The following is a 57119-nucleotide window of genomic DNA, read 5'->3' on the forward strand; positions in this document are numbered from 1 at the left end:
CTAACCGCCTAACCAAACCCCCAACTTCATACCGAGCCGAAAGCACAAACGGCTACACCACTACACGGGACTTGACCAAGTATGTGTGCGCGTTAGGCAACTCAGCTCGTCTTCATGATGAACCAGCAGGCTACCTGATCTGGGGTGTAAGTGATACGCATGAAATCGTAGGCACTTCGTTCCAATGGGAGATAACGAAAGGCAAAGGCAACGAAGACCTATTCCCTTGGTTGCAGCGTGTGGTCTCCCCCACGCCGACGATCTCCTTCGAATCGGTCACAATCGAAAATAGAACCGTCGTACTCCTCCGGATTCCGGCTGCCCTTTCGGCCCCTTATGCCTACGATGGAACCCGTTACTTCCGACAGGGCAGCTACACAAAAAACTTAATGGACTTTCCAGATCGTGAACGCGAGTTGTGGAGGAAACTCAACCAGTTCGAGTTTGAAACCAGCAACGCCGCGGAAGGCCTCGAGCCCGAAGAGATCACCTCCCTTCTCTCCTCCGAAGCTTTCTTTATCAACCGGCCCGAACTGCCACGCAATGTTGGTGGCGCCCTCATCGACACAATGCGAGCAGCGGAGGCGATTACATACTCCCACGAATTGGGCTGGTGTATTCCTGCCTGGTCTGCTCTGATGTACGCGCGCTCACTCAAATCCTTCCCACACCTCGCCGGCTTAGCCCCTCGCGTGATGCACTTCGGTGACACATCGCGGACGCAACTCCAACGAGAATGGGAGTTTGACGAGGGATACGCCGCCTCGTTTAGCGAGATCGTGACCTTGGTGAACACGTTAAAACCCGGTGGAGAGACTATCGATCCAAGCGGACGCCGAATTGAAACCCCGCTGCTGCCCACTGTGGCATTTCGCGAAGTATTTGCGAATGCGCTCATGCACCAGGATCTGGAACAGCGCGGCCAGTACTTGACCGTTGAGATTTTCAGCGACCGCGTGGAAGTAACCAATCCTGGTACACCGTTGGTCGATCCTCAACGTTTTATTGACTCGGCTTCTACCACTCGTAATGCACACCTCGGCGAAGCGCTTCGCCTCGCACACTTCGTAGAGCAACGCGGAAGCGGCTGGGACAAGATCGTTGCGTCGCTGGAGAAAGAGCACTTTCCACCGGCACTCATTCGCGCAAACGGCACAACCACCGTCACACTGAGCGCCTACCGCCCCTTCAACCTAATGACTACGGATGAAAAGATCGAAGCCGTCTACCAGCATGCGTGCCTCGGGTTTCTGGATAATCGCGCTATTACTAACGCATCAATACGGCATCGCTTCGGACTCAGGGATTCGCAGGCCTCCCAGGCGACCCGACTTATTAACGCCACGGTAGACAAAGGCCTCATCCGGCTCTACGACCCAGATGCCGGACCACGCAACCGCCGTTATGTCCCTTTCTGGGCTGAGTAGTTTTCTTGCTCCGTAACCGAAAAAGGGCGCCAGCACAGGCTTAGAACCCCTTCACAAACTCCCCTACCTGCGGAAATGTTTTATTGCCTGTTTCTTGCTTCTCGGGCGCGTTTTAGGTTGGATCCGCCTCTCCGGCTCCGAGGCGTCGAAGCCGACAACCTCCCCGGCGTTGCGCAGGCGATGGCGAGCCCGTTCATGGTGACCTGGATTGTCTTGGGCACGAGGAAGGTCTCGCCACCGGCGTTAGCCGGCTGGGAAGCGCTGTGCCCGACCGAGACAACCGCGCTGATCAGCCCAGTCTCGCCTTCCATCCCCAAACGCCACCCCTCCCGTAGTCTCTGGGTGCTGCCTACGCGTCACCAAACGACTGCGCATCCGACAAGTACAGGGGTGACGCTCGATCCCAGCTATATTTTTCCGCTACATCAGAGCTCCACTACCTCATCTGAATTATTGGAAATAAACGCAGAATGGGTGGCTACGACGACTACTGCGCCTTTCTGAGCAAAATGGCGTAGATGTTTGAGAACGAGTTGCGCATTTGCTTTATCGAGGGCTCCGGTTGGCTCATCTGCTAACACTATTTTCGGCTGCGCGAGAATGAGTCGTGCCAAAGCGATGCGTTGTTGTTCACCACCAGAAAGTTCGCTCACCGTTCGCTTCTCGGATCCGCCAAGTCCGACTTCATTCAGCGCCGACTCCATTGTTTTGCGGGAGACGCGGGGGACAGCGATCTTGATGTTCTCCATCACAGAGAGATCGGAGACCAAACCGTAGTCCTGAAACAGATATCCGACGTTTGATCGCCGAAATTTGCGACGTGCGCGCGAATTCATAGATGCGATGTCGAGCCCCTCGAACTCGATCGTCCCCGAATCCGGCGTGGTCAGCCCACCTAACATATTGAGCAAGGTTGTCTTGCCGCTGCCGGAGGGCCCTGTGAGCGCCGTGATTCGACCTGCCCTAAACGTGGCTGTGAAAGCTTGCAAAACCGTCCGCTCGCCAAATGCGCAGGATACGTTGCTTACCTGAATTGTCATTGCGGTTCCCTACCTCCTCTTGCATCCCACCGCGAAGCAGCTTTGAGCATCAACCCCACAGAAACCATGAACCATACTGCGCCGAAACCTACTACTGCGACGATGGTGGATGGCGACCATTGATTTTCAAACCCGATACTCCAGGTTGACGGCACGCGGCTCTCGGCTTGAATCCAATGATCGCGAACCTTATAAAGCAGCCAACCAATCGTGGCTAGGAAGAATGCAACTTCGATAGCTACTGCTTCTTTTGCAACCCACCAAGGGCTTCGCCCACAAACATAGGCAACGTGGATTTTGCGCCGGTAGGTGACGCGAAAAGTAAGGACCGTGGCTCCGACCAAGACCGTCACAAGCAGGACTGATGCAAAACCATTCAGCCCCCACAGAGCCACATTCTGCTCGGCGGTGCGAATGCTCGCCTGCCATGAGTCTTCACGCGGTCTAAAGAAAGCAAGTGAGTTCCCGGTAGCACCCTTCAACATTTGCGAAGGCACGTCAGGGGAGACAGTTAGAAGGACTTGCTGGGATACCTTTGACATCAAGTTGTGGTCACCCAACGGAGCGAGGCCACGCGGGAGTATGACGAGAATCGGGTTATCGACTTGCGGACGGTAGTTAACGTCATAGGTGAATACCGAGCCTAAGCTGCAACCGTCCCGCCACTCTATGTCGGGCGCTGGTTCATTGGCATAGCCGGCCTCGAACTCGAGCGAATCCTCGATCACGTTTCTCGAGTGCACAGACAACTCTCCCGGCGAGCAGACCGTCACTACAGCACCATCCAACATCGACACTCCCGCCTGTCGCGCGAATTCCTGGTTCGCTAATAGAACTGGTGCCTCTAGTTCCACGGGCCATGTAATCCAATAAGGATCAACGAGGAGTACGTCTCCCGCCTCGTCGGCAACCCGGAATGGCGCTGCGGTCTCTGTATCTGACCAGTCTTCGAAGGCCGTGTTGACGTTCAACGCCAACTCTTGCGGCCCACGGTGCGCATCCCACATCCCCTGCAAGCGGTGACGCGCCTCGAGTTCCGCAGAAAACCCAACCAAGGTTGCAACCACACTGAGCGCAGCAACCAGGGTCACTCCGCGGACTGCAGTCAGGGCATATAGCATTGGCCGCGCGTGGATCTTGCCCTTGATGGATTGCGGTATCGATGTCCTGCGAACCAGAAACTGCCCACCTAGGTAGCCAACGAGCAAACACACAGACAGAATCACGCTGATCGTGAAATACATTCTCCAAAATACCCAGCTCTCCGCCCACCCGTTGTAGACATAAAGAAGGCCAGCAACAATCAGGGGGCTTCCGAGGTAGGCGATCGTAAGCGCAACGCTTTGGCGCTGAATTTCAATACGGGTCGTTTCTGCGACGCTGAGTCCAAGCAGTCGATGAACACCGACCTCCCGCGAGCGGGCAAGGACATGGCCCGCGCCTAGTACCAGACACAGGAGCACAGATAGGATCAGCAGAATGGGAATTGCCGAAGATGCAAAGATTTCGGAGAAGTAACTGGTAAGAGGCTCCGCGTCGAGCCCCTGTTCGGCTAACCACCGCAGCAAGTGTTGCTCGTCCGTCGCAGACCCTTTGATATGGAGAGGTTGCCTTGGATCAGAGTATGGAAAGTCTTCCAGCGGATAAAATATGTCAACTTCCCCACGTTCAAAGCGCGGCCGTTCCATCCGACCGCCGTCAGGCGGAAGCGAGGATGAGTAGACTCGTTGCTCACCACCAGAGACAGCGAGCGACGAGTAGTTAATCGCGATATCGAAGTCATTGCTTCGCGCAAACTCGGCCAGCTCGGTATAGAAACTCGCACGCTCCGAAGCGGTGCGATCTGATTCCACCTGTACCCCGTACTCACCCAGGTGGCCATCGATCGCTGAGTAAAGCCTCGCGCCGAGGAAAGCCACGGTAGTCGCCAGAATGGCCGTGGCGAATATCCCCACGGCTAATAGGCCTGATTTCAGAAGAGACATGCTCTAGCCCACATCTGTAGAGCCATGAAGAACTCTGTTGTGAAAGTAGTGGCCGTCGATGTTAGCCGTCGTCGCCACAGCAATACCCGCGCCAGCAAAGGTCGACGCTCCCGCCCGAACTACACCACCGATGCGGTGTCGATTTTGAATTTTCATGATTCCTCCCATCGGCAGATATTCAGCGGCGGAGGGGCTCCCACCGTATGACAATTATCAAACCCGAGATTTTGTTACACAAGTAGGAGAACCTACTTTTTATGATTTAGCACACTACGGGCCGTTAGGCCCTGCCACCAACGACGCAGAGCTGGACGAGATCTTCAGCCCGATCGCCAAGGACCTGCATGGCTACGCCCAGGCCATCGACACGAAGCCCCGGGAAGGTGTCGTGCGCGAGCCTTCGCTTATCGACGAGCTCCGCCCTCAACTCCCCTTTCCGTTCTTCCCAACGCCCCAGTTCATGTGTGCCTTCTCGGTCCATCCCCATGGCTCTTAGACGCACGAAAACCCGCCTCGGTTCCCCCACAGATTTATATTCAGCCAAACTCACAGCCCACACCCCATATAGACCGCTTGGTACACAATGGCAGACAAAGCGGACTAGATTGCACCTCATGACGAACTCGAAGCAGAAGTACGACAACTCCAACGCCAGCGAATGGTCGTTCGGCACCCGCTCCATCCACGCCGGCCAGCAGGTGGACCAGGATTACGGCGCGCGCAACCAGCCGATCTACATGACCACCAGCTACGTCTTCGACGACGCCCAGCACGCGGAGAACCGTTTCAACCTCTCGGATGCGGGCCCGATTTACACCCGCCTGACCAACCCGACGCAGTCCGCGCTGGAGGACCGCCTCGCCTCCCTCGAGGGCGGCGTGGCAGCCACCGCGTTCGCCTCCGGCATGGCCGCGGAGACCGCCGCGATCCTCACCCTCGCCCAGGCCGGCGACCACGTGGTCACCTCCCCGCGTCTCTACGGCGGCACAGAGACGCTCTTCCAGCACACGCTGCCGAAGCTGGGCATCGACTTCACCTTCGTGGAGAACCCGGACGATCCAGAGAGCTGGCAGGCTGCGGTCAAGCCGAACACGAAGGCGTTCTACGGCGAGACCTTCGGCAACCCGATCGCGGACGTGCTGGACATCCCGGCGGTTGCCGAGGTCGCCCACAACAACCAGGTCCCGCTGATCGTGGACAACACCATGGCCACCGCAGCGCTCGTTCGTCCGCTGGAGCTCGGCGCTGACATCGTGGTCCTTTCCACCACGAAGTTTTACACCGGCAACGGCGCGGCCATCGGCGGCGCAATCGTGGACGGCGGCACCTTCGACTGGACCGTCCAGCGTGACGGCGAGGACGTCTTCCCGCTGTTTACCACCCCGGACCCGGCCTACCACGGCCTGAAGTACGCGGACCTCGGCGCGCCGGCATTTGCGCTGCGCGCTCGCGCTGGCCTGCTGCGCGACACGGGTGCAGCCATTTCCCCGTTCAATGCCTGGGTGGCGCTGCAGGGGATCGATACGTTGGCGTTGCGCGTCGAAAAGCATAATGCGAACGCGAAGAAAGTCGCCGAGTTCCTGAGCACCCACGACAAGGTGGCCAAGGTCAATTACGCAGGCCTGGAGGGCTCGCCGTACAAGGCCACGCAGGAGAAGCTGGGCCTGAAGTACACCGGTTCGGTGCTCTCCTTCGACATCGCGGGCGATCAAGACGACAAGACCGCGGCCTGGAAGTTCATCGACGCGCTGAAGCTGCACTCCAACCTGGCCAACATCGGCGACGTGCGCTCGCTGGTGGTCCACCCGGCTTCCACGACGCACTCGCAGTCCGACGCCGAGGGCCTCGCGCGCGCCGGCATCACACAGGCCACGGTGCGCCTGTCCGTGGGCATCGAGGACGTCGAGGACATCATCGCGGACCTCGAGCACGGCTTCGCGGCGGTGTAAATGCTGGCTGCGGAAGGCGAGCTGGGCACCGTCGCCATCGGCGACGTCCACACCGAAGCAGGTGCGGTGATTCAAGATGCGCACATTGCTTATCGACGGTGGGGCGTCCCACGCGGTAGCTTCAACGGCAAAAACAACATCTTGCTGGTCGAGCATGCGCTCACCGGCGACTCCGACGCCGCCGACTGGTGGTGCGAGGCCATCGGCCCCGGCAAGGCGCTGGACACCGACGAGTGGTGCGTGATCTGCACGAACTCGTTGGGTTCCTGCTACGGCTCCACCGGGCCTGCCAGCGAGCACCCGGACGGCGGCGTGTGGGGGTCGCGCTTCCCTGCCATCACCATGCGCGACATGGTGCACGCCGAACGCGCCTTCTTGGAACAATTGGGCATCAGCCGTGTCCACGCCATCATCGGCGGTTCCATGGGCGGCGCGCGCACCCTGGAGTGGACTTTGCTCTACCCCGAGGCCGTGGACTACGCGCTGGTGCTCGCGGTTTCCGCCCGCGCCAGCGCCTGGCAGATTGGTATCCAGTCCGCGCAGATCACCTCCATCACCCAGGACCCCGACTGGCACGGCGGCAACTACCACTCCACCGGTTCCGCCCCGAACGCCGGCCTGGCCGCCGCGCGCCGCATCGCGCACTTGACCTACCGCGGCGAGCTGGAGATCGACGAGCGCTTCGGCACCTCCGCCCAACCCGGCGAGAACCCCCTCGGGCCCTTCCGCGAGGACGGCCAGCGCTTCGCAGTGCAGTCCTACCTGGAACACCAGGGCAAGAAACTCACCGAGCGTTTCGACGCCGCCAGCTACGTCACCCTCACCGAAGCCTTAAACCGCCACGACGTGGGACGCGACCGCGGCGGGCTGAACAAGGCCCTGGCCTCGTCGACGGTGCCGACCATGATCGTGGGCGTGGACACGGACATCTTGTACCCCTACCACCAGCAGGAACACCTCTCGCGCAACCTGGGCAACCTGCTCGCCATGGCGAAGCTGTCCTCCCCCGTCGGCCACGATGCTTTCCTCGTGGAAGCCCGCCAGATGGATCGGATCCTGCGCAACTTCATCACCCTGACCAAGGAGACTCCGTCCGCGCGCGAGGTCGCAGCGGAGCGCGGCGCCTACGACATCTAGAGGTCGATGATCTGCACCTCGGAGCCGTCCGAGGTGGCCAGGTAGGCCCTGCCCATGCCGACCCAGCCGGCAAACGGGGCGCTGGAAAGCGTGATGCGCTCGTGCACATGCCCGAACAGCCAGGCGCCGTACCCGCAAGCCGCGAGCTCGTCGCGGGCGCACGGCAGGCATGGGTTGTTGGAGTACTCCCCCGTCACCGAGGTGTGTAAAAGCCCCAGGTTCGGCGCTTTCTCCACCGGTGCCGGGAACTTTGCGACGAGCTCACGCGGGTCCCGGTCCACCTCCACCGCGGCGGTGTGCAGCGCCCACCCACCAGCCCGGATGGTCTGGGGCTCAGCGCCTGCGACCACCACCCCACCCGGAATGACCCCAGATAGGTCGTGGTGCACGTCGTGGTTGCCAGCGACGAACACGACGGTGTCGAACAGCTCAAGCCCGCGCTGGAAAAACCGGGTGACCTCGCTATACGTGGCGTCGGTGAACCGCTTGCGGTCGATCACGTCGCCGAGCATGACTAAATGCCGCGCACCCGCCTCCGCGCCGCGGTCAAGCGTGTCCAGGGCCCAGTCGATCCCGGGGCCGGTTTTCTTGTCGCCGTGCTGCTTGCGGCCCAAGTGGATGTCGGCGACAACGAGGATGGGATCGGCTGCGTGGTTGGGCATGGTGCAAGGATATCCGCGGGCTAGACGTCGCCCAGGAAAATCTGGGTGTGGCGCAGGTCGAAGATGTCCACGTCTGCGATTTCCCCGTACACCATCGGGTACAGCTTCTCCCGGTTGGGGAGGCGCGTCCGCTCGTACTCCTCGGGTGACTGGTGGTCCAGCACTACCACGAAGCGGCGCCCCGGCAGTACGTTCAGCCCGTCCTCAAGTTCCATCGCAAATTCGTCGTTGGCTTCTTCGGTCCAGCCGCGGGGAATGAGGTCCGTGATGTCGCGCGGCAGCCAGTGCCCAATCGTGCGGGCCAGCTCAATTGCCGCATTGACCCGCATCTCCTCGTTGAGCTCGGCCGCGCTGCGAGCCAGGTCGCGGGGCGTTTCAAACGTGCCGTCGAAGTTGCTCATCACCGATAGCGAGTACGCGTACATGTCCAATAGGTTGCGGCGGTAGACCCCGTCCTCGTCGAAGCGCGGGGAGTACACCAGGTTGTCCAGCTGCTTCGCGTAGGCGAGTTCGGTGTAGTACTCCACCGGGGTGTAGCCGCGTGTGACGCTGCAAAACACCTCGGCCGCCTCGCCAAGCTCTTTTAGCAGCGGAAACGCCTCGTTTTCCGTGTGGACGATATAGGTCAGGCGCATGCCATCGACGTAAATGGAGGTAGCAAGACGGGACCTGATCGTCCCGTCCGGGTACATCGGCACCGGGTAGACGGTGCGGCCCACAGCGGTATAGGTATCCACCTCGTCCGCGTCCAGCATGTTCACGCTCACGGCCTCGTGGTCCGGGGTGAGCGTTGCGGCGAAGCTTTCTGGCGTCTGCAAATCGTCCACAACCACGACGCGCGCTGTTGGGCTGCGTCCTAACAACCGCGCTGGCAGCCACGTCTCTAAGCAATCGTGAAACGCTTCGAGGTCATCCATGAGGAAGTTGCCGGCCGCCTGTTCACACTTCCTGGCCTGGTAGTAGGCGTTGGTAAAGCGCGGGTCCCATTCCTTGAGTACCTCGAGGTTGTCGGCGGCTTCCGCGAAGTAGCGGCGCGCCTGGGACGGGGTGGCGTCCACAGAATTGCGTGCGAGGTCCAGCAGCTGGTGGGTGTTGGCCAACACGAGGTAGGCGTCCAGCGACTCGGTGCGCCACGGCTCCACCGGCGTGTATTCGGACGCGACTGCCGTCAGCGTCGCCGAAAGCTCACGGGCGAATTCGATCTGCTGCGGCGACGGGGCGTCGTAAAAAAGCGACTGCACCATCACGGTCACCTCAACCCCGGCGCCGGGGACGTCGGTGGTGAGCGCGAAGTAACTCGGGCGGGAATCTGTCATGCGGGACCTCCTGGGGAAACGACAGCTTCAACCCTACGAAGCCCGCCGACACGTAGCACCCAGTTACCGAACTGACGTGCTACGACCCTAAGGAGTCCACCGACCAGGACAGCCACAGCATGGCCCCACCAAGTGCCGTGGTGAACAGCGCGTCGAAGCGCTTCGAGCGCACCGCCACCAGGCCGATGACCCTGGAGTCGCAGGTCAGACGCATCACGGTCAGCCAGAGCATGGCCGCGCCAAGGGTGAACGTGGCGCGGCGCCAGTGCTCCGTGGCCGCGTAGACGCCGGAGAGCACAAACCCCACCACGAACAGCGCGCCCATCGCCCGCTGCACCACAACGGGCAGCGGCGAGGCGGCGGCGCCGCGGTCGTGGGGGTTGTCCAGCGTCAGCCCGTCCGGAAGCTCCGTCCCAGGCAGCTGGATCTTGCTACTTGCCAAACCGGCTCACGCCCTAACTGGCGTCCTGGCCAATGCCGGCCTGGCGTTCTGCGTTTTCCACGATGTTGCGCACCAAAAACGTGCGCGTCATCGGGCCCACGCCGCCCGGGTTCGGGGAGACCCAGCCGGCCTTGTCCCACACGTCCGGGTGCAGGTCGCCGACGGTTTTGCCGTCGACGCGGGAGACGCCGACGTCGAGAAGCGCCGCACCTTCCTTGATCATGTCCGCGGTGATCATGTGCGGCTTGCCGGCGGCGGCGATGATCACGTCCGCGCGGCGGGTCTCCGCCACCAGGTCCTTGGTGCCGGTGTGGCACAGCACGGTGGTGGCGTTGACGTCGCGGGCGGTGAGCATCAGCGAGATCGGGCGGCCCACCGTCACGCCGCGGCCGATCACGCAGACGATCGCGCCGTTCAAATCAACACCGAAGCGCTCCAACAGTTTGATGGAGCCGTTCGGTGTGCACGGCAGCGGGGCGGGCTCGTTGAGCACGAGCTTGCCCAGGTTCACCGGGTGCAGGCCGTCGGCGTCCTTCGCCGGATCGATCAGCTCCAGGATGCGGTTTTCGTCCAGGTGCTTCGGCAGCGGCAGCTGGACGATGTAGCCGGTGACGGCCGGGTCGTTGTTCAGCTCGCTGATAAGCTTCTCCAGCTCCTCCTGAGTGCAGTCACCCGGCAGCTCCTTCATAATTGACGCAATCCCCAGCTCTTCGCAGTCCTTGTGCTTCATGCGCACATAGTTCTGGCTGGCGGGGTCCTCCCCCACCAGCACCGTGGCCAGGCCCGGGGTCACGCCGCGCTCAGCTTTGAGACGAGCCACGCGCTCCTTCAAATCCGCGAAAATCTCCTCGCGGTAGAGTTTTCCATCCAGTTTGATCGCAGTCACGGCCCCAATCCTAGACTGTCAGGCGTGCTCCACCTGATCTACGACAACCCGGCCATCGGCGGCAACGCCGGCGCCGCCATCCGCCTCGCCGCCAACACCGGGGCGCAGCTGCACTTCGTCGAGCCGCTCGGCTTCAACTTCGACGACAAGCACCTCAAACGCGCCGGCCTGGACTACCACGACCTGGCGGACGTGATCATCCACCCGGACATCGACGCCTGCTTCGATACCATCCCCGATTCGCGCATCTTCGCGTTCACCGCGCACACCGAGCACCACTACCACGAGGTGTCGTACCAGGACGGCGACGCGCTGCTGTTCGGCAACGAGGCCAACGGCATCCCCGACGAGCATTTGGCCCACCCGCGGATCACGCGCCACGTGCGCATCCCCATGCTGCCGGCGCGGCGCAGCATGAACCTGACCAACTCCGCGTCAGTCGCCATCTACGAGGCGTGGCGCCAGCTCGGCTTCGTCGGCGGGGTCTAGATCTTCGAGTACCGATTCCAGACGATCAGCAACCAGTAGCTGGACATGCTCGTCTGTAACCTCAGATGAGCCGACAGCGACCAAGAATCCTTCTTCGTTTCTCACGATTCTTGCGACCATGTGCCCATTTTAGAGCGACTCGCCGTCTACGAGGCGTGGCGCCAGCTTGGCTTCCTCGGCGGTATCTGACAAGGGGTCCGTGACCTGCATCGGCGGGAGCTTGCGGGCCCGCAGCTTATCGACGATTTCACGCGCCTGCTCCTCCCCCACATCGCGCAAAGAAACACTGAACGGGCCGGGCACCATGTCGAGGTCGACGTTGGCCAGGCCGAGGGCGCGCTGCAGCGGGCCCTGCTCGAACGCCAGCTCCTGGATGTGCGGGGTTTCCACCATCTGGTACCAGCGGCCCAGCCGGCCGGCCGTCGCGGCGACTGCGCCGTCGCGGATGGTGACGGTCTGGCGTTTCCAGTCGATCGGCGAGACCCATCGGGCGCTGCGCGGCGAGCGGTAGTCGGCACGTGCGAGGTCCGTCAGGTCGTTGCCAGTCATTGGCCCGATGGCGTCCACCATCGCTTTCGCCTGCTCCCACGTGCCCACCGGCAGCAGCTTCGAGGTGCCGGTCTGCTTGTTGCGCTCCGAGCCGTAACCCGCCACCACAACGGAGACGGTCCACCAGCCGAACAGCCGCCAGAAGATCGGTTGGCGCAGCTGCACCGCGTGGATGCGCGAGCGAGGCACCGCTTGGCGACGGCGGTTGGCCAGCCCATAGGTCAGGTGGAACATCTCCCCCTCCTTGGTACAGGTGAACCGCCAGGACTGGTCGATGGTGCGCCAGATCCTTGGTAGAAACCCCACCAGCACCGGGAGAATTGCGGCGGCGGTCAGGTCCGTCCAAATCGGCACGAACGCCCACACGATGGTGAACAGCGTGGACATCTGGAACGCGGTGCCGATGAGCGACCTGCGGATCGGGATTGGGGGAACGAGGTTCGGGCCGGAGGCGTCGATAGGCAACTGCTTCTGTGGTCCCCCGATGCGGCGCAGCAATTGGGCGCGCACCTCCTCCGCTTCATCGCGCGGCAGGTAGGTGATTTCAATGGCGGATTGCGCGCTGCCGGCGGCCTCGATGCGCACCGACGCGAGGCCGAAGATGCGCGGCGCGAAAGATTCGATGACGTCGACGGCCTGGATGCGGTCGAAGCGCGCGGCGCGGACCTGGTTGGTCAGCACGCCGCGGCGCACCTCCACCTCCTCCTCACCGATTTTGAAGCCGCTGCGGCGCCACCAGATCTGGGAGACCGCGAAAAGCACCGCGAGCGCCGCGACGGCACCCGCCGCCGCCCACGCGATCTCGCGCCCGCCGACGTTTTCGCGCTGCGCCCAGTGGTAGATGGGCATGGTGAAGTTGAACAGCGCGATCGTGGCCAGGGCCAGCACGAACGCCCAGACGCGCAGCAGCGGGGTGAGACGGTGGATGCGGCGGTAGCCCTCCATGCCGGGCGTGGTGTGTTCAGTACTCACAGGCCGCTCATCCGCTCGCGGGCTTTGACGGCGAGGCGGTCGCGCAGCGCGTCGGCGTCCTCCGCTAGCAGGCCCGGAAGATCCGAATCCGACGAGCTCGACGCCGTGTGCACCTTCAACTCCTTCAGGCCGAGGGAACGGGAAATCGGCCCGGACTCCACGTCCACGAACTGGATGCGCCCGTACGGGATCACCGTGATGGTGTGAAACATCTTGCCCTTGCTCAACACCAGCTCATTGTCCGTTTCCAGCCAGCCCATGTTGCGCACCTGGAACGGGATAAGGAAGAACCGCCAGATGAAAAAGACGCCGAAAATACCCAACGGGATGAGAAAACCCCAGCCCCACTCGCGGTAGCAGAGGTAGAGCCCGCCGCAGACGATGAGCGTCCAGATGGCGTTGCTGACCAACTTCGGCCACATCAGCTTCGGGGAGACCTTGTGCATCGTCTCCACCGAGGTGGGCAAAGGCTGCAGCGGTGCGTCGGACATGGCGCTCACGCTACCAGCCCGGGGTGGTGGGGCTGTTCCGGCGTAGATGCTTACTCCAGGATGCTTACCCGACGTAGATGCTTACTCCAGGATGCTTATCCATCGAGTGCGGCGCCCTGTACTGCTCTGGCCCTCTCGAGAAGTAAGCGTTTAGAAGTAAGCATCCTCGGGCGGTAAGCATCCTCGGGCGGTAAGCATCCTCGGGCGGTAAGCATCCTGGGGTAAGCATCCACCGCCAACACCCAGCGCACCCGCCCCGTGCACGCGCCCGTCACCGGAAATCCCGGGACCCGTGTGGACTACGACAATTTCTCCTGCTGCTTCGGTGCCGTCGACGCACTGTTCGGTATCCGCCCAGCGCAGTTTTACGGCAACGACGACACGCTAGAGCATCGGGCCGCCTCGCGTGCCAAACAGTTGCGACCTCCTGTTTCGCACTGTACGATCTCACCCACAGAGCCGGGTTTTCCGGCGAATAGGCAACGGCCCCCACCTCAGTTGTGGGGGCTGTCCTCATTTCAGTGGTGACTGGTTGAGCGCTTCTAAAATCCAGCGTTCACGCCGAAGCCACTCACCAAGTTTCGGATTAATCATTTTGCAGAGTTCCACGCTGTCTTGGTGCGCCTGTCTCACTGCATTCTCCTCCGAAATAATCGGCCTGTGATGCGAAGCTCGGTTTCGGATGGTCCGCAAATTATTTGCTCGAGAAGAAAAGTTCGTCTCGTCCGCGTGATTTAACCGTGGACGGATCGCTTCGACCCACAGCACGTGCCGAGGATTTCTGTCGCTTTGGTAGTGGGACGCCGGCAACAGCTGTGTCCACGATCCAAAACTTAATCCAGCCACATAATCATCATGGGTAGGATTCGGCCCAGCAGTTTTCAAATCGGCGAATGACCTCAGCGGCCTTTTCTGCTGTGCCACCACTGTCGCGAGCAAATCAACTGGGTCGGTAATCCACTCCCGAGTTCCGCCGTGCTGGATATTCCACTCCGCAAAACTTTCGTCGATGACTGTTCTCAGCTGCACCTCTGCAAACCCTGTGGTTCGGAGAATCGCAGCAGCAACATAGGAGTTCCAGAGATAAATCTGAGCAGCAAACAGCGGCCCTTTGTGCCCGGCGAGATCCATGTACCTTTGTCGTCTCGCTTCAGGTAGCGAGCCCAGAATGATCTCCGCCGAGGTTTTTGTCACCGGATTGGTCGAAATTTTCATTTTCCCCCTCTGCTCCACTTGTACCCCATCACCGGAAGTCCCGCGACCCGCGGGAGAGCAGCTCTCCCATCGCCAGTGGTTCGAGCCGGTCCGCCACCACGGACACCGCCCCGGAGGCGTTTTGCACGATCCCGCGCACGACCAGCGCTTTGGCGGTGCGGGCCAACACCCGCTGCTTGTTCCACAGCCCGACGGAGATGACCACGTTGATCAGCCCGGTCTCGTCCTCCATGCCGAGAAAGGTCACCCCGCCTGCGGTGGCCGGGTGCTGGCGGTGCGTGATCACGCCGGCCACGCGCACGCGGGTGCCGTCCTCCACCCCATGCAACAACTCCGCCGCCGGCACCACACCCTGCGCCGATAACGCCGCACGCACCATCTCCACCGGCATAAGCCCAGGCGTGACACCGGTGGCCGCAACGTCGGCGGCCATCAGCTCAAACGGGTTCATGCCGGGAAGCGACGGCGCCACCACCGACGACAACCCGGGCAGCATGCCCTCGCGCTCCGTGGCCGCCACGCCCGCCTGCCACAGCGCCTGCCTGCGCGTGACCCCGAAGCAATCCAGCGCCCCCGCCCGGGCCAGCGCCTCGACGTGCTCCACGGACAGATCGGCCCGGCGCGCCAGGTCCGCGATCCCGTCGAAAGGCGCCGCCTGTTCAATCCGCAATGCCGCGTCCGCACCCAGCCCCCGCACCAGGTTCAGCCCCACCCGGATCGTCGAAGAGTCCACGCACAGCGCCTCGCACCCGGAGTTGTTCACGCACACCGGTAGCACCTCCACCCCGTGGCGGCGCGCGTCCTGGATCAGCGACTGCGGGGAGTAAAACCCCATCGGCTGCGCGCGCAGCAGCCCCACGCAAAACTGCGCCGGGTAGTGGCGCTTAAACCACGCGGAGAAGTACACCAGCGAGGCAAACGACTGCGAGTGCGATTCCGGGAACCCGTAGGCGGCGAAGGCCACGATCTTCTGCCACAGCCGCTCGGCGACGTCCGAGCCAATCTCGTTGGTGCGCCAGCACCCCTCGAAAAACCGCGACTTCAACGCCGCCATGCGAGCCGGTGAACGCTTCGACCCCATGGCCCGCCGCAGCGCATCCGCCTCGCGGCCGGAAAAACCTGCCGCATCCACGCAGATCTGCATGAGCTGCTCCTGGAACAACGGGATGCCCAGCGTCTTGCCCAGGGCGCGCTCGAGCACCGGGTGGTCGTACTCCACCGGCTCCAGCCCGTCGCGCCTTCTTAAATACGGGTGCACCGACCCGCCCTGGATCGGGCCCGGCCGAATCAGGGCCACCTCCACCACCAGGTCGAAAAACCGGCGCGGCTTCAGCCGGGGCAGGGTGCCCATCTGCGCGCGCGATTCCACCTGGAACACGCCGACGGAATCGGCGCGGCAGAGCATGTCGTACACGTGGGCGTCGTCAAGCGGAAGCTCCCACAAGTGCACCGTGCGGCCGGTGGTTTCCTCCACCAGGTCCACCATGTGGTGCAGCGCCTCCAGCATGCCCAGGCCGAGCAGGTCGAACTTGACCAGGCCGGCCGAGGCGCAGTCGTCCTTGTCCCACTGCACCACCGAGCGGTTCTCCATGCGCGCCCACTCCACGGGCACCACGTCCGCAATGGGGCGGTCGCAGATCACCATGCCGCCGGAGTGGATGCCCAGGTGGCGCGGCTGCCCTTTGAATTGCGCTGCCAGCTTCTCGACGCCCTCCGGCACCTCCGCCATCCCCTTCGCCCAACTATCAGCCGCGCCCTGCGCGAACCCCAGGGCACGCGCGGCGTCACGCACCGCACCTTTGGTCCGGTACGTGATCACGTTGGCCACCTGGGCGGCGTTGTCGCGCCCGTAGGTGTCGTAGACGTACTGGATCACCTCCTCGCGCCGGCCCGACTCGATGTCCAAGTCGATGTCCGGCGGGCCGTCGCGGTCTGGGGAGAGGAACCGCTCGAACAGCAGCCCCGCCTCGATCGGCTCCACGTTGGTGATCCCGAGCGCGAAACACACCGCCGAGTTCGCCGCACTGCCACGCCCCTGGCACATGATGTTCTGCCTCGCGCAGAAATCCACCAGGTTGTACACGATGAGGAAGTAGCCGGGAAAATTCAGCTCCTCGATCACCTCCAGCTCGTAGCGGATTTGGGCCATTGCTTTTCGACGCACCTCCGGCCCCCGCGACGCATAGCGAAACTGCGCACTCGCCAGCGTGAGATTGCGCAGGTGGTCCATCTCGCTGCGGCCGTCCGGCGTGGGGTAGCGCGGCAGCTCCGGCGCGACCAGGTCGAGGGTGAACGCACAGCGTTTAGCCAGCTCGACGCTGTAAGCGAGCTTCTCCTCGCACCCCGGGTACATGCGTTGGAGCTGGTCGCCGGAGCGCAGCCAGTTCGCCCCCATCGGGTGTAAGTCCCCGTGCGCCTGAGCCAGCGACTCGCGCCTGGCCAGCGCCCGCTTCGCCTGGGCCAGCCGGGCCTGGTCGCGCGTGGCTGCGGCCGGCATCGCGGTGACGATGGCGGGGATTTTTTCCGCGTGCGCGTCTCGCGCCCGGTCCAGCGCCGCGTGCCGGTCCGCGTCCTCGGGCGTCATGGACACCTCGTACTCCAGCACCACATTGCCCGCGCCGAACACGTCGACCAGGTGGTCGATTTCCCCCACCCACCGCCAACCGGCGAGCACGACGCAGGTGCCGCCCAGCTGGTCGCCGATGAGCTCCAGCGGCGGGTAGGCCACCTTACCCTTTTCGCGGGTGGCCATGTGCGCGTCCGCCATCAGGTGCGACAAGCGCTTGTAGCCCTCCGGCCCGCGGGCGATCACGGGCAGCACCCGGTCACCCAACGTCAGCTCCGCCCCGAAGACGGTGTCCAACCCGGCCGCGGCGGCCGCCTCCGCGAACTTCACCGCGCCGTAGAACCCGTCCCTATCCAGCAGCCCCACCGCGCTCAACCCCAGCTCAACGGCCCGGTCCACCAAGTCCTCCGGCTCGCTCGCTCCGCCGAGGAAGCTATACGAGCTGACGGTGTGCAGCTCGGCGAACGGTGTCGTCGATAGGCATTGCTTTTGTGGCGAGGCCGCCGGCTCCGCTTTGCCGTACGCTGCGTCTGCGGGCGTGCCGGTGTGGCCGACCTGCACCGGCTCCGGGCCTGGGCGGCCGGAGAGGATACGTTCGAGCCGCGACCACGACAGCGGCGCTCCCCCGTTGAATCTCATGGCGGGAACGCTACCACTGTTCGAAACTGTGTGCTAGTTCGAGCGGTGCTCTTTCGGGTCACCGCCGCCCACCTCCGGCAGCCGCCACCGCCAAATCCAGCTACAAGGATCCAGCTAATCGCCCCCAGGGGGAGCGCGGACAAAAAGTTGGAGTGTTGGGGGCTGGAAGGTATTCCGATGCCTGCAGGGTTTCCATCTGATATCCGCGTTGGTGCGGTTAAGAGGTTTTTGGCTGGGTCGTCTGCCCGTGAGGTCTGCGACTGGGCTGAAGACGTGTGTGGTCGCCGACCGTCGGTGGCCACGGTCGGCAACTGGGTTGCAGCCAAACGCCAAGGCCAGTCCTTTGACGGTGCGCGACGCGCCTACGACGCTGAGACCATCGCAAAAGTTGTCGCACGCAGGTTGACCTCGAAGGCGACGGTGCGTGATATCGCCGTGGAGTTCGATGTCAACGACACCGCAGCACTGACCTGGACGAAACGGTATTGGCCCGACGATGACGAACGCGATTTGGCAGCGTCGATGACATTCGACGAGGCCTTTGCGGCGACAATGGAACGCGTGAGCAAACACCGCAAAGTCCAACGCAACCATCAGCAGCAGCGAGTCGATGAGGCAGCCGATGCAAAAAGACCACCCCGGCCAGTCAACGAGTGGCTGCCAGGGCCTGGGCCGATAGACGATATCGCTGATTTACCCAGTGACATGGACGAGCTGAAAAAGCTCGTTGTCGAGATGCGTGACCGGGAAACGGTCAAAGACGCCATTATCCACGTGCTCATGAGCGACGGTGAGCCGCAGGGAAACGGCGACGTCCGTGACGGTGAGCCGCGGGGAAAAGGCGACGTCCGTGACGGTGAGCTGTCGACCGCGGCGAAAGCTGCTGTGGTGGTTGCCCTCACGGACGCCCACGGGTTTTCCATCGCCAAGGCATGCGCGGTCGTCGGGATTGCGCAGTCGACGTTTTACTACCACCGACACAAACACACGCAGGTGGTGCAACAGCGCGAACAGCGCCACGCTGCACTCAAACCGTTGATCTTGCAGGCAGCCGCCGAATCCGGGCAGAGCTACGGGTACCGGCGCATCCATGCCTGGTTGAAGATCATGGGGCATACGGTGTCGGAAAAGATCGTGCGCACCCTGATGAAAGAGCTTGGGTGCCGCCCGCCAGCGAAGGTGTCGGGCAAGTACTCCTCCTACACCGGTGAAACCGACCATAAGCCGGCAAACCTGCTGCTGATCACCCCACCCGACAGCAGCGACGGGGATGCGGATTCGGATGCGGCCCGGCCGGTTGTTGAACCGTCGCAGTACTTCATCGACCACGCCGACGCTCAGGGGCTTACCCACGATTTCCACGCTGATGCCCCGTGGGAGAAAATCGGCACCGACGTCACCGAAATCCACTGCCCCGACGGGAAGTTGTTCCTATCGGCAGCGATCGATTTCTACGACGGGATGCCGATTGCGGTGACCATGTCGACGTCGCCGAATCACGACCTGGTCGCCGAGATGATCGCGCGAATCGACGAGCTAAAACCCGACGAGGCAAAACCGATTATCCATTCCGATCGTGGTGGGCTCTACCGCAGTGAACGCTGGGTCAGCCTGATTACCGACCACACCCACAACATCCTGGATTGCCCCAACTGCCAAGCCGATGCGTGGTGCGACACCCGGTGGCGCTACATCCCGTCACTGTCGCGCAAGGCCACCAGCGGCGACAACGCGCGCACCGAGGGGTTCTTCGGCACGATGAAACAAGAACTGCTCAAAGGCAGACCTGTGGTGTCAACGATGACGGTGGCGCAGATGCGCGACTATATTGACACCTACATCGACTTCTACATCCACAGACGATTGAAGTCGACACTCGGCGACGGCTACACCACCATCGCCGAACACCGACAAGCACTGAGTGCATAACAACGAGACAAAGTCCCCCAAATGCACTCCAAGAATTTGTCCGCATCCCCAGGGGCCGGATAGCTGGGTCTTACTAGCTGGATCCGCGAAAAGGGGCACCAAAGGAGCCGCAGACAGGCCACAAAAACCGCCACGCTCACACCCCCGGACAGACAGCTCGGTTAAGGAATCTAGCCAGAAATAGACTAAGCGGTACATAGGGTGCTAGATTCTGACCCGTCATACATTCCCTACATAAGGAGACCCCAATGCGTATCAAGCGCACCCTCGCAACCGTTGCTGCGGCTGCCCTGGCCACCACCGGTTTGGTCGCCTGCTCCAACGAGTCCGAAGACGCTGCAAACACCGCGGACAACGCCGCCGGCGACAACGTCACCGTCAAGATCGGCACCACCGAAGCCGACCAGGAAGCATGGCGCGTATTCAAGGACCTGGCCAGCGACAACGGCATCACCCTAGACATCGTCTCCTTCTCCGACTACTCCCCGGTCAACGAAGCGCTCGCACAGGGTGAGCTGGACGTGAACAAGTTCCAGCACATCAAGTACCTCGCCGAGTACAACAAGGCCTCCAACAACGACCTGCGCGTCGTCGGCTCCACCGAGATCGTGCCGCTGGCGCTGTTCTGGAAGGACCACGACTCCATCGACGGCATCGAGGGCGAGTCCGTCGCCATCCCGAACGACCCGTCCAACCAGGGCCGCGCGATCAACGTGCTGGTCCAGGCGGGCCTGCTCACCCTGAGCGACACCGTCGCAGATGAGCTCGCCCCGACCCCGGCCGACATCGACAAGGACGCCTCCAAGGTCACCGTCACCCCGGTCGACGCATCCCAGACCCCGTCCGCCTACAACGAGGGCAAGCCGGCCATCATCAACAACACCTGGCTGGACCGCGCCGGCATCGAGCCGAACCTGGCCATCTTCGAGGACGACCCGGAGTCCAAGGAGGCTGAGCCGTACATCAACGTCTTCGCCGCCCAGGCCGACAACATCGACGACGAGACCCTGAACAAGCTGGTCGAGCTGTGGCAGACCCCGGAGGTCGCCGAGGCCGCGGCCAAGGACTCCAAGGGCACCTCCGTGCCGGTCTACCGTGATCAGGCTGAGCTCAACGAGATCCTGGACCGTCTCCAGAACAAGTAAGTCTCCGGGCACATCGCAACACAAAGGAGCACGCTTATGCGTACCAAGCGCGTAATCGCCGCGGCCGCGGCATCCCTCATTGCAGCCACTGGGCTGGTGGGCTGCTCGTCGGAGACGGAATCGGCGTCGACAAGCGATGGCGACAATGTCACCGTGAAAATCGGCACCACCGATGCCGACCAGAAGGCCTGGAGTGTCTTCGCTGACGAGGCACAGAAGGCCGGCATCGATCTGGACATCATTCGGTTCACCGAGTACCCGCAGGTCAACCCGGCGCAAGTCGAGGGCCAGATTGAGATCTCGAAGTTCCAGACGATTAACTACCAGGCCCAGTACAACGCCACCGCCGGCGAGGACCTGCGCATCATCGGCTCGGGCGAGATCAACATTCTGGGCTTGTACTGGAAGGACCACGACTCCCTCGACGGCATCGAGGGCGAAGAGGTGGCCATCCCGAACGACCCGTCCAACCAGGGCCGCGCCATCAACGTGCTGGTCCAGGCGGGCCTGCTCACCCTGCGAGACGGCGCGTCCAAGCTGACCCCGACCCCGGCCGACATTGACAAGGACGCCTCCAAGGTCAAGGTCGTCGCCGTGGACGCTTCCCAGACGCCGAACGCCTACAACGAGGGCCGCCCGGCAATCATCAACAACAACTGGCTGGCGCGCGCGGGCATCGACCCGGCCTCCTCTGTGGCCGCGGACGACCCGAACTCGGAGCTGGCGGAGCCGTACATCAACGTCTTCACCGTCTCCGGCGACGACCTGGACAACGAGACCTACGAAAAGATCGTGGACGTCTGGCAGTCCGAGGAAGTCACCGCGGCGCTCAACGAGGACTCCAACGGCACCGCCGTGCAGGTCCAGCGCTCCAAGGAGGAACTCAACGAGATCCTCGACCGCCTTGTGGAGGAGTACAAGTAGATGGCAAAAACCGGCACCCGGATTGAGTTCCGGAACGTATCCAAGGTTTTCAAAACCAAAGACCGCGAGGTCAAAGCCGTCGACGACGTCACCCTGACCGTCGAGCCGGGCGAGATCCTCGGCGTGATCGGCTATTCGGGTGCCGGCAAGTCCACGCTTGTCCGCCTCATCAACGGCCTGGACATGCCCACCTCGGGGCAATTGCTTCTCGACGGCACCGACGTCGTCGGCATGCCCGAGCGCAAACTGCGCGAAATCCGCCGCAACGTCGGCATGATCTTCCAACAGTTCAACCTCTTTTCCTCCCGCACCGCCGCCGGCAACATCGAGTACCCGCTGAAGCTGGCCGGTGTGGACAAGCAGGAACGCAAGCGCCGCGTCGCGGAGCTGCTCGACTTCGTCGGTTTGTCCGAGCGCGGCGAGAACTATCCGGAGCAGCTCTCCGGCGGCCAGAAGCAGCGCGTGGGCATCGCCCGTGCGCTGGCGACCAACCCGTCGCTTTTGCTTGCCGACGAAGCCACGTCCGCCCTCGACCCCGAAACCACCCAAGAGGTCCTCGGCGTGCTGCGCCGTGTCAACGAGGAACTGGGCATCACGATCGTGGTGATCACCCACGAGATGGACGTCATCCGCGCCATCGCCGACAAGGTCGCCGTCATGGAAGACGGCAAGGTGGTGGAGTACGGCAGCGTCTACGACGTGTTCGCCAACCCGCAAACTTCCGTGGCGCAGCGCTTCGCCGCCACCAGCTTGCGCAACCGCCCCGACGAGGTGGAGGCGCGCGAGCTTCTGGCCAAGCCGGGCCGCCTGTTCACCGTGGACCTGACGGAGGATTCCGGGTTCTTCGGCGCGGCGGAGGCCGCCCGCGAGCGCGGCGTGTCGGTGGAGCCGGTGCACGCCGGCATCACCACCTTGCAGGAGCGCTCCTTCGGCAAGATGACCGTGCGCCTTAACGGCGACGATGCCGCCATCAACGAGTTTTTATCCACGCTGCAGCGAAGTACCGAGATTGAGGAGATCACCCGATGACCGCGTTGAACACTGGCGTAACCGAGTACATCCTCGCCGAGCCGAACTGGGACACCCTCGGTCCCACCTTCCTCGAAGCGATCGGCGACACGCTGTGGATGGTGGCCATCACCATGGTCGTCGGCGGGTTCTTCGGCCTGCTTTTAGGCCTGTTTTTGTACACCACCCGCCCGGGCGGCATCCTGCAGAACAAGGCGGTGTACACCATCATCAACGTGGCGGTGAACTTCTTCCGCCCCATCCCGTTCATCATCATGATCGCGATGCTCTACCCGCTGACCTTGCAGGTGGTGGGCACCACCATCGGCCGCGCCGCGGCGACGTTCGTGATGTGCTTCTCCGCCACGTTCACCGTCGCCCGCATTGTGGAGCAGAACCTGGTGGCCATTGACCCCGGCGTGATCGAGGCGGCCCGCTCCATGGGCGCGAGCCCGTGGAAGATCATCACCTCGGTGATCCTGCCGGAGGCGCTCGGCCCGCTGATTTTGGGCTACACCTTCATCTTCATCGCGGTGATCGACATGTCCGCCATGGCCGGCTACATCGGCGGCGGCGGCGTGGGCGACTTCGCCATCGTGTACGGTTACCGCGCGTTCGAGCCCCAGGTCACCTGGGCTGCGGTACTGGTCATCGTGGTCATCGTGCAGCTGGCGCAGTTCCTGGGCAACTGGCTGTCCAAGAAGGTCATGCGCCGGTAAGTTTGGGTGCCATGAAGGTTGCGGCGTTCGACTTCGATGGCACTCTCCACCACCCTCCCCAGGGCTTCCGCGAGGAGGACATCGCCGCGATAGATGCCTGGCGCGCTGCCGGGCATCTTGCCATTTCTGCCACCGGCCGCTCCCGCACCGCCCTGGCTTACGGGATGCGCGGCAGCGGGCTCGGGTTCGACTACCAGGTGCTGTCCAACGGCGGTTCCGCCACAGACGGGGCGAACCGCCAGCTCATCTTCGGCCACGAGGTCGCCGGCTCCGTGTTACAGGCGACTTTGGACGCCTTCGGTTCCCGCGAGGGCCTGGCCATCTTCGGCACCACCCTGGGCCACGTCGACGGGGTGTTCGCCAACAACACCGGCGTCACCCACACCTTCACCGCGCACTTTGCGCAGATGACTCCCGCGGACATCCCCGACCACCGCTTCGCCGTCGTGCCCATCTGGGTGCCCGGCAACGCGGACCTGCGCGCGGAGGTCGTCGACTGGGCGTCCACGCTCGGCGAGGTCGAGGTCGCGCAGAACCAGGACTACATCGATCTCATGGCCCCGGGCCGCTCCAAGGGCGCAGGCATTTCGCAGCTTCTCGACGTCCTCCGCCTCCCCCGCGAATCCATCCAGCTCTACACATTCGGCGATTCCTGGAACGACCTGCCCATGCACGCCATCGCGGACGTCTCCCACGGCTTCCACCACTCCCCCGCAGAGGTGCGCGCCGCCACGGACCGCGTCATCGGCTCCGTGGCGGAGGTCCTGGGCGAGTACATATAGCTGTCTGGCGTTGTCCCAGGCTCACGCGCAGATCGTCTAGCAGCCGAGGAAACACCGCTAGACGATCAACGAAATCAGGCAGCGTTTCCCCAGGTGATAATGAACACGATTGTTGGTATCGGCCTGATCGTCTAGCAGGGCGGCGATACTGCTAGACGATCCGCGCCCGACCCCCCTGGCCCCAAGCCGGATACTCCGGATCCCGCAATCTCACCGCGACACAGGCGCAACCGACACCGCGACCCAGGCCGTACTCTCTTTCGGCGCCTTTCCGCACGAGTCGACCACACCGGACGCCGGGCGCTGCTCCAGCTGCACTTCGTACGCCTGGCCGGACGCAGTGTCGGTGACCAGGGCGGCACCACCATCAGGCGCAGCAACCTCGAACTGGCCATAGCGTGCACCGGGCACCTCGGCGGCGACGGCGAGCTCAGCCACCTGCTCGGCGGGACCGAGGGTGCCGCGGCCGCGGTTGCCGGGGACGAAGTAGCGGCCCTCGGATGCGTCGGCAAGCATGGCGTCGGTGGCCTCGATGTTCATGCGGCCGAAGCTGTAGGCCCACGGCATGAGCAGCATCGTCGGCGCGAAGCGGTGGCCCTTGATGTGGGAGGTCTCCCACACGACGTCGTTGCCGGGGCCGAACGGGTGGCGCGCGTGCAGCTCGTTGACCAGCGGGCGGCCCTTGACGGCGCAGCAGCGGTCGCGCTTAGCGTGGGTGCAAATCAGCAGCAGCGGGCGCTCGCGGCGTTCGGCGCCGTTGCGGCCCGGGCCTGACAGGTCCAGTTCCAGCAGCTCGTCGGGGCTGTCGACGTGCTTAACCTCGGTGACGGCCTCGTCGGCGAAGACGAGGTAGAGGTGGTGGTCGGTGATGTTGCGGCCCTCGCGCGTTGGGTGGCGGATGAGCAGCAGGGTGGCGTCGTGAGCCTCCAGCATGGGCGCGAGCTTGGCGGTGAGTTCTTCGCCGAGGGCGGCGTCGCCCATGACGTCGCGAGGCCAGGCCTCCGGCCACTCGAAAAGCACGTACACCGAGCCGGGTTTGGCGGTTCCCGGCAGCGGTTCAACCTCTACATCAGAGCAGGGCAGTTGTTGCATGGCACCACCATAGCTAAGCGTGCCCTAACCTGTAAGTCACCCTCTTGGACACCACTCCAAGTTATAACGGTTGTATAACCTTTTGCGGTTTTGCCCTTTTTCTTTTTGATCTCACCTGCCCGCTGGCTACGGTGACTGGGTGTTTAAAATTTCCGGTCTTTCCCGCGCGGCGCTCGCGGGCGCGTGCGTGGCGGCTTCCGTCGCGTGCGGCGCCTGCAGCGTTGTCGACGACGGTGCCGGGAACACCCTGGCGGGCAGCCTGGCCTCCCCCACCGCGAAGCTGCAGCCGCTAGGCACTGCAGATCCGTCGCCGAAGACGCAGCGCCCGTCGGAGCCTTCGCGCCTGGCCGTGGTCGGCGTCCGCGTCGGCGCGCACGAGGGCTTCGACCGCGTGGTTGTGGACCTGGAGGGCGACGGCGATCCGGGCTGGTTCGTCTCCTACACCTCCACCCCGATGCAGGAGACGGTGGGCCAGCCGCTGCAGGTGGCGGGCAACTCTTTCCTCAACATCAACGTCGACGGCACCGTGTACCCCTTTGAGCTGGGCAAGGACAACGACGTCCCGGTGACCATGGCGGGCGATACGGGCAACGTCATCGACGTGATCAGCGCCGGCACGTACGAGGGCCGCAGCCAGGTTGTGGTGGGCCTGCGCTCGGAGCTGCCGTACTCGGTGCAGGTGTTGGAGAACCCCACGCGCGTTGTCGTGGATATCGTGCAGAAGTAACTAGTAGACAGCCTCCACGCGCCAGCTGCGCCGGCTCCACACCAGAAGCCAGCCGGTCACGGCGCCCCCTTCCCCGCCTTCGCGGCCCACAACCTGCATGCGCGCGACGCGGCCTGCGGGCAGCTCGGTTTGCGTCCACCAGTCCGCGTCCACAGGCCACGGGCCCGCCCACCCAGTGACCAGGTAGCGCTTCTCGCCCCAGGCCAGCCCGTACGGTTCGCTGCTCAGCAGGGCTTCGGCGGTGACGATGACGGGGGCACCGGAGGCGTCGATAAGCATGATGCGCGAGGCCGGGTGGTCGATGCCGCCGCCAAGGCGCGCGGGCAGGGGTTTTGGGATCGCCCCGGGCCACGATTGCCTATCGACGTCCTCCGGTTCCTCCCCAAACGGCACCATCGCCACGCGTTCGGCCACCCCGCGCCCGCCGACAAGGCGCGGTTGGAGCACGGCGTCGATGCCGAGTTGGGATTGGACGCGCTCGACCACCCGGCGCGCGGTGTCGGTGGACGCACCGTCGGACCACAGCTCGCCGACTGGTTCGGGCGCGGCGAATTCGAGCGGTTCAAGGATGAGGCTGGTGATTGCGCCGGAGCCACCGTTTGTCAGCCAACCATCCAATTGCCAGCGCACGCGGTCAGCGGTGGCGGCTTCGGTGAGCGGTTCGCGGGTGCGCCAGACGCGTTCGACGCGGGTGCCGTCGTGAAGCTCGGCGATAACTTTCAGGCGCAGGCAGTTGCGGCCGGTGTCTTTGAGCCGTTCGTGCAGGCTGGCGGCCAGGGCGCGGGCGGCGAACGCGGCGGCGTCCACGCGCTCGATCGGGTCCTCGGGCGTGATTGCCACGGCGAGGTCCTCCACCGGCAGCTCCGGGGCGACGCGGCGGTCCGGCGCGGCGGAAGCAATGCGGTGGATACGCATGCCTTTGGTGCCGAAGCGGGTGGTCACCGCGTTCGGCGGCAGCTTCGCCAGCTCCCCGAGAGTAGTAATGCCCAGCTGGCCGAGCGCTTTGACGGTGTCCATGTCCGCGGCGAGCGACTCTTCCGCCACCAGCACGCCGAGCGGCTGCGCGGCCAAAAACTCAGCCGAGCCGCCGGGCGGGATCACCTGGGAGGCGCGCGCGGCGATGAGCGCGGTGGCGATCTCGTCGGCGGCGCCTGCCTGGGTGTCGATGCCGCGGCGCGAGGCAGCGTCGATAAGCATCTCGAGCGCTTTGTCCTCGCTGCCGTGGAAGCGGGCGGCGGCCTCCACATCCACCACCACAAGACCGGGGCGCACCACTTCCACGCTGGCGGCGACGTCGTCGAAGCTGGCTGCCAGCGAGGCGAACATCCGCCCGTCGCGGTCCGGGTTATCCTCCACCACCGTCAGCTCTGGGGCGACCGCTTGAGCGTTGCGCACCCGCATCCCGCGGCGGATGCCCACCTGGCGCGCGGCGTGCGAGCACACTTTCACCCGGTGCTGCGCCGCGATCGCGATGGGTTCTGCCAGTTCATCGCCCGATTCCAGCCGCGCCGCCTGCACCGGCCAGTCCGGGAACCACAGCGCCGCGGCCCTCATGTGACGGCCCGGAGCCTTCGCTTCTCGACGCCTCCGGTACCCAACGTCACCCGCGCACTCGCCGGACGGTAGCCCTTGGCCTGCGCGCGGACGTCGAAGTCGATGCCGGTGATGCGGCCTGTACCACGGCCAATGCCGTGGAACTGCGCGAGCTGGCCCGTGATGGTCAGCGCCGGCGAGGGTACTTCCACGTTCACGCACACCAGCGCCGCCTGACCTTTGCGGATCCGGGCGAGCAGGGGGCGTGCGCGAACCGGGGTGAGCTGGAACGGGCTGCGGGTGCGCAGCACCACCAGGTCGAGGCCCTCGGCGAGCACGCCCGCGACGCTGAGGTCGTCGAGGCCCGCGTCCGGCACCGCCACCACCCGCTCCATCGCGTCTATATCGATGCCGGCGTAGGACAGCTCCGGCCACCCCACCACACCTGCGCGCCCGCCTGCCTGCACCACCTGGCCGATGAGCTCCACGATCAGCGCCGGGGTGTCGCTGACGTGCGTGACCGCCCGGCGCGGCAGGCCACCGTTCGGCAGCACGAGCGAAAGCCCGCCCGCCACCGTCAGGGTCTCCGCATCCTCGACGACCTGCTGCGGAACCTCCCCGCCGATAGCGGCCATACGGGCGCGCAGCTCGGCGATCTGATCGGCGCGCGACTGCTGAGCTGGCGGTTCATCCACAACCGCCAGGTTCGCCGCCGCTGCCGACACAGCTCGAATAGATGTTCCACTCACGCCAGATAGTATGCACCCCGGGGCCGACGCAGGCAACGCTCCTGGTCGAACATGTTTTCTACTTCATCTTCATGAGAACCTGGCTCATGGAAGTGTGATGCAGAACATATTCCTTGCGGTGTCTGTGTACACTCCGTATGTGAGTCGCCTATCAGATTGGAGTCAATTATGAAACCGAGCAAAAATCAGTCTCGTGGGTTCGTTGCACTCGCGATCGGCGCGGTAGCACCTCTTCTTGGAGTAACAACCCCTGTAGCAGGAGCCGCCATTGCTGGTTGGGGTCTCGCTGCTGTGGCCTTTCCTGTCTCCGCTTTCTTCTTCCATCGAGCGAAGGATGACGACAGAGCGCGCGCATAAAGACACCCCCTGTTTGAACTTTGAATCATCTCAAAGCCTATTCGTTTATGTCTGCGTCAACTTAACGAGAAACTAGCCTCAGATCCCCCGCCACACGCCTCACGAACCCAGGCAGAGTATCTCTCGGCAGAGCAGCGGGACGGCAAACCGCTGGGCGCTAACCTGGTCTATGCCGAGACGTGGCAGTGGCTGGATGCGCGCGGCTGCACTGGGTTCGTCTCGAAGCGGTTGGTTGAGCAGTGCGCCCAGGCGTTGTCCCGCTATGCGCAGGAGCGCCCTGGTAACGTCGCCCTTCGTGATCCCCATCAGCGCAGCAGAGGTCCGAGGCCGCGTCACGCCGATCCCCACCCCAACCGTCGTACGAGCACTGGGCTCTGTCGGCGTGGGCGGGTCCGTCGGCGTGATGGCCTCACAGGCGCCGCTGAGTGTCAAAGCAGTCGTGGCGATTCTGTGTGTCGTTGCCGCCGTCGCCGTCACGCTGCTGCACCCCTACCGTAAACAGCTCCGCGCGTTTGCGGAGGAGAAGAACGTGGCCAGGGTGCCGTCGATAGGCATGGTGCTCCCCCTGATGCTGTGGTGGCTGCTGCTCATGCTCTCGCCGCTGGCCGGTTGGCCCGCGGTGGGCGCGTGGGTTGCGGGCGTGCTGGCGGCCGCGGCGGCGTGGGTGCTGTACCCACACGTGGATGGGTCGCGGCGCCTCGCGTACGCGTAGATCTACTCGAAAGAATCTACTCGAAAGGCTTTCTAGTAGACGAGTTTGCGCAGCTCAACCTAGAAACATTCGGTTTCGAGTAACTTTCTAGTAGCTTTCGAGCTCCGCAGGAGCACCCCTTCGCACAGACCCCTAGTAGCAAAGCCCTATTAAGGCCGAAATCGGCGCATACTCGGGCTTTGTCACTTGGGGTCTGTCGGCAGCACGGCGCAGCCGGCAAACAGCAAGACAGCCCCGCCGCGCCGAAACCCCGGCTGCGAAGTCCGGCAAACGCACGGATAATGGCGCGTATGGCTCAAGGATCTTCGACATCGCTCAAGCACATGTGGGACACCCGCCCGCACCGCATCCCGAAGGACGCGGGCGGGCGCGCCGTGATCGCCGGTGTCTGCGTCGGCGCCGGTGAGCGCTACAAGGTGGACCCGGTGGCCATGCGCATCGCGTTTGTCATCTTCAGCTTCATTTTCGGCGGCGGCATCTTCGCCTACCTGCTGTGCTGGTTTGTCATGCCGCGAGTGGGGATGAACATCACTCCGGCCAAGGCGATTATCACGCCGAAGGAGCAGCTCACCCCGCGCGAAATCGAGGAACGCAAGCCCGGGTGGTGGCTGCTTCTCGGCCTGATTGTCTTCCTGCCCGCGCTTAATCAGGCCGCGGATCTGCGAGGCACGCTACTCAGCTTCGCCGTGTTCTTCTTCGTCTGGTACGTCATCTACGCGAGCAACCCGGAGCCGCCGGCAGGCCCCAACAGCAACGACGATCTGGTCTGGCGCTAGGCAAAAACCAGCTAGCGGTAGCGCTTCGGCACGTCCGGCGCGCCGAGGGTGAGCATCAGCCGGTTCGCCCAGTTGAAGAACGCGGACGAGTTCACCACATCCAGCACCGCCAGGTCGTCCCGGCCCACGGCCCGCAGCGCGTCCACGTGTGGCCCGCCGAACTCGTAGGGGGTGCGGGTCAGCGCCACCGCGGCGTCGCGGATGGCGTTCCAGAGCTCGGATGAGAGGTCGGCGGTCACGCCTTCGTCGAGAAGCGTGTCAATGGCCTCCGCGTCGCCGCCCTCATCCTTGGAACGGCCTTGGTGCACCGAGGCGCAGTACTCGCAGCCGTTCAGGCGCGAGGCCACCGTGGCGGCGAGTTCGCGCTCGGCGCGGCCCAGCCCGCCCTCGGTGTTGTAGAAGATGTCCAGGTCCGTCAGCGTGCGGGCTTTCAGCGCCTGCGGGTCGCGCGCGAGCAGGCGGAAATACTCCATGTCGGCGCGCTCGGGTTTGATCAGCGCGTCGATGTGCTCCTCGGTCAGCTCAGCCTTTTCCAGCGGCGCCAACCACGGCTTCCAGCCCAGCGGGTGCGCCACAAACGTCTCGGGCGCAACCACATCGGGCTGCAAGGTGGCGGCCGCAGGCGCCCAACCGGGATCCGCAACGCCAGCTCGCTTATCGACGCCCTCCGGCACCTCGCCGCCACCCGCCAGCACGCGCACGCCGTGCACCACACGCAGCTGGAACGCCACAAACGCGATGAGCTGGCCGAGCGAGACAATCGCGTTTTCGTTGTATCCCGCTTCCTGCAGGTGCCCGATCGCCGCGGGGGATGCGTCCTTGGGGTGGAAGGTGAGCAGGTGGGCGAAGTCGAACGCGGCGGCCAAAGCCCCCTCGCCGAAGGTCACGAAGTCGCCGCCGGCGTAGGGTCCGGCGGACGCACTTTCACGCACGGCGTTTTCGACCACGGCGACCAGCGACTCGTCCTCGTCCGCGAGCAGGTCGGTGTAGAACGCCGCGGCACGCTTCGCGCCGGAGACGCCGGCGATGAAGGCGGCAACGGCGTAGCGGGTGGACACCGGCAGCGCCTGAATCAGCGCGTCGTCGGTCGGCTCGAACAGCGCCTCGAAGCTGCGCTGGGCGTTCTCCACCGCCTCGGGGCGGCGGCGTCGCAACTCGGCGAGCTCCGCCGGGGTCTCGGCCAGGACGTCAATAATGTCGGTGCGGTTAGACAACAAACTCTCCTAACTGTCGGGCGCGGAACACGGTGCCGGGGATGGCGTTGATGAGCTCGCGGGTGACATCGTGCTGCGGGTGTGCAAACACGTCGTTGGTCGCCCCGTATTCCACCTGGCGGCCGCGGCTGAACACGCTCACGGTATCCGAAATCTGGCGCACCACCGCCAGGTCGTGGGAAATGAACACGTAGGTCAGGCCGAGCTCACGCTGCAGGTCCTCCAAAAGCTCCAGGATCTGGGCCTGCACGGTCACATCGAGCGCGGAGACCGCCTCGTCCAGCACCACCAGCTCCGGCTCCACAATCAGCGCACGGGCGATAGCCACGCGCTGGCGTTGCCCGCCGGACAGCTGCGCCGGGGTGCGGGAGGCGAACTTCGCTGGGTCCAGCGCCACGCGCGCCAAGAACTCGTCGGCGCGTGTGAGCGCCTCACGCTTCGAGGCGCCGGCGAGGTTGCGCAGCGGCTCGGCGACGATCTCGCCGACCCGCATCTTCGGGTCCAGCGAGGAGTACGGGTTCTGGTACACCATCTGCACCCGGCCGCGAAGGCCCCGCTGCTGCTTTGGTGTGAGCCCCGTCAGCTCCGTGCCGTCTAGGGTGATACTTCCCGCGGTGGGCTGGTTGAACATGGAAATCGCGCGCCCGGTGGTGGTCTTGCCGGAGCCTGAGCCGCCGACTAAGGCGTGGGTGGAGCCGCGCGCCACGTCGAAGGAAATGTCCTCCACCGCCGTGAAGTCGCCGTAGCGCTTGGTCAGCCCGCTGACGGAAAGGAGGGGCTCGGGGGTGACCGGAGGACGTCGATAGGCATCTGCGACCGCAAGCGAGGGCACGTTGGCCAGCAGGCGCTTCGAGTAGTCCTGCTGCGGGCTGGTCAGCACTTGGCCCACCGGGCCGTGCTCGACCACACGGCCGCGCTCCATGATCACCACGTCGTCCGCCCGGTCGCCCGCGACGGCGAGGTCGTGGGTGATGAAGACGATGCCAAGGCCCAACTCAGCGCGCATTTTGTCCAGCAGGTCCAGAATGGTCTTCTGCACCGTCACATCGAGCGCGGACGTCGGCTCGTCCGCAATGAGCACCTCGGGCTCGAGCGCCACCGCCGCCGCGATGAGCACGCGCTGCTTCATGCCGCCGGACAGCTCGTGCGGGTACTGGTTGTAGCGGCGCTCCGGGTCGTCGATGCCCACGCGTTCCAGCAGGGCAATTGCTTTACGACGGCGCTCCGCCGCATCCCCCACCCCATGAATCTCCAGACCGTCCTCCACAGACGCGCCGATGGTCTTCAGCGGGTTGAGCGAGTTATTCGGGTCCTGCGGCACCAGACCGATCTTCGTGCCGCGCAACTTGCGCCACTCGGCGTTGGTGAGGCCAGAGAGCTCCTGGCCCTTGAAACGGATGCTGCCGGAAAGCACGTTGCCGGAAGGCCCCAGCAGGTCCAGCGCCGCCATCGCGGAGGTGGTCTTGCCGGAGCCAGACTCGCCCACGATCGCGGTCATCTTCCCGGCCTCGACGGAAAACGAGATGTCGCGCACCACTGGGTCCGCGTCGCCGTACGCGACGGTCAGGCCGCTGACTTCAAGCATTGGCGTGGTCACTTCACATCACCTTCCTGTTGGATCACCTGGGACAGGTGGTTGGCGGACATCACGGTGGCCACGATGGCCAGACCGGGCAGCAGGATCAGCCACCAGGCGGTTGCCATGAAGTCGCGGCCTTCTGCGATGAGCAGGCCCCACTCCGGGGTCGGCGGCGGCGCGCCGTAGCCCAAGAACCCCAGGATGGACAGCTGCAAGATGGCGGTACCGAACTGCAGCGCGGCCAGCGCCAGCACCGGGGTCAGCGAGTTCGGCAATACGTGGCGGAACAGCACCTGGGCCTGGGTGGCACCGGAGCCGTAGGCGGCCTCGACGAAATCCGCGTTAGCAATCTGGATCACCTGCGAGCGCGCTAGGCGCGCAAACGTGGCCACCGAGGTCATGCCGACGGCGAACGCCGCCTGCAGCGAGCCGAAGCCGGTGACGATGATGATGGACAGCGACAGCAGGATGCCGGGGATGGCCAGCAGCACATCCACCAGGCGCATCAGCACCGTGTCCACCCAGCCGCGCTGGGTGCCGGCGATCAGGCCGATCAGGGTGCCCAGCACCAGACCGACGGCCACGGCAATCAGGGCACCGAGCAGCGACTGGCGCGCGCCGTACACCACGCGCGAGAACAGGTCGCGGCCCACCGCGTCGGTGCCGAAGAAGTACTCGCCGTTGGGGGCGAGCAGTGCCACGTCGACGCCGTTGTACGGGTCGTGCGGCGCGAAGATGCCCGGCACGATCGCCCACAGCGCGGCGATGGCCAGCACGATCAGCGACAGGATAGTCGCCGGCGAGCTCCAGCGACGGTGCTTGCGGGCCTTGCGCGGACGGTGGTCCTTCTGCGGCGCGCGCTGGTTGTGCACCAAGTTGGTCGTGCTCATCGGACGGCCTCCTTTGCTGTCGTAGCCGGGGTGTGTGCGGCGGTCTGCTCCTCAAGGGCCGCCGGGGTGGTGGCAGCCTCCGCCACGGCCTGGTCGCGCAGACGCACGTCCAGCACCGGGTAGAGCAGGTCCACGATCAGGTTGATCACCACGTACGCGGTGGCGGCGATAAGCACCACGCCGAGCAGCACCGGCATGTCGCGGCTGGACACGGCGTTGACGGTCAGCGAGCCCAGCCCGGCGCGGCCGAAGACGGTCTCGGTGACCACGGCGCCGCCGACCAGCTCGCCGAACAGCAGGCCAGCCATGGTGATTGCGGGCAGAAGCGAGTTGCGCAGCACGTCGCGCCAGAAGATGCGGGCCTCGCTGGCACCGCGGGCGCGCACGACCTGCACGAACGGCTGGGCGCGGACCTCGTCGATGGAGCGGATGAGCACCTGCATCAGCGGCGCCGCCATGGGCACGGCGAGGGTGAGCGTAGGCAGGATCAGTCCCTCCAGCGGGGTCGGGTCAACCACGTTGACCCAGCCCAGGCGGAAGGAGAAGAACTGCAGCAACAGGATGGCGATCCAGAAGCCGGGCAGGGAGACCATGAACGACGGCAGGGCGCGCACAGCGCTGCGCAGCGCGCCTGCGCCGGGCAGGGTGGCCACGTACGCGGTGGCCAGCGCCACCACAATCGCTAAGCCTATCGACGTCGCGGCGAGCGCGAACGTGTGCGGCGCGGCGTCCGTGATCAGGTCGAACACGGGCGTGCCGGTGGCCACCGAGTAGCCCAGGTCGCCGGTAAACAGCCCGCCCAAGGTGGCGAAGTACTGCTGGATCAGCGGCTTGTCCACGCCCATCTGTTCGCGGATCTGCTCGATCTCCGCCTGGGACAGGCCTAGGGCCGGGTCCGCGTAGCGGGCGGCCACGCCGTCGGAAGGCAGCGCGGACAGCAGGAAAAACGCCAGGGTGTAGGCCAAAAGGAGCACGATGAGCGCCTGGCCGATGCGCTTGAGTACGTACTTGCCCATCTACTTGTCCTCCTCGCGGTCGAAGTACACCGAGTAGAAGCTCGGGCGCGCCACCGCCTCGGTGTCAAAGCCCTTCACGTGCGGCGCGAGCGCGTAGACCTGTGGCTCTTCAAACAGCGGCAGCGTGTATGCGTTTTCGGTCAGGTGGTCCTGCACCGCCTTGGAGGCGGCGGCGCGGCCGGCGTCGTCCGGGGTGGAGACCACCTTGTCCAGCAGCGCCTGCAGCTCCGCGTCGATCGGCTCGCCGTCGCCCGCGTTGTTCAGAAGCGAATCGCGGCGGTCCACGGACAGGTGCGATTCGATCACGTCGTAGTCCGCACGCCCCACCATGGTGTGCATGAGCTGGACGCGGTTGATGTCCTTTTGCGCCGCGTTCTGGGTGGCGCGGTCGCCGGCGACCATGTTCAGTTCGATGCCCAGCTCGCGCAGGTCGGACTGGATCATGGTGACGATCTCCTTGGAGCGCGGCTGTGGCAGGGCGTGGTTGACCCACAAGCTCAAGCGTTGGCCGTCCTTTACGCGGATGCCGTCCGGGCCGGGGGTCCAACCGGCGTCGTCGAGAAGCTTGCGCGATTGATCCGGGTCGAAGGTGTACGCGCCCGGCTGCTCGGCGTACCCCAGGGCCTGCGAGGTCATCGACGAGGTCGCCAGCGGGTAGGAATCCGACAGCAGGATGCGGATGATCTCCTCGCGGTTGACCCCGTGGATGATCGCCTGGCGCACGCGGATGTCCTGCAACAGCGGGTGGTTGAAACGCATCGCCAGCTGGTTGTTCATGCCGTTGGCGGTGGCAGCGACCACCTGCACGCCCTGGTCCTTCAGGTGGCGCTCCACCGGCGGGGAGATCGTGCGCGCGGCATCGGCCTGACCGGACAGCAGCGCGCCGGAGCGCATGGCTTCTTCCGCGGCCAGGGTGTAATGGATGCCGTCGATACGCGCGCGCCCCTGGTGCTCCAGCAACGGCGGCGCCCAGTCATAGTCGTCGCGGGCCTTGAGCACCAGGTCGGTGCCCAGGGTCTCACTGTCCACCACGAACGGGCCGGAGCCGATGACGTTTTCCGCGTTGCCGGGGCCGAACTCCTCGTTGCGCAGCTTGAGCGAGGAATCGGCCAACAGCCCCGCGTTGTACGTCGATGTCGCCTGCGCAAAGCCCGGCGAAGGTGCGGAGAAGTAAAAGCGCACCGTGTCTTCGTCGACGACCTCGCCGCGCTCGTAGTTGGAGAGCTGCTCCGAGACGTTGAGCAGCCGGTCCTTGTCGCCTAGGCCGAACAGGTCGAAGTTGTCCACGATGTTCTGCGCGGTCATGGGCGTGCCGTCGGAGTAGGTCACGTCCGTGCGGATGTCGAAGGTGAACACCGTGGCGTCCTCGTTGATCTCCGGCAGGTCCGTGGCAATCCAGGGCTCAAGCTCCAGCGTCTCCGGATCCTGGTAGAGCAGCCGGTCCGTCAGCTGGTTGACCACGCCGCCGTTGGGGTAGAACCCGGCGGCCGGCGGGTACAGGCTGTTAAACCAGTTGGATTCCAGGTAGGTGAGCACGTCACCGTCGTCGCCGTCTGCCGCCGCCGCGCATCCGGCGAGCAGGCTGGCTGCCGCGCCGAGCGCAAGCGTCGCGGCTACCTTTGTTTTAGGCACGTTATCGTCCTCTTTCTTCGGTTGCGCAGTGCACATTACCACTGTTAGACAATCCGGTTCTTCCGCAATAGACTAGGCAGTCTACATACGATCAATAGTTCACAGAAATCGTGGAGGTTTTTCACCGTGGCAGCATCCATTGCAATCGTCGGAGCAGGACCCCGCGGCATCTCCATCACCGAACGCATCGCCGCCTACCTGGGCGCCCGCAGCGAGGCGCTCACCCTGCACATCATCGACGACGCCCAACTCGGCGCTGGCCGCATCTGGGAAACGGACCAAACCCGCACACTGTGCATGAACACCCTCGCCGGCGCGGTGACCCTGTTCACCGAACCCGGCGCAACCGTTTCCGCCCCCGTGCTCGAAGGCCCCACCATGTACGAGTGGATCCAGGTGCTTCGCGGCGAGAGAAGCCACCCGCTTATCGACGCCTCCGGCGCCTCCCTCCCCGAGCACTACAACGAGGAGCTGCGCGCCACCCGCCCCGAGTCCAACCCCTCGCGCGCGCTCTACGGCGAGTACCTGCGCTGGGCCTGGAAGGTCGCACTCGCGCAGCTGCCGGACACGGTCGAGGTGGTCGAGCACCACTCCCGCGCGGTTGCGATCGCGGCCGAGGGTTCGCAGGACACCATCACGCTTGCCGACGGCGCGATAGTCCACGCCGACGCCACCGTCATCGCCTCCGGCTGGGTGCTGCCCGCCCCCACGCCCGCGCAGCAGGCGTTCGCCGACTCGGGCCTGACCTACATCCCGCCGGGCAACCCCGTGGAGCAGGACGTCTCAGCTCTGCCGGCCGGTGAGCGTGTCGTGGTTCGCGGCATGGGCATGGGCTTTTTCGACCTCATGGCGCTGACCACCATCGACCGCGGCGGCCGCTTCGTCGAGGACTCCTCCGCGCGTTCCGGTCTGCGCTACGAGGCCACCGGCAAGGAGCCGCACTTCGTGGTCACCTCCGGCCGCGGCTACCCCTACCTGCCCAAATCGGAGTACCACTCCCTGCCGCCGAAGGCCGACCTGTCGCGCCTGCGCGCGGCCATCGACGCCTCCGAGGCGCCGGTGTCCTTCGGGCTTGAGCTGTGGCCGGCGCTGGCCCGCGACTCCTACGCCGAGTACTACCGCGTGCTTGCCCGTGTGCGTCCCGAAGCGCTCAGCGCGACCCTCGACGAGATCCTCGCGGCCATCGATAACGCCGACCTCTCCGCGGCCGCTTCCCCCGACGGCATCCTGCCAGTCGCCCACGCGCTGACTGCGGCGCTCGAGGGGATGAGCACCGAGCCGTTCGACATGGCAGCCTGGGTGGACCCGCTCGTCGGGACCGAGGAGCTGGACCTGGAGGAGCTGAACCGCCGCATCGCCGAGGGCATGGAGGTGGACATCGCCGAGGCCGTGACCGCCTGGGACTCCCCGCTCAAGGCAGGTCTGTGGGCGATCTCCGCGGGCCGCAAGCCCAGCGCGATTGCCACCCAGAACGGCCGCGGCCCCCGCGAGGCGGCACTGTCGCAGTACATGGCGTTCGGCCAGATGGTCGGCTCCGGCCCGCCGCTGTTTCGGACCCGCGAGCTCCTCGCGCTTTTCGACGCCGGCCTGGTCACCTTTTTAGGCCCCGACCCCGTGGTGGAGGTCGCCGACGGCGAGTACACGACGGTTAGCCACGGTCGCACGGTGCACGCCGCCGCGCTTGCCGACGCCTTCCTGCCCGGCCCCGACATCCGCACCTCCCCCGACGCGCTAACCGCGTCGCTGCGCGAGGCCGGACGCGTGCGCCCGTTTCATGGCTCCGCCTCCCCGGAAACCGACGATGACACCCGCCGCACCGTCCACCCCGACGGCGAGCTGGATGCGCGCCTGCACATCGTGGGCATCCCCACCGGCAAGCAGTGGGCGGACACCACCATCTCCCCCATGCCGGGCACCGACCCGCTGATGCTGCAGGAGACCGACAAGACAGCTCGCTCGCTGCTCACCCAGGCGGGCGTGCTCTAGCCTAAGTCCCGCGCCACCGCCCACCTGGTGAGCTGGTGGCGGTTGGAGGTCTGCGTCTTGCGCAAGATGTTCGACGCGTGTGTCTCCACCGTCTTGACCGAGATGTACAGCCGCTCGGCGATCTCCTTGTACGTGTAGCCACGCGCAAGCAGCCGCAGCACCTCGAGCTCGCGGCGGGTCAGCGAATCCACCGCCGGGTCGTCCTCTTCCACCACCGGCCCCGAGGCGAAGGCATCGAGCACGAATCCGGCCAGCCTCGGCGAGAAATACGCGTCCCCGCCGCGCACCCGCTCAATCGCTTCGGCGAGCTCGGCGCCTGCGATGTTCTTGGTTACGTACCCACGCGCACCGGCACGGATCAGTGCGATGACGTCCTCGGCGGCATCGGAGACACTCAGCGCCAGATACGCCGGGCCCGGTGCCCGCTTGAGCACGGCCAGTCCGCCGCCGTCGGGCATGTGCACGTCTAAAAGCACCACGTCCGGGCGCGTGCGCTCGATCCCGCGCACCGCCTCAGCGACGGTGCCTGCCTCACCAACGATGTCAACCGCTCCCGCCAGTTCGGCTTTGACCCCGGCGCGGAAAACGGAGTGGTCGTCCACCAAGAACACGCTCGTCATAGGTCCAACGCTATCTCTACCTCGGAGCCATTGCCTATCGACGACACCACGCGCACCTCTCCCCCAACCCGCTGAACGCGGCCCACGATGGAGTCGCGCAAACCATGCCGGTCGTGCGGAATGGCGTCCGGATCAAAACCGGTGCCGCGGTCGCGCACAAACACCTCGAGCCTGCCCGCGAGATTCTCCGCGTAGACGTCGATGGTGTCCACACCCGCGTGCTTGGCGGCGTTGACCATTGCCTCCCTCGCGGCGAGCACGACCGCTTCGGTACGCTCGTCGAAGGCGACATCCTCGCCCACCGTGACCGGTTGGATGACCACGCGGAAGGCGTCCTCCACCTCGCCGGCCGCTTTCTGCAGGGCGGCGAAGGTGGTGGTGTGGTTGGGCACGGAGTCGTCGAAAAGCCAAGCCCGCAGCTCGCGCTCCTGGGCGCGCGCCAGGCGGGCGACCTCCTCCGCATCGCCCGCCTGCTTCTGAATCAGCGCGAGCGTTTGCAGCACCGAATCGTGCAGCCGCGAGGCGATCTCTGCGCGCTGGTCCGCCACCGCCTTCGCCTCGCGCTCCGCAAGCAACGAATTGGCCAGCTTGGCAATCAGTGGCACGACCAGCACCCCGACGCCGAGCACCGTGACCAGCACGGAGACCACCACACCGGCAACCCCTGCGCTCTCCCCGAGAAATGCCACGGCAAGCACCCCGGCCATGACCAGCAGCGCACCCAAGGTTAGCGCGGCGATGTTGCCCCACGACCCCGTGCCGCGGTCGTAGGCCTGCAGCGCAATTACCGCACCGACGATGAGCACGCCGAGCACAAATACCACCGTGGCCCCCGCGCCCGACGACAGCTGCAGCGCAATAAGCGCGCCTGCGAACCCGAGCACCACTAGCGCGAGATCCATCGTCCCCGGGCGCTGGCGCTGCGCCCCGCTGTCGTCCACGGGCGTACACATCCACAAACCGGCGTAGAGCAGCGCGCCGAACCCGCCCGCGAAGCCGGCTACGACGAAGAACAGACGCACCCACTTTTCCTCCACCCCCAGGTGGTCGGCCACACCGGAGGCCACGCCGGCCACAACGCGGCGGGAGCGGTTCCGGGTCAGCCGGGGATACAGCGCAGACATAACCCCCATCGTTGCACGGGCAGGCCTTCGGGCACATCGGGGAAAACCCTGAAACGAAAGATCAGGGTCATTCCCGATACCGCAGCCTGCGCTCCCGCGGGAGGATGGAGCCATGGAGAACAACACACTCACGCAGATGTGGGACACCCGCCCGCCCCGCATCCCGGAGGACCAGGGCGGCAAAGCCGTCATCGGCGGCGTCTGCGAAGGCATCGGCGCCCGCTTCCACATCGATCCGACTTTCATCCGCGTGGTTTTCGTCGCGCTCTCGCTCGCGTTCGGCGGCGGCATCTTCCTCTACCTGCTGTGCTGGATGAACATGCCCCGCTTCGGGCTGACCCGCAGCCCGTGGGGCGCGATCATCACCCCGAAAGAGCAGCTGACCGCGGCGGAGATAAAGGAACGCGACACGGGCTGGTGGCTGCTGCTCGGGCTGTTCCTGTTTTTACCGTCCGCTTCCGTCGCAGGCGATCTGCGGGCAGTACTAGTCACGTTCATCCTCTTCGCCGCCGGCTGGTACTTCCTGCACCAGCGGCAGCCGGAACCCCCGGCGGGGCTGCTGGCGGGCGGGCCGGAGGAAACGTCGACGAGCAATGGGCCCACGGTGGACACCACGGGCCTCACCGTGCCCGAAGGTTACGAGCACCCCGGGCAGCAGGCGCCTGCATGGGATCCGCTCGGCGTGGCCCCTGACCTGTGGCACCTGCCGGATCCGGTCGAGCCAAAGCCGGAGTCTGCGCGCACGAAGCAGCGCTACTGGTTGTGGATACCTGCCGCACTGGTGCTGGCAGCAGTGGCCCTGTGGACGATGTCCGTACTCAACTCACTTCGCATCGGCGCAATCGGAGACTTCGGCGTTGCCAATGTCACCGCCTACTCCGCCGAGGCCATGCCGGAATTCAAACACCGCATCGGCGAAGCCCGGATCGACCTTTCGCATATGGAGCCACCTGAAGAACCGACAACAATCGAACTCAGCAACGGCCTCGGCAAAATCGACCTCAAACTCCCCACCGACGTTCCGTTAATTGTCAATTGCGACGCAAAGATTGGGCGCGCCAGCTGCCCCGAAGAAATACAAAACGCGGACAAGGACAGCGCCCTGCTCACGATCAACGTGACGCAGCGCGTCGGGTCTGTGTCCGCGTATTACGGGGAGTGACTTACTCCCACTCGATGGGGGCGGACACCACCATCTCCCCCCATGCCCGGCACCGACCCGCTGATGCTACAGGAGACGGACAAGACGGCGCGTTCGCTGCTCACCCAGGCAGGCGTGCTTTAAATACGTACAATGTCGGCCCCATGAGCACGTTTTCGCAGATGTGGGACACCCGACCAACACGCCTGCCCAAGGACCAGGGCGGTAAAGCCGTCATCGGTGGCGTCTGCGAAGGCATCGGTGCGCGCTACCAAATCGACCCGACGTTCATCCGCGTCCTCTTCGTCGTGCTGTCGCTCGCCTTCGGCAGCGGTGTCTTCCTCTACCTGCTGTGCTGGATCAACATGCCCCGCTTCGGGCTCACCCGCAGCCCGTGGGCCACGATCATCACCCCGAAAAAGCAGCTGACCAAGGCAGAAAAGAAAGAGCGCGACACCGGCTGGCTCCTGCTGCTGGGACTGTTCCTCTTCTTCCCGATCGCCTCCAAAGGCGACCTGCGCGCGGTGCTGGTGGCATTCGTGCTCTTCGCGGCTGGCTGGTACCTCGCCCACCAGCGCCAGCCGGAGCCGCCCGCGGAACTGGCCCCCGGCTCCGACCGATGGCACCCGCCTGAGCAGCCCCATTCAGCACCGGCCACGATGCGCCCGCTGTGGCTGTGGATCCCCGTCACGGTCGTGCTGACTGCGGCGACGATCTTCGTGCTGGGGGTTGTCAGCGAGGTGCGGCTTGGCAACTACAGCAGATTCGGCAGCGCGCACATCACCGTGGAATACGAAGCCGCACTGTCGGACATCAAGCGGCCTAACGGCTTCGTCGGCGACACCTACCTCGACCTCACCGAGCTCGAGCCGCTGAACGAGCCGAGAACAATCGCCCTCGAAAACCCCATTGGCCGCACCGACATCATCTTGCCGACCAACGTTCCGGTCGACGTGAACTGCGAGGTCACCATCGGCGAGACCGCCTGCCCCGAAGAAACGCAAAACGCGGACGCGGACAGCGCACTGCTCACGATCAATGTGACACAGCGCGTCGGGTCCGTGTCCGCGTACTACGCGGAGTGATTTACTCCCACTCGATGGTGGCCGGCGGCTTGGAGGTCACGTCGAGCACCACACGGTTGACGTCGGCCACCTCGTTGGTGATGCGGGTGGAGATGACCTCGAGGGTCTCGTACGGGATGCGCACCCAGTCCGCAGTCATCGCGTCCTCGGAGGCGACCGGTCGCAGCACGATCGGGTGGCCGTAGGTGCGGCCGTCGCCCTGCACGCCCACGGAGCGCACGTCGGCGAGCAGCACGACCGGGCACTGCCAGATCTGCTCGTCCAGGCCGGCCTTGGTCAGCTCCTCGCGGGCGATCGCGTCGGCGGCGCGCAGGGTCTCCAGGCGCTCCTCGGTGACCTCGCCGATGATGCGGATGCCTAGGCCCGGGCCCGGGAACGGCTGGCGGTTCACAATCACCTCGGGCAGGCCCAGCTCGCGGCCGACGGCGCGGACCTCGTCCTTGAACAGCAGACGCAGCGGCTCAACGAGCTCAAACTCGACGTCGTCCGGCAGGCCGCCGACATTGTGGTGGCTCTTGATGTTGGCGGTGCCGGTGCCGCCGCCGGACTCCACCACGTCCGGGTACAGGGTGCCCTGGACCAGGTAGTCCACCTGCTGGCCCTCCAGCACGCCGGCAACCGCGCGCTCGAAGGAGCGGATGAACTCCGCGCCGATGGCCTTACGCTTCGCCTCCGGCTCGGTCACGCCGGCGAGCTTGTCCAAGAATGCCTGGCGCTCGTCCACGGTGACCAGCTTTGCGCCGGTGGCGGCCACGAAGTCGGTCTCCACCTGCTCGCGCTCGCCCTGGCGCAGCAGGCCGTGGTCCACGAACACGCAGGTCAGACGGTCGCCAATGGCGCGCTGCACGAGCGCCGCCGCGACGGCGGAGTCCACGCCGCCGGACAGGCCACAGATCGCACGTCCCTCGCCGACCTGCTCGCGCACGTCCGCGATCAGCTGCTCGGCGATGTTGGAGGCGGTCCAGTTCTGCTCCAGGCCGGCAATCTCGGTGAGGAAGCGGGTGAGCACCTCCTGGCCGTGCGGGGAGTGCATGACCTCCGGGTGGTACTGCACGCCGGCGAGCTTGCGGGAGACGTCCTCAAATGCGGCCACGGGCGCGCCCGGCGTAGACGCAGTGACCTCGAAGCCCTCCGGCGCCTGCGTGACGGAGTCGCCGTGGGACATCCACACCGGGTGCTCTTCTGAGAGGCCGGCGTGGAGCACGCCACCGTCGACACGCATCTGCGTGCGGCCGTACTCGCGCGCACCGGTCTTGGCCACCTCGCCGCCGAGCGCGCGGGTCATGATCTGGAAGCCGTAGCAGATGCCGAAGATCGGCAGGTCCAGCTCGAAGATCTCTTGGTCGAGCTGCGGCGCGCCCTCTTCGTACACGGACGACGGGCCGCCGGAGAGGATCAGGGCCTGCGGGTTTTTCTCGCGGACTTCAGCGGCGGTGATGGTGGAGGGAACCACCTCGGAGAACACGTTCGCCTCGCGGACACGGCGGGCGATCAGCTGCGCGTACTGCGCGCCGAAATCGAGGACAAGGACTGGGCGGGCTTGCGGAGTATTCACAGGCCTAGATCGTAGTCGATCCCGCGCGAGACCCAACTGCCTGTGCGCCGCCATGGAAAACCCCAGAATGACCTGCATGACATTGCGTGCCCCCGCGCCGGCGTGGCCGAGGACAAAGGAAAGCCGCGCGGGTGGCGCCGGAAGGGCACCACCCGCGCGGCTCGCGCGAAAAAGCGTTACTGAACAGCCGAGCTGAGGCGCTCCAGGGCGGCGCGCACCTCGTCGGTGGACGGCGCCTGCGCGAGCTTCTCAGAAGCCTGCTGCAGCTGGGCGATGGACTTGTCCGCGGCGGCCATCGCGTTGTTGACCTGCTCCACCAGCGGCATCACTTCGGCGCCCATGGTGGACTCGTTGGTGTTCTGAGACCAGCGGCGGATCATCTCCAGCGGAATCTTGGTCAGCTCGGAAATGGAGTTGACCTTCAGCTCCACGCGGCGGCGGAAGGACGAGTGCAGGAAGACCGCGTCGTCCATCTCGCGCACGTCGACCTCGAGCGCGTCCACAAGCAAACGCATGGACTCGTCCGCGCCGGACTCGGTGGAAAACTGCGCGGTCTGCGCGGTGTGTAGACGCGCCAGGGCAATCGCCATGCGCGCGTTGGCGGTCTTGGCGTAGAGCTCCTCGGCCACCTCCTCCAGGGTGGCGGCGTTTTCGTCGATGATGCCGCGCATGGTCGCCCACACCTGCAGCGGTGCGAGCAGCAGCGTGCGCGAAGCACCCTCGGTGACCACGTTTTCCATCTCCGCCTTCACGTCGTTGGTGACGGCGTTTTCCTCCACCAGGGTGGCGGAAGCCTTGCGCAGCTCGTCGGCCGCGTCCTGGATGGCGGTCTGGACGGACATGAACTGGTCCAGCTCGCTGTACAGCGCGCGGGCCGCGTCGTAGATGTCGCCCGAGCCTTCCGGCAGGGTGAAGCCGGCGTCCTCAAGCGCCTGCACCTCGGCCGGCAGGGCAGCCTGGATAAACGCGTCGTAGTCCGGCAGCAGCTCGCCGATCTTCTCCGCGCCCTTGACGGCGCGCTCGCGGCGGCCCACACCGTTGGCCTTCGCCTCGTGCTCGACCAGGTTCGCTTCCTGGTAGATCTGGCCCGCAGCCTCGAAGCGCTCCGTCATCGGGCGGGTGCGCACGGACAGGTAGCCGCCGTTGGGCAGCGGGGTCACGGTGGCGAGCACGTCGTAAGCCGAGCCGCTCTTGGCAAGGTTGCGCACGTACGCGGCAAAGGGGCGGCCATCCTCGATGGTGTCCCACATGAGCTTGAATGCGGCACCCGGCATCTCGTCGTTGCGGATGAGGTTGTGCGGCTTGCCGATCATCTCGTCCGCGTCGTACTGGGCGTACTTGATGAACACATCGTTGACATGCGTCATCACACCCTTCGCGTCAGTGACCGAGAAGAAGATGTCATTGACGTCGACTTCGTGGGAGGCACCCTCTGGTGCGTCGCGAAGAATGGTTACACGGCTAGGCATAGGCGTACTCATCCAATTTCTTAACTACGGATTGCCAGATCTGCTTTCTGAAAAGCTTTCACATCAGTATAACCACACTTGGCCATGATTCTCTTCAGACCTCCGACAACATTGAGGCTGCCGTAGGGTTCACTCGACGGCCCGAAAAGCACCGTCTCCAGTGCGGTGGAGGTGCTGACACCCGGATCCTTGCTCACATCGCCGCGGGGGAAGCGGGGGTGTGCGGTCTGTGCCTCCCAGTACACACCGCCAGCGGCGGCGTCGGAAGCTTGCGCCAAGTTCCTGCCGAGCATCACCGCATCGGCCCCGCACGCGATAGCGAGGGCGATGCTGTCAGCGTCCCAGACGGGCACATCAGACAGCACGTGCACGTAGCGCCCACCGGTCTCGTCCAGGTAGTCGCGACGGGCGGCAGCCACGTCCGCGATTGCGGTTGCAGACGGAACCTTCACCACGGTGCTGGCGTGGCCCGAGCCCACGATCACGCCGGCCACGCCGGAGCGCATCAGGTGGGTTGCCGTGGAGTAGTCGTAGACCCCACCCGCGATCACCGGCACGTCCAGTGAGCCGACGAACTCCTTCAGGTTCAGCGGCTCGCCGCCCTGCTGCACGTGCTCGGCCGAGACGATGGAGCCCTGGATGAACAGGATCTCCGCACCCGCGGCGATGACTACCGGTGCCAGCTCCCGCGCGTTCTGCGGGCTCACACGCACCGCAACAGTCACGCCGGAGTCGCGCACCTGCGCGATGCGCTCGGTGAGCAAATCAGTGTCGAGCTCCGCAGCGTGCAGCTCCTGCAGAGTGCGCACGGAGCGCTCGCCGGAATCGATGTACTCCTGGTACTCCTCCTTCGAGTCGAATGCCCAGGCGTCCTCACACGAGTCCGCAACCTTTTTCACCGCAGCCTCGAGGTCGGCGTGCCGGCCCCACAGCCCTTCGGCGTCGATCACGCCGAGACCGCCCTGCTTGCCCATCTCGATGACAAACTCGGGGCTGGCCAGCGCATCCGTCGGGTGGGACACGAGCGGGATGTCGAAGGTGTAGGCGTCGATATGCCAGCTCGTGTCCACATCCTTGGAAGAACGGGTGCGGCGCTTCGGCACGATCGAAAGGTCGCCCAGGTCGTAGGCCCTGCGGGCCTCGCGGCCGAGGCCGATTTCCACGTAGTCGCGCATCTCTCTCCCTACTGGCGGTAGTTCGGCGCTTCGACGGTCTGCGTGATGTCGTGCGGGTGCGACTCGCGCAGGCCGGCGGCGGTGATCTGGACGAACTGCTTCGTCTGCAGCTCCTCGATGGAGGCAGCACCGGTGTAGCCCATGGCGGCGCGCAGGCCGCCGACGATCTGGTGGGTAATGGAGTCCAGCTCGCCGCGGAACGGCACGCGGCCCTCGATGCCCTCCGGCACCAGCTTGTCCTCGCTGGTCACGTCGGCCTGGAAGTAGCGGTCCTTGGAGAAGGAGCGCTTCTCGCCGGTCAGGCCGCGGCCCTGCATCGCGCCCATGGAGCCCATGCCGCGGTAGCGCTTGTACTGCTTGCCGCCCACGACCACGATCTCGCCCGGGGCCTCTGCGGTGCCGGCGAGCATGGAGCCGAGCATGACTGTCGACGCACCAGCCGCCAGCGCCTTGGCCACATCGCCGGAGAACTGCATGCCGCCGTCGGCGATGATCGGCACGCCTGCGGCCTTCGCCGGGACGGACGCTTCGAGGATGGAGGTGATCTGCGGCGCACCCACGCCTGCCACCACACGGGTGGTGCAAATCGAGCCCGGGCCGATGCCCACCTTGATCGCGTCGGCGCCAGCGTCGATCATGGCCTTCGCCGCGCTGCGGGTGGCCAGGTTGCCGCCGATGACGTCGACGCGGTCGCCGAACTCCTTCTTCACGCGCGAGACCATCTCGAGCACGCGGTTGTTGTGCGCGTGCGCGGAGTCCACCACGAGCGCGTCCACGCCGGCTTCCACCAAAAGGCCCGCGCGGTCGAAGGAGTCCTCGCCCGTGCCCACACCAGCGGCGACGAGCAGGCGGCCGTCGGCATCCTTGGAGGCGTTCGGGTACTGCTCGCTCTTGACAAAGTCCTTCACGGTGATCAGGCCGGCCAGGGTGCCGTCGGCCGCCACGATCGGAAGCTTCTCCACCTTGTTCGAGGACAGCAGCGCCAAAGCTTCTTGCTTATCGACGCCCTCCGGTGCGACCACGAGCGGCATCGGGGTCATGACCTCGGCGACCTTGCGCTGAAAATCGGCCTCGAAGCGCATGTCGCGGTTGGTGATGATGCCGACCAGGCGGCCACCGTCGTCCACCACCGGCAGGCCGGAGATGCGGAAGCGGGCGCAGAGCGCGTCCACGTCTGCAAGCGTCATGTCCGGGGTTGCGGTGACCGGGTTGGACACCATGCCGGACTCGGAGCGCTTCACGATGTCGACGTGCTCCGCCTGGTCCTGTGCGCTCAAGTTGCGGTGCACCACGCCGATGCCGCCCTGGCGCGCCATCGCGATCGCCATGCGGGACTCGGTGACAGTGTCCATCGCGGCGGAGGCAATCGGCATGCCCAGACGGATGTTCTTGGTGAACTGGGAGGCAGTGCTCACCTCAGACGGGACGATGTGGGACTCCGCCGGCAGCAGCAGCACATCGTCGAAAGTCAGGCCGCGAAGCGCAACCTTGTCCGGATCGTCCCCACCAGTCCACACACGCTCATTAGCCATCGCATAGTCTCCTCTCCTGCGCAGATGTTTTTCGCCATGATATAACGCGGCGCAAACACTGACCGTGCCACCCAGTTCAGCGCTGAATAGCGCAGGGAATCGAACCGGTTTGCCACACCGTATAGGGTAAGACGGGTGAACTACGACGACATGATGCCACTGGACCCGTTCGCGGACGACCCCAACGACCCGGCATCCTTCATCGAGGACGATGAGCACGCCGAGCCGCTGTCGCCCGCAGAACGCGTCGCAGTGATCCAGGATCTCTCGCACGTGCGTGACGCGAAGCGCATGCTCAAACCCCGCGGCATTCTCGGGGTGTCGTTCCTCTGCGAGGACTGCGACCAGGTCCACTACTACGACTGGGAGATCATGGAGCAAAACATGATCGCCTCGCTGAACAACCAGCTGCCCCCGGTGCACGAACCCAGCGCGAACCCGAACGTCGAGGCGTACGTGCCCTGGGACTACGCCATGGGCTACCTCGACGGTTTAGAAGGCCGCTAGGAGCTGCTGCCCACCGGCGGGTGGACGATCGGACCGCTGTTTGCGCCGCCGGAGACGCCGACGCCACCCTCAGCTGGCGGGTTCACCATCGTCGCCGGGTCGTTGACACGCAGCGACGGGTGCTCCTGCTCCGCACCGGTGCCCGCCGTCGGTGTTTCGCCGGTCGTGCCCTGACCCTGGGACGGCGCAGTGTTGCTCGCGGTCGCGCTCGGCCGCGGGCTCGACGGTGCCGACGGGTTCGCCTGCGTCGGCTGGGTGGCCTGCGGGGGCTGACCCGGGCCGCGCTGCGCCGGATCCTGCTGCGCCTGTGTCGGCTGCTGCGCCGGCGGCGCCGGGACTGCCGGGGCCTGCTCCGGAGCGGGCTGCTCGGTGCCGGCCTCCTTTGCCGGCACCGTGGTCGCCTCCGTGACCGTTTCGGTCACCGTGGCGGACGCGCCGTCCCTAGCCACGCGCCGCTCGCGCTCCTGCATAGTCGCCACCAGGCCGCGGGCCTGCTCCAGCAGGTCGCGGGCAGCAGCGGCATCGCCGCTTTCGCTGGCCATCTCAAGCTCGTCGAGGGTCGTGGCAAGCTCCACCACGGTGGTGTCCTCGTCCGCAGCGCCGCTGTCGAACAGGGCGGCACCGGTGCCGACGCACACCACAGTCGCCGCGGCCGCACCGATCAAGCCGGACAGCCACGGGCTGACGCGGCGCTTCGCCTTCTCAGCGCGCTTCTCGTCCAACGAGGCGACGTCGCCAGCGGGCTGGGAATCTTCCACGAACAGCTGCGGCGCCGGCGGCATCGGGCGGTCGACATCGGCCTTCAGCTCCAGCAGGGCGGCGGCGAGGGGGTCGTTGCCCGCCGAAGGATCGTCGCCAAGCATGAGCGCCTCAAAGAACGCATCGCTGTGCGCGAACTCCTCAAAATGATCGTCCTGCCGTGTCATAACTCCGCTTGCCCTCCGTCCAGTTGCTTCCGCAGTTTGGACAGCGCACGGTGCTGTGCAACACGCACCGCACCCGGTGTGCTGCCCATGACTTCAGCCGTCTCCTCCGCGGACAGACCCACAAACACTCGCAGAATTACGATGTCGCGGGCCTTCTCATTTAATGAATCGAGCAAAGCCCTCGCAGCGTTACTCCCCGCCGACACCATCGCCGCGTCCTCGGGGGTGATTGTCGCCACTTCGGTGTCGGGGACCTCCTCCACCGGGCTAAGCTTGTCGCGCGCCATGGAGCGGTGCGCGTCTGCGACCTTGTTAAACGCGATGCCGTACACGAACGCCATAAACGGCCGACCGGTATCGTTGTAGCGGTCGATGCTCGTCGCCACCGCCAGGCAGATCTCCTGGGCCACATCCTCGGGGGTAGGCATCCGCCCTCCCCCGATGCGCGCCCTGGCGTAGCGCAGCACGCGCGGGTGGATGATGGCGATGATGCGCTGCAGCGCCCGCCTGTCGCCCTGCGCAGCAGCGGGCACCAAGCTCGCCAGCTCTGCGTCTTCATCGCCTGCAGCCACGCGCATCTCCTCCCAACGTCTGTGAGTCTGCCCAAGTTTTCGCGTAACCCGTTCATCATAAACGCAGTTGCCACTTTGTTTGCGCTACCGACCTTTTGCCAGGAATTCACCTGCCTGTAACCAGGGGCGTTGGCGCAGTAAGACTGGGGTATTTTCGCGCGGTTCGATTGCGCGACAGCAGGCTGTAACCGGGACGACACCAAACGTTAACCAGAGCAGTCCACACTCGTTGCCGGTTACACGTTTGAGGTACTTCCACAAAGGAGCACTCCCGATTATGTCTTTGCCGCACCAGCTTCCCGGACCCAACGCAGACTTCTGGGATTGGCAGCTACACAGCAAGTGCCGGGGGGAAGCCTCCGAAATCTTCTACCACCCCGACGGGGAGCGCGGCCGGGCGCGCACGCAGCGCGAAAACCGCGCCAAGGCCATCTGCTTCGAGTGCCCGGTACTTACCCAGTGCCGCGAGCACGCGCTGCGCGTCGCTGAGCCGTACGGCATCTGGGGCGGCCTGAGCGAATCCGAGCGCTCCGCCATCCTGCGCGGCACCGCCGGCGGCATGAAGGTCGCCGCCGCGTCCGCCAAGTAGCACGGCACACGAAAAACGCCCCGGTTTCGGGGCGTTTTTGCTTATCGACGAACCTTCGGCAATGCGCGTCTAGTGCACGTGGCCTTCGTGCTCGTCTTCCTCAGCGGGCTTGGTCACCACAGACGCTTCCGTGGTGAGCACCATCCGGGCCACAGACGCGGCGTTGACCACCGCGTTGTGGGTGACCTTCACCGGGTCGATGATGCCCTGTTCGATGAGGTTGCCGTACTCGAGCGTCGCGGCGTTGAAGCCCTCGCCGTTCGGCATTTCGGCGATCTTGGACACCACAACGGCGCCGTCGAGGCCCGCGTTGTCGGCGATCCAGAACGCCGGCTTGGACAGCGCGCGGGCCACGGCCAGCACGCCGGTCTTCTGCTCGCCCTCGAAGCCCTCGGCGAAGGTCTCGAGCTGCTTGGCAATCTGCACCAGCGCGGAGCCGCCGCCGGCGATGATGCCCTCTTCCGCCGCCGCGCGGGCGGCGTTGATGGCGTCCTCGACGCGCAGCTTACGCTCGTTTTGCTCGGTCTCGGTGGCGGCGCCGACGCGCAGCACGGCCACACCGCCGGACAGCTTGGCTAGGCGCTCTTCGGCCTTCTCCTTGTCCCAGGTCGAGTCGGTGGTTTCGATCTCGCGGCGGATCTGGTTGCGGCGGTCCTCCACGGCCTCGGCGGCGCCGGCACCGTCGACGATGACGGTGTCGTCCTTGGTCACCGTCACGCGGCGGGCGGAGCCGAGGTGCTCCAGGGTGGCGTCCTTGAGGTTGACGCCGACCTCCGGGTCGATCACGGTCGCGGCGGTGACCACCGCGAGGTCGTCCATAAACGCCTTGCGGCGCTCGCCGAAGTACGGCGATTTCACGGCGACGACCTTGAGGATCTTGCGGATGGAGTTCACTACCAGCGCCTGCAGCGCTTCACCCTCGATGTCCTCTGCCACCACGAACAGCGGCACGGACTCGGAGGCGGCCTGCTCCAGAAGCGGCAGGAAGTCCGGCAGGGAGGAAATCTTGCCACGCACCAGCAGCACGCGGGCGTCCTCGAGCACGGCCTGGCCGGCATCCGGATCCGTCATGAAGTACGGCGAGAGGAAACCCTTGTCAAAGGAGATGCCCTCAGTGAGATCCACGTAGGACTCGATGGACTGGGACTCCTCGACGGTGAGCACACCGTCCTTGCCCACCTTGTCCATGGCGCCGGCGACCATCTCGCCGACCTCCGGGTCGCGCGAGGACACGGTGGCCACGTTCGCGATCTCGGCGGAGGACTGCACCTCGGTCGCGCGAGCCTTGAGCTCCTCGACAACCTTCTCGGAGGCGGCCTTGATGCCCTTGTTCAGCTCGATCGGGTTCGCGCCAGCCGCGACGTTGCGCAGGCCCTCGGCGACGAGCGCCTGGGCCAAAAGCGTTGCGGTGGTGGTGCCGTCGCCGGCGATGTCGTTCGTCTTGACTGCGACGGACTTCACCAGTTGCGCGCCGAGGTTTTCAAACGGGTCCTCGAGGTCGATATCGCGGGCAATGGTCACGCCGTCGTTAGTGACGGCCGGGCCACCCCAGGACTTGGACAGCACGACGTTGCGGCCGCGGGGGCCGAGGGTGACCTTCACCGCGTCGGCGAGCGTGTCCACGCCGCGCTGGATGCCCTCGCGGGCCTCCTGATCAAATGCGATGAGTTTTGCCATGGCGCTTACTTCTCGACGACGGCCAGCAGGTCACGAGCGGACAGCAGCAGGAACTCCTCGCCGCCGTACTTCAGCTCGGTGCCGCCGTACTTGGAGAAGATGACGGTGTCGCCCTCCTTGACGTCCACGGCGACGCGGTTGCCGTTGTCATCCAGGCGGCCCGGGCCGACAGCGATGACGACGGCTTCCTGCGGCTTCTCCGCGGCGGAATCCGGGATAACCAGGCCGGACGCGGTGGTGGTCTCAGCCTCAGCGATCTGGACGAGGACCTTGTCCTCCAGCGGCTTGATGTTGACGTTTGCCATGATCAGCAACCTTTCATTGGTGAATGATTCAACAGTTCAGGTCTGAAGAGGCGCAGCCGTCGTCGCGGGTGAACAACTGTGCTTCACACAACCTGCTTTGGCACTCTACCCCCGAGAGTGCCAGCCAACAACCACAGGCCGTGCAGCGGTGCGGTCTAGCGGTTGAGCACCGCGTTTCGCCACAGATCGAACTCCTCGGCGTTGTCGTCGCGATAGTTCTCCACCGCGCGGATCGCCTGAAGCACTTCCGCGATGGTGTCCTCATTGACGCTGCCGCCGTCGGCGGCGGTGAAGATCACCGGGCCGCACACCGCGCGGGTCGGGTCGGTGAGGAACTCCGGGTTGTCCGTCTCCGCGGTGTTGCGCGCCAGCGACGCCACCGGGTTCGGCTCCTGGCCCAGCTGGGCCGCGTCCGGGCGGAAGATCGCGTGGAAACGGTTGCCGTCCTGGTCGAAGGCGACATCGTCGAACTTCTCGGTCACGCCGCCGAGAATCTCTCGCACCGTGTCCTCGTCGAAGACGATGCGGCGGTAGGTCAGATCCGGGTTGACCAGGAACCCGAAACGTTCGCGGTCGGCCTGGTCCTGGTTGAACTGCTCGGTCACGGGGATTCCTTTCGTCGCAACGAACATGCAGGGCCCAAGCCTATCCGCATCCAGCACCTCGCGCTGGTTAAGAGTTTACGAGCGGGACCTCGACCTCCAGCGACGTGTCCGTGCCCACGCCCAGCCCGGACGGTGCGGCGCCTTCGTGGATGAGCTGGGCAGCCAGTGCCGCGATCATCACCCCGTTGTCCGTGCACAGGTTGAACCGCGGCACCCGCAGCTCAATACCGGCGGCCTCGCAGCGCTGCTGCGCCAGTTCCCGCAGCCTGCGATTGGCTGCCACACCGCCGCCGAGCAGCAGCGTGCGCGCGCCGGTGTCCTCGCAGGCCATCACGGCTTTCGCGGTGAGCACGTCGCACACCGCTTCTTGGAAGGACGCGCAGACGTCCTCCAACGAGATCACGCGCCCGTCGCGCTCGGCGGCCTCGACGTGGCGGGCCACCGCGGTCTTCAGGCCCGAGAAGGAGAAGTTGTAGCGGTGCTCGCCGCGCAGGTCCTCGGCGCGCGACAACGCCCGCGGGAACTTCACCGCCTCCGGGTCGCCTTCGGCCGCGAGCTTGTCCACCACCGGCCCGCCGGGGTAGCCCAAGCCCAGCAGTCGGGCGACTTTGTCGTAGGCCTCGCCGGCGGCGTCGTCGAGCGTGGTGCCCAGCTCCCGCATCGGCTTGCCCACAGCCTCGACCTCGAGCAGCTGCGTGTGCCCGCCGGAGACCAGCAGCGCGACCGCGTGCGGCAGCGGCTCGCCGTCCAGGTTGGCCACCGCAACGTGGCCGCCCAAGTGGTTCACGCCGTAAAACGGCACGCCCCACGCCGCGGCGTACGCCTTGGCCGCGGACGCGCCGACCAGCAACGCGCCGGCCAGGCCCGGGCCGACGGTGGCGGCCACCGCGTCCGGTTTGTCGGTGCCAGCCTCCGCCAACGCCTTCTCCATCACCTGGGGCATCGCCTCCAGGTGAGCGCGCGAGGCAATCTCCGGCACGACCCCGCCGAAGCGGGCGTGCTGCTCCATCGAGGAGGCGACCACGTCGGCGAGGATGTCCATCGTGCCGTCGTCGTGCAACTCAACAATGCCCACGCCGGTTTCGTCGCACGAGGACTCGATGCCCAGCACAATCATTGGTCTCGCCTTTCGCTCTTTCTCGGCCGCGTCATGGTGTACGCGTCCATGCCGGAGGCCTGATAGTAGTTCTTGCGCACGCCCGCGGTGAAAAACCCGAAGCTTTCGTACAGCCGGATCGCGGGCGTGTTGTCCACCCGCACCTCCAAAAAGCACGGCCCGTCCAACAGGTCCACGGTGTGCATCATCTGGTCCATCAGCGCCCGGCCGAAGCCGTCGCCCTGCCGGGAGGGGTCGACGCCGATGGTGTGAATCTCAAACTCCGGGTCGTCTTTCGGCCCGAGCATGGCCAGGCCCGCAAACCCGACCAGCTCCTCGCCGTCGAAGGCGCCCAGGTAGAAGGTGTGGCGCGCGCCGATCTCGGAGCGGTACGCAGCCTCGGACCACGGGCTGTCGCCGGCGAAGAGCACCGCCTCGATCGCCGCGGCCGCCGAGGCGTCCGCGACGGTCAGCTCGCGGAAGGCGACGCTCATGGCAGCGCCGGGGACTTCGGGGCCTGCTTCGGCGGCACCGCGTCGGGACGGCGCAGGTACAGCGGCACCAGCGGCTCCGGCTGCGCGTCCAGGTCGGCGGCTGCAACGAGGCCGGCAGGTGTTGGGGGTTGGTAGGTCACCCTTTGGGCGTCGATAGGCAAAAGCTCCACTAGCGACGACGGCACACTCACCACGTCCACCGCGGGCGAGGAAAGATCCGCCGGCTTGCACACGTCCGGCCCCGCGACGCGCTTGCCGCTGGAGTAGCGCGCCCAGTACACCTCGCGGCGGCGCGCGTCGGTGACCACCAGCGCCTCCCCGCCGAGCGACGCGGCAACCGCGTCGTGCGTGCACACCCCATGCACCGGAATGGAAAGCGCCTGCCCCAGCGCCGACGCCGTGGACATGCCCACGCGCAGGCCGGTAAACGGCCCCGGGCCGCACCCGACCACAATCGCGCCCAGATCCGCGAACTCGACGCCCGCCTGACCCAACAGGCGGGTGATCTCCGGCATGAGCGCCTCGTTGTGCGCGCGGGTGTCAACGGCCGTCTCCGCGAGCACACGGTCCCCGTCCACGATGCCTGCGACCAGGTCAGTCGTGGCGGTGTCCAGGGCAAGGACGAGCATTACTGGCCCAACCCGAGGGTCCAGCGGCCCTGGTTCATGTGGAACGGCATCGCCGTGTTCAGCGGGAAGGACTCGGACTGCGGGACGGTGCAGATGTCCACCTTGTTCAGCTCCACGGCGTCGACCATGGGGGCCTCACCCTCCGCGCCCGGGATGAGCAGCACGTAGCCCAGGTCGCCGCCGAGGTCCAGGTCCCCGGCGCTGATGCCGAAGGCCTCGAGCTTCGCGTCCACCAGCTCCTGCGGCTCGCCCGGGCACAAGGTGGTGTAGCCGAGGTAGCGCTCCGAGTCATAGATGCGCGCCGGGTCCACCAGCTGCGCGGCCACGGCGTCACCGCCCGGGCGGGTCTGCTGCAGCGAGCGCGACAGGGAGTTCGTCGGCTCGACCTGTGCGAGCTCGTTGGACCGGGACTGCGGGATGAAGATGATCCCGGCCAGGAGCACGAGCCACAGCACAGCGGCGAGCACGACCCAGCGGCGGGACTGGCTAGTGAGGTTGAGCATGCGTGTAAGCCTACATCCCGTCTTCGACACGCCAGGAGATGATGCGCGCTTCCGTCTCAGCGTGCGTGCGCCGATCCAGCGTGACGTGCACGTAGCGCTGCGCGAGCTGCTCCACCAGCCCGCCGCCCCACTCGGCTACCACCACGGCATCTTCGAGAGCGCTGTCCAGGTCGAGGGCGTCGAGCTCGCCCAGCGGGTCGTCGCCGAGCCGGTAGGCGTCCACATGCACGAGCGAGGGGCCGTTGCCTATCGACGAATGCTCCCGCGCAATCACGAACGTCGGGCTTGTCACCCTGCCCTTGACCCCCATGCCCCTCGCGATGCCCTGCGTGAAGGTGGTTTTGCCCGCGCCGAGCGGGCCGTCGAGCACCACAAGGTCGCCCGCCTCGAGCGCCTGGCCCAGCTCCTCGCCGAGCTTTTGCGTATCTTGGGCGCCTTCGCACAGCTGCTCGCCCTGCGACGGAAACGTGGACTTCATCTACTTGCCCTCCCCGATGTAGGTGCGGGTGGTGCGCCCGCGCGGGGCGCAGACCACCTCATAGTTAATGGTGCCGGCGCGCTTCGCCAGCGCTGTGGCGTCGCCGAAGATGACGGCCTCATCGCCCGCGGCCACGCCTGCGTCGTTGTCGCCCAACCAAACCACGATCTGGTCCATGGACACCCGGCCCACCTGCGGGTAGGCCCGTCCCGCGATGTCGACCTCCACCGCACCCTGCCATAAGCGCTGCAGCCCGTCCGCGTAGCCCGCGGGGATGACGGCGGTGAACCCGTCCGCCGGCGCCTGCCAGGTGCGCGCGTAGCTGGTGGCCTCGCCTGTGCGCATCGGCTTGACCGTCACCACCGGCGCCGACCAGGCCATCGCCGGTTTGAGTCCGTGGTCGAGGCCGTCGACCGGCTCCAGGCCGTACAGGCTCACGCCCGGGCGCACCATGTCGAAGTGCAGGTCCGGTCGGGTCCACGTCGCCGGCGAGTTCGCCGCG

The 57119-nt window shown here is 65.4% G+C and carries 54 protein-coding genes (1 of these 54 running past the window's edge); 19 read left to right on the plus strand and 35 right to left on the minus strand.

The genetic code is table 11. The annotated features are described in order from the left end of the window. The coding region (locus tag QP996_RS09325) for an RNA/DNA-binding domain-containing protein (protein WP_284872371.1) at positions 1-1427 on the plus strand (1427 nt) is incomplete at its 5' end. 425 nt (positions 1428-1852) lie between these two features. Here QP996_RS09325 and ccmA read toward each other — a convergent pair. Both ccmA and QP996_RS09335 read right to left on the minus strand, forming a co-directional pair. Then, positions 1853-2467 carry a heme ABC exporter ATP-binding protein CcmA gene (gene ccmA, locus QP996_RS09330; RefSeq protein ID WP_284872372.1) on the minus strand — a complete coding sequence of 205 codons (615 nt, stop codon included), beginning with the start codon at positions 2465-2467 and terminating at the stop codon, positions 1853-1855. Beyond that, positions 2464-4452 carry a bacteriocin-associated integral membrane family protein gene (locus QP996_RS09335; protein ID WP_284872373.1) on the minus strand — a complete coding sequence of 663 codons (1989 nt, stop codon included), beginning with the start codon at positions 4450-4452 and terminating at the stop codon, positions 2464-2466. Before QP996_RS09335 ends, ccmA begins: the two co-directional genes overlap by 4 nt. 154 nt (positions 4453-4606) lie before the next feature. Between QP996_RS09335 and QP996_RS09340 the strand changes: the two genes are divergently transcribed. The 3 genes from QP996_RS09340 to metX all read left to right on the plus strand — a co-directional run bounded on the left by QP996_RS09340 (position 4607) and on the right by metX (position 7538). Further along, positions 4607-4948, plus strand: a complete 342-nt coding sequence (locus QP996_RS09340; RefSeq protein WP_284872374.1) for a hypothetical protein — start codon at positions 4607-4609, stop codon at positions 4946-4948. Positions 4949-5066: 118 nt separating this feature from the next. After that, positions 5067-6401, plus strand: a complete 1335-nt coding sequence (locus QP996_RS09345; protein WP_284872375.1) for an O-acetylhomoserine/O-acetylserine sulfhydrylase — start codon at positions 5067-5069, stop codon at positions 6399-6401. Then, the gene (gene metX / locus QP996_RS09350; RefSeq protein ID WP_284872376.1) at positions 6402-7538 is read left to right on the plus strand and encodes a homoserine O-acetyltransferase MetX; all 1137 of its coding nucleotides are present in this window, start codon (positions 6402-6404) and stop codon (positions 7536-7538) included. Here metX and QP996_RS09355 read toward each other — a convergent pair. The 4 genes from QP996_RS09355 to QP996_RS09370 form a co-directional block, all read right to left on the minus strand. Then, on the minus strand, positions 7535-8200 hold the full coding sequence (locus tag QP996_RS09355; protein ID WP_284872377.1) for a metallophosphoesterase family protein: 666 nt from the start codon (positions 8198-8200) through the stop codon (positions 7535-7537). The genes metX and QP996_RS09355 overlap by 4 nt on opposite strands. A 20-nt stretch (positions 8201-8220) precedes the next feature. Further along, positions 8221-9516 carry a hypothetical protein gene (locus QP996_RS09360; RefSeq protein WP_284872378.1) on the minus strand — a complete coding sequence of 432 codons (1296 nt, stop codon included), beginning with the start codon at positions 9514-9516 and terminating at the stop codon, positions 8221-8223. Between the two features lie 79 nt (positions 9517-9595). Beyond that, positions 9596-9943: a DUF3017 domain-containing protein gene (locus QP996_RS09365; RefSeq protein ID WP_502870220.1), complete on the minus strand. Its 348-nt coding sequence runs from the start codon at positions 9941-9943 to the stop codon at positions 9596-9598. Positions 9944-9971: 28 nt separating this feature from the next. After that, positions 9972-10844, minus strand: coding sequence for a bifunctional methylenetetrahydrofolate dehydrogenase/methenyltetrahydrofolate cyclohydrolase (locus tag QP996_RS09370; RefSeq protein WP_284872380.1), 873 nt, complete (start codon positions 10842-10844; stop codon positions 9972-9974). Between the two features lie 15 nt (positions 10845-10859). Here QP996_RS09370 and QP996_RS09375 point away from each other — a divergent pair, with 15 nt between their 5' ends. Further along, positions 10860-11333, plus strand: a complete 474-nt coding sequence (locus tag QP996_RS09375) for a tRNA (cytidine(34)-2'-O)-methyltransferase (RefSeq protein WP_284872456.1) — start codon at positions 10860-10862, stop codon at positions 11331-11333. 129 nt (positions 11334-11462) lie between these two features. Here the strand turns inward: QP996_RS09375 and QP996_RS09380 are convergent, their stop codons facing one another. From QP996_RS09380 to QP996_RS09395, 4 genes are all read right to left on the minus strand, one after another. Then, positions 11463-12854 (minus strand): PH domain-containing protein, encoded by a 1392-nt coding sequence (locus QP996_RS09380; protein ID WP_284872381.1) that lies wholly within the window; start codon positions 12852-12854, stop codon positions 11463-11465. Beyond that, the gene (locus QP996_RS09385; protein ID WP_284872382.1) at positions 12851-13345 is read right to left on the minus strand and encodes a PH domain-containing protein; all 495 of its coding nucleotides are present in this window, start codon (positions 13343-13345) and stop codon (positions 12851-12853) included. Before QP996_RS09385 ends, QP996_RS09380 begins: the two co-directional genes overlap by 4 nt. 513 nt (positions 13346-13858) lie before the next feature. Continuing rightward, entirely contained in the window at positions 13859-14560 is a 702-nt protein-coding gene (locus QP996_RS09390) for a hypothetical protein (protein ID WP_284872383.1), read from the minus strand. Positions 14561-14588: 28 nt separating this feature from the next. Further along, positions 14589-17765, minus strand: coding sequence for an error-prone DNA polymerase (locus QP996_RS09395; protein ID WP_284872384.1), 3177 nt, complete (start codon positions 17763-17765; stop codon positions 14589-14591). Between the two features lie 177 nt (positions 17766-17942). Here QP996_RS09395 and QP996_RS09400 point away from each other — a divergent pair, with 177 nt between their 5' ends. The 6 genes from QP996_RS09400 to QP996_RS09425 all read left to right on the plus strand — a co-directional run bounded on the left by QP996_RS09400 (position 17943) and on the right by QP996_RS09425 (position 24272). Beyond that, positions 17943-19694, plus strand: coding sequence for an IS3 family transposase (locus QP996_RS09400; RefSeq protein ID WP_284872385.1), 1752 nt, complete (start codon positions 17943-17945; stop codon positions 19692-19694). 248 nt (positions 19695-19942) lie between these two features. Beyond that, complete coding sequence (locus QP996_RS09405; RefSeq protein WP_284872386.1) at positions 19943-20839, plus strand: MetQ/NlpA family ABC transporter substrate-binding protein; 897 nt, start codon at positions 19943-19945, stop codon at positions 20837-20839. A gap of 36 nt (positions 20840-20875) precedes the next feature. After that, positions 20876-21763, plus strand: a complete 888-nt coding sequence (locus QP996_RS09410) for a MetQ/NlpA family ABC transporter substrate-binding protein (protein WP_284872387.1) — start codon at positions 20876-20878, stop codon at positions 21761-21763. Next, on the plus strand, positions 21764-22792 hold the full coding sequence (locus QP996_RS09415; protein ID WP_284872388.1) for a methionine ABC transporter ATP-binding protein: 1029 nt from the start codon (positions 21764-21766) through the stop codon (positions 22790-22792). It abuts the gene before it with no gap. Further along, entirely contained in the window at positions 22789-23490 is a 702-nt protein-coding gene (locus QP996_RS09420) for a methionine ABC transporter permease (RefSeq protein ID WP_194560801.1), read from the plus strand. The genes QP996_RS09415 and QP996_RS09420 overlap by 4 nt, the downstream gene beginning before the upstream one ends. 11 nt (positions 23491-23501) lie before the next feature. Further along, positions 23502-24272 carry an HAD family hydrolase gene (locus tag QP996_RS09425; RefSeq protein ID WP_284872389.1) on the plus strand — a complete coding sequence of 257 codons (771 nt, stop codon included), beginning with the start codon at positions 23502-23504 and terminating at the stop codon, positions 24270-24272. 210 nt (positions 24273-24482) lie between these two features. On the opposite strand, the gene QP996_RS09430 is transcribed toward QP996_RS09425, so the two are convergent. Next, positions 24483-25364 carry a sucrase ferredoxin gene (locus tag QP996_RS09430; RefSeq protein WP_284872390.1) on the minus strand — a complete coding sequence of 294 codons (882 nt, stop codon included), beginning with the start codon at positions 25362-25364 and terminating at the stop codon, positions 24483-24485. Positions 25365-25503: 139 nt separating this feature from the next. Here QP996_RS09430 and QP996_RS09435 point away from each other — a divergent pair, with 139 nt between their 5' ends. Beyond that, positions 25504-26091, plus strand: a complete 588-nt coding sequence (locus QP996_RS09435; protein ID WP_284872391.1) for an AMIN-like domain-containing (lipo)protein — start codon at positions 25504-25506, stop codon at positions 26089-26091. Here QP996_RS09435 and QP996_RS09440 read toward each other — a convergent pair whose 3' ends face one another. Together QP996_RS09440 and imuA' are read right to left on the minus strand one after the other, a co-directional pair. Next, positions 26092-27645 carry a Y-family DNA polymerase gene (locus QP996_RS09440; protein WP_284872392.1) on the minus strand — a complete coding sequence of 518 codons (1554 nt, stop codon included), beginning with the start codon at positions 27643-27645 and terminating at the stop codon, positions 26092-26094. Further along, complete coding sequence (gene imuA' / locus QP996_RS09445; protein WP_284872393.1) at positions 27642-28373, minus strand: DnaE2-dependent mutagenesis accessory factor ImuA'; 732 nt, start codon at positions 28371-28373, stop codon at positions 27642-27644. The genes QP996_RS09440 and imuA' overlap by 4 nt, the downstream gene beginning before the upstream one ends. Before the next feature lie 652 nt (positions 28374-29025). Between imuA' and QP996_RS09450 the strand changes: the two genes are divergently transcribed. Further along, entirely contained in the window at positions 29026-29442 is a 417-nt protein-coding gene (locus QP996_RS09450) for a hypothetical protein (RefSeq protein ID WP_284872394.1), read from the plus strand. A 290-nt stretch (positions 29443-29732) separates the two neighbouring features. After that, positions 29733-30218: a PspC domain-containing protein gene (locus tag QP996_RS09455; RefSeq protein WP_284872395.1), complete on the plus strand. Its 486-nt coding sequence runs from the start codon at positions 29733-29735 to the stop codon at positions 30216-30218. Positions 30219-30229: 11 nt separating this feature from the next. Here QP996_RS09455 and QP996_RS09460 read toward each other — a convergent pair whose 3' ends face one another. Genes QP996_RS09460 through QP996_RS09480 form a run of 5 tightly spaced genes read right to left on the minus strand, consistent with a single transcriptional unit; the run spans position 30230 to position 36549 of the window. Next, positions 30230-31432: an alkylhydroperoxidase domain protein gene (locus tag QP996_RS09460; RefSeq protein ID WP_284872396.1), complete on the minus strand. Its 1203-nt coding sequence runs from the start codon at positions 31430-31432 to the stop codon at positions 30230-30232. Continuing rightward, positions 31425-33029, minus strand: a complete 1605-nt coding sequence (locus QP996_RS09465) for a dipeptide ABC transporter ATP-binding protein (protein WP_284872397.1) — start codon at positions 33027-33029, stop codon at positions 31425-31427. The genes QP996_RS09460 and QP996_RS09465 overlap by 8 nt, the downstream gene beginning before the upstream one ends. Next, positions 33026-33901: an ABC transporter permease gene (locus tag QP996_RS09470; protein WP_284872398.1), complete on the minus strand. Its 876-nt coding sequence runs from the start codon at positions 33899-33901 to the stop codon at positions 33026-33028. The genes QP996_RS09465 and QP996_RS09470 overlap by 4 nt, the downstream gene beginning before the upstream one ends. Beyond that, positions 33898-34917, minus strand: a complete 1020-nt coding sequence (locus tag QP996_RS09475; RefSeq protein WP_284872399.1) for an ABC transporter permease — start codon at positions 34915-34917, stop codon at positions 33898-33900. Before QP996_RS09475 ends, QP996_RS09470 begins: the two co-directional genes overlap by 4 nt. Continuing rightward, entirely contained in the window at positions 34918-36549 is a 1632-nt protein-coding gene (locus QP996_RS09480; protein ID WP_284872400.1) for a TIGR04028 family ABC transporter substrate-binding protein, read from the minus strand. It abuts the gene before it with no gap. A gap of 126 nt (positions 36550-36675) precedes the next feature. Between QP996_RS09480 and QP996_RS09485 the strand changes: the two genes are divergently transcribed. Continuing rightward, the gene (locus QP996_RS09485) at positions 36676-38535 is read left to right on the plus strand and encodes an FAD/NAD(P)-binding protein (protein WP_284872401.1); all 1860 of its coding nucleotides are present in this window, start codon (positions 36676-36678) and stop codon (positions 38533-38535) included. On the opposite strand, the gene QP996_RS09490 is transcribed toward QP996_RS09485, so the two are convergent. Together QP996_RS09490 and QP996_RS09495 are read right to left on the minus strand one after the other, a co-directional pair. Continuing rightward, a complete protein-coding gene (locus QP996_RS09490; protein WP_070473381.1) occupies positions 38532-39155 on the minus strand; it encodes a LuxR C-terminal-related transcriptional regulator in 624 nt (207 codons plus the stop codon). The genes QP996_RS09485 and QP996_RS09490 overlap by 4 nt on opposite strands. Further along, positions 39152-40279 (minus strand): ATP-binding protein, encoded by a 1128-nt coding sequence (locus QP996_RS09495; protein ID WP_284872402.1) that lies wholly within the window; start codon positions 40277-40279, stop codon positions 39152-39154. Before QP996_RS09495 ends, QP996_RS09490 begins: the two co-directional genes overlap by 4 nt. 112 nt (positions 40280-40391) lie before the next feature. Here QP996_RS09495 and QP996_RS09500 point away from each other — a divergent pair, with 112 nt between their 5' ends. Both QP996_RS09500 and QP996_RS09505 read left to right on the plus strand, forming a co-directional pair. Further along, entirely contained in the window at positions 40392-41441 is a 1050-nt protein-coding gene (locus QP996_RS09500; RefSeq protein WP_070473377.1) for a PspC domain-containing protein, read from the plus strand. A 143-nt stretch (positions 41442-41584) separates the two neighbouring features. Next, positions 41585-42505 carry a PspC domain-containing protein gene (locus tag QP996_RS09505; protein ID WP_284872403.1) on the plus strand — a complete coding sequence of 307 codons (921 nt, stop codon included), beginning with the start codon at positions 41585-41587 and terminating at the stop codon, positions 42503-42505. A 1-nt stretch (position 42506) separates the two neighbouring features. Here QP996_RS09505 and guaA read toward each other — a convergent pair whose 3' ends face one another. From guaA to guaB, 4 genes are all read right to left on the minus strand, one after another. After that, a complete protein-coding gene (gene guaA, locus QP996_RS09510) occupies positions 42507-44114 on the minus strand; it encodes a glutamine-hydrolyzing GMP synthase (protein WP_502870221.1) in 1608 nt (535 codons plus the stop codon). Between the two features lie 122 nt (positions 44115-44236). After that, positions 44237-45529 (minus strand): PAS domain-containing protein, encoded by a 1293-nt coding sequence (locus QP996_RS09515; protein WP_284872405.1) that lies wholly within the window; start codon positions 45527-45529, stop codon positions 44237-44239. A 20-nt stretch (positions 45530-45549) separates the two neighbouring features. Then, on the minus strand, positions 45550-46704 hold the full coding sequence (locus QP996_RS09520) for a GuaB3 family IMP dehydrogenase-related protein (protein ID WP_284872406.1): 1155 nt from the start codon (positions 46702-46704) through the stop codon (positions 45550-45552). Positions 46705-46712: 8 nt separating this feature from the next. Then, positions 46713-48236, minus strand: a complete 1524-nt coding sequence (gene guaB, locus QP996_RS09525) for an IMP dehydrogenase (RefSeq protein WP_284872407.1) — start codon at positions 48234-48236, stop codon at positions 46713-46715. Positions 48237-48371: 135 nt separating this feature from the next. On the opposite strand from guaB, the gene QP996_RS09530 reads away from it, so the two are divergent. Continuing rightward, positions 48372-48743: a DUF5319 domain-containing protein gene (locus tag QP996_RS09530; protein ID WP_284872408.1), complete on the plus strand. Its 372-nt coding sequence runs from the start codon at positions 48372-48374 to the stop codon at positions 48741-48743. On the opposite strand, the gene QP996_RS09535 is transcribed toward QP996_RS09530, so the two are convergent. Both QP996_RS09535 and QP996_RS09540 read right to left on the minus strand, forming a co-directional pair. After that, the gene (locus QP996_RS09535; protein WP_284872409.1) at positions 48740-49669 is read right to left on the minus strand and encodes a hypothetical protein; all 930 of its coding nucleotides are present in this window, start codon (positions 49667-49669) and stop codon (positions 48740-48742) included. The genes QP996_RS09530 and QP996_RS09535 overlap by 4 nt on opposite strands. Then, positions 49666-50241, minus strand: a complete 576-nt coding sequence (locus QP996_RS09540) for a sigma-70 family RNA polymerase sigma factor (protein ID WP_284872410.1) — start codon at positions 50239-50241, stop codon at positions 49666-49668. Before QP996_RS09540 ends, QP996_RS09535 begins: the two co-directional genes overlap by 4 nt. Before the next feature lie 277 nt (positions 50242-50518). Here QP996_RS09540 and QP996_RS09545 point away from each other — a divergent pair, with 277 nt between their 5' ends. Continuing rightward, a complete protein-coding gene (locus QP996_RS09545) occupies positions 50519-50830 on the plus strand; it encodes a WhiB family transcriptional regulator (RefSeq protein ID WP_070844984.1) in 312 nt (103 codons plus the stop codon). Positions 50831-50899: 69 nt separating this feature from the next. Here the strand turns inward: QP996_RS09545 and groL are convergent, their stop codons facing one another. The 9 genes from groL to alr all read right to left on the minus strand — a co-directional run. Next, on the minus strand, positions 50900-52507 hold the full coding sequence (groL, locus tag QP996_RS09550) for a chaperonin GroEL (protein ID WP_284872411.1): 1608 nt from the start codon (positions 52505-52507) through the stop codon (positions 50900-50902). A 5-nt stretch (positions 52508-52512) separates the two neighbouring features. Continuing rightward, complete coding sequence (gene groES / locus QP996_RS09555) at positions 52513-52812, minus strand: co-chaperone GroES (protein WP_034997874.1); 300 nt, start codon at positions 52810-52812, stop codon at positions 52513-52515. Positions 52813-52967: 155 nt separating this feature from the next. Beyond that, complete coding sequence (locus tag QP996_RS09560; RefSeq protein ID WP_284872412.1) at positions 52968-53417, minus strand: hypothetical protein; 450 nt, start codon at positions 53415-53417, stop codon at positions 52968-52970. 67 nt (positions 53418-53484) lie between these two features. Continuing rightward, entirely contained in the window at positions 53485-54534 is a 1050-nt protein-coding gene (gene tsaD / locus QP996_RS09565) for a tRNA (adenosine(37)-N6)-threonylcarbamoyltransferase complex transferase subunit TsaD (RefSeq protein WP_284872413.1), read from the minus strand. Next, the gene (gene rimI / locus QP996_RS09570; protein ID WP_284872414.1) at positions 54531-55007 is read right to left on the minus strand and encodes a ribosomal protein S18-alanine N-acetyltransferase; all 477 of its coding nucleotides are present in this window, start codon (positions 55005-55007) and stop codon (positions 54531-54533) included. The genes tsaD and rimI overlap by 4 nt, the downstream gene beginning before the upstream one ends. Beyond that, on the minus strand, positions 55004-55636 hold the full coding sequence (gene tsaB / locus QP996_RS09575) for a tRNA (adenosine(37)-N6)-threonylcarbamoyltransferase complex dimerization subunit type 1 TsaB (protein WP_284872415.1): 633 nt from the start codon (positions 55634-55636) through the stop codon (positions 55004-55006). Before tsaB ends, rimI begins: the two co-directional genes overlap by 4 nt. Next, complete coding sequence (locus QP996_RS09580) at positions 55636-56139, minus strand: hypothetical protein (RefSeq protein WP_284872416.1); 504 nt, start codon at positions 56137-56139, stop codon at positions 55636-55638. The genes tsaB and QP996_RS09580 overlap by 1 nt, the downstream gene beginning before the upstream one ends. 10 nt (positions 56140-56149) lie before the next feature. Continuing rightward, a complete protein-coding gene (gene tsaE, locus QP996_RS09585) occupies positions 56150-56617 on the minus strand; it encodes a tRNA (adenosine(37)-N6)-threonylcarbamoyltransferase complex ATPase subunit type 1 TsaE (protein ID WP_284872417.1) in 468 nt (155 codons plus the stop codon). Beyond that, on the minus strand, positions 56618-57119 hold the 3' end of the coding sequence (gene alr, locus QP996_RS09590) for an alanine racemase (RefSeq protein ID WP_284872418.1). 566 nt of this gene lie beyond the right edge of the window; the window shows 502 of its 1068 coding nt (coding positions 567-1068); its start codon lies off the right edge, out of view — the gene reads right to left on this strand; it ends in the stop codon at positions 56618-56620.

It is taken from the genome of Corynebacterium sp. MSK008, assembly GCF_030232585.1.
Classification (GTDB): domain Bacteria; phylum Actinomycetota; class Actinomycetes; order Mycobacteriales; family Mycobacteriaceae; genus Corynebacterium.

What these genes read in the sequence shown, in the direction of transcription:
- ccmA (WP_284872372.1), bottom strand. Translation starts at nt 2,467, where the DNA reads ATGACAATTCAGGTAAGCAACGTATCCTGCGCATTTGGCGAGCGGACG.
- QP996_RS09335 (WP_284872373.1), bottom strand. Translation starts at nt 4,452, where the DNA reads ATGTCTCTTCTGAAATCAGGCCTATTAGCCGTGGGGATATTCGCCACG.
- QP996_RS09340 (WP_284872374.1), top strand. Translation starts at nt 4,607, where the DNA reads ATGATTCCTCCCATCGGCAGATATTCAGCGGCGGAGGGGCTCCCACCG.
- QP996_RS09345 (WP_284872375.1), top strand. Translation starts at nt 5,067, where the DNA reads ATGACGAACTCGAAGCAGAAGTACGACAACTCCAACGCCAGCGAATGG.
- metX (WP_284872376.1), top strand. Translation starts at nt 6,402, where the DNA reads ATGCTGGCTGCGGAAGGCGAGCTGGGCACCGTCGCCATCGGCGACGTC.
- QP996_RS09355 (WP_284872377.1), bottom strand. Translation starts at nt 8,200, where the DNA reads ATGCCCAACCACGCAGCCGATCCCATCCTCGTTGTCGCCGACATCCAC.
- QP996_RS09360 (WP_284872378.1), bottom strand. Translation starts at nt 9,516, where the DNA reads ATGACAGATTCCCGCCCGAGTTACTTCGCGCTCACCACCGACGTCCCC.
- QP996_RS09385 (WP_284872382.1), bottom strand. Translation starts at nt 13,345, where the DNA reads ATGTCCGACGCACCGCTGCAGCCTTTGCCCACCTCGGTGGAGACGATG.
- QP996_RS09390 (WP_284872383.1), bottom strand. Translation starts at nt 14,560, where the DNA reads ATGAAAATTTCGACCAATCCGGTGACAAAAACCTCGGCGGAGATCATT.
- QP996_RS09395 (WP_284872384.1), bottom strand. Translation starts at nt 17,765, where the DNA reads ATGAGATTCAACGGGGGAGCGCCGCTGTCGTGGTCGCGGCTCGAACGT.
- QP996_RS09400 (WP_284872385.1), top strand. Translation starts at nt 17,943, where the DNA reads ATGCCTGCAGGGTTTCCATCTGATATCCGCGTTGGTGCGGTTAAGAGG.
- QP996_RS09405 (WP_284872386.1), top strand. Translation starts at nt 19,943, where the DNA reads ATGCGTATCAAGCGCACCCTCGCAACCGTTGCTGCGGCTGCCCTGGCC.
- QP996_RS09410 (WP_284872387.1), top strand. Translation starts at nt 20,876, where the DNA reads ATGCGTACCAAGCGCGTAATCGCCGCGGCCGCGGCATCCCTCATTGCA.
- QP996_RS09415 (WP_284872388.1), top strand. Translation starts at nt 21,764, where the DNA reads ATGGCAAAAACCGGCACCCGGATTGAGTTCCGGAACGTATCCAAGGTT.
- QP996_RS09420 (WP_194560801.1), top strand. Translation starts at nt 22,789, where the DNA reads ATGACCGCGTTGAACACTGGCGTAACCGAGTACATCCTCGCCGAGCCG.
- QP996_RS09425 (WP_284872389.1), top strand. Translation starts at nt 23,502, where the DNA reads ATGAAGGTTGCGGCGTTCGACTTCGATGGCACTCTCCACCACCCTCCC.
- QP996_RS09430 (WP_284872390.1), bottom strand. Translation starts at nt 25,364, where the DNA reads ATGCAACAACTGCCCTGCTCTGATGTAGAGGTTGAACCGCTGCCGGGA.
- QP996_RS09440 (WP_284872392.1), bottom strand. Translation starts at nt 27,645, where the DNA reads ATGAGGGCCGCGGCGCTGTGGTTCCCGGACTGGCCGGTGCAGGCGGCG.
- QP996_RS09455 (WP_284872395.1), top strand. Translation starts at nt 29,733, where the DNA reads ATGGCTCAAGGATCTTCGACATCGCTCAAGCACATGTGGGACACCCGC.
- QP996_RS09470 (WP_284872398.1), bottom strand. Translation starts at nt 33,901, where the DNA reads ATGAGCACGACCAACTTGGTGCACAACCAGCGCGCGCCGCAGAAGGAC.
- QP996_RS09475 (WP_284872399.1), bottom strand. Translation starts at nt 34,917, where the DNA reads ATGGGCAAGTACGTACTCAAGCGCATCGGCCAGGCGCTCATCGTGCTC.
- QP996_RS09490 (WP_070473381.1), bottom strand. Translation starts at nt 39,155, where the DNA reads ATGACGAGCGTGTTCTTGGTGGACGACCACTCCGTTTTCCGCGCCGGG.
- QP996_RS09495 (WP_284872402.1), bottom strand. Translation starts at nt 40,279, where the DNA reads ATGTCTGCGCTGTATCCCCGGCTGACCCGGAACCGCTCCCGCCGCGTT.
- QP996_RS09500 (WP_070473377.1), top strand. Translation starts at nt 40,392, where the DNA reads ATGGAGAACAACACACTCACGCAGATGTGGGACACCCGCCCGCCCCGC.
- QP996_RS09505 (WP_284872403.1), top strand. Translation starts at nt 41,585, where the DNA reads ATGAGCACGTTTTCGCAGATGTGGGACACCCGACCAACACGCCTGCCC.
- guaA (WP_502870221.1), bottom strand. Translation starts at nt 44,114, where the DNA reads ATGGCGGCGCACAGGCAGTTGGGTCTCGCGCGGGATCGACTACGATCT.
- QP996_RS09515 (WP_284872405.1), bottom strand. Translation starts at nt 45,529, where the DNA reads ATGCCTAGCCGTGTAACCATTCTTCGCGACGCACCAGAGGGTGCCTCC.
- QP996_RS09520 (WP_284872406.1), bottom strand. Translation starts at nt 46,704, where the DNA reads ATGCGCGACTACGTGGAAATCGGCCTCGGCCGCGAGGCCCGCAGGGCC.
- guaB (WP_284872407.1), bottom strand. Translation starts at nt 48,236, where the DNA reads ATGGCTAATGAGCGTGTGTGGACTGGTGGGGACGATCCGGACAAGGTT.
- QP996_RS09535 (WP_284872409.1), bottom strand. Translation starts at nt 49,669, where the DNA reads ATGACACGGCAGGACGATCATTTTGAGGAGTTCGCGCACAGCGATGCG.
- QP996_RS09545 (WP_070844984.1), top strand. Translation starts at nt 50,519, where the DNA reads ATGTCTTTGCCGCACCAGCTTCCCGGACCCAACGCAGACTTCTGGGAT.
- groL (WP_284872411.1), bottom strand. Translation starts at nt 52,507, where the DNA reads ATGGCAAAACTCATCGCATTTGATCAGGAGGCCCGCGAGGGCATCCAG.
- groES (WP_034997874.1), bottom strand. Translation starts at nt 52,812, where the DNA reads ATGGCAAACGTCAACATCAAGCCGCTGGAGGACAAGGTCCTCGTCCAG.
- tsaD (WP_284872413.1), bottom strand. Translation starts at nt 54,534, where the DNA reads ATGATTGTGCTGGGCATCGAGTCCTCGTGCGACGAAACCGGCGTGGGC.
- rimI (WP_284872414.1), bottom strand. Translation starts at nt 55,007, where the DNA reads ATGAGCGTCGCCTTCCGCGAGCTGACCGTCGCGGACGCCTCGGCGGCC.
- tsaB (WP_284872415.1), bottom strand. Translation starts at nt 55,636, where the DNA reads ATGCTCGTCCTTGCCCTGGACACCGCCACGACTGACCTGGTCGCAGGC.
- QP996_RS09580 (WP_284872416.1), bottom strand. Translation starts at nt 56,139, where the DNA reads ATGCTCAACCTCACTAGCCAGTCCCGCCGCTGGGTCGTGCTCGCCGCT.
- tsaE (WP_284872417.1), bottom strand. Translation starts at nt 56,617, where the DNA reads ATGAAGTCCACGTTTCCGTCGCAGGGCGAGCAGCTGTGCGAAGGCGCC.